Source organism: Novosphingobium sp. YAF33, assembly GCF_052113265.1.
GTDB lineage: Bacteria > Pseudomonadota > Alphaproteobacteria > Sphingomonadales > Sphingomonadaceae > Novosphingobium.
Genome location: NZ_JBFRCW010000020.1, coordinates 1 through 45,544, shown reverse-complemented (window position 1 = coordinate 45,544; position 45,544 = coordinate 1). Strand labels below are relative to the sequence as shown.

Annotated in this window: 36 protein-coding genes; 23 read left to right on the top strand and 13 right to left on the bottom strand. The window is 64.4% G+C overall.

Annotation, left to right across the window (positions count from 1 at the left end; all coding sequences use genetic code 11):
* Positions 1 to 551 precede the first annotated feature (551 nt).
* The 14 genes from AB4Z00_RS24615 to AB4Z00_RS24550 all read left to right on the top strand — a co-directional run bounded on the left by AB4Z00_RS24615 (position 552) and on the right by AB4Z00_RS24550 (position 13,805).
* Complete coding sequence (locus AB4Z00_RS24615; protein WP_442047614.1) at positions 552 to 1,484, top strand: HEPN domain-containing protein; 933 nt, start codon at positions 552 to 554, stop codon at positions 1,482 to 1,484.
* Between the two features lie 116 nt (positions 1,485 to 1,600).
* Positions 1,601 to 3,625: a conjugal transfer protein TraG gene (locus AB4Z00_RS24610; protein WP_442047613.1), complete on the top strand. Its 2,025-nt coding sequence runs from the start codon at positions 1,601 to 1,603 to the stop codon at positions 3,623 to 3,625.
* Between the two features lie 8 nt (positions 3,626 to 3,633).
* A complete protein-coding gene (locus AB4Z00_RS24605; protein WP_086493278.1) occupies positions 3,634 to 4,035 on the top strand; it encodes a CopG family transcriptional regulator in 402 nt (133 codons plus the stop codon).
* Positions 4,032 to 5,045: a P-type conjugative transfer ATPase TrbB gene (gene trbB, locus AB4Z00_RS24600; RefSeq protein WP_086493277.1), complete on the top strand. Its 1,014-nt coding sequence runs from the start codon at positions 4,032 to 4,034 to the stop codon at positions 5,043 to 5,045. Before AB4Z00_RS24605 ends, trbB begins: the two co-directional genes overlap by 4 nt.
* A complete protein-coding gene (locus tag AB4Z00_RS24595; RefSeq protein WP_442047612.1) occupies positions 5,045 to 5,386 on the top strand; it encodes a TrbC/VirB2 family protein in 342 nt (113 codons plus the stop codon). Before trbB ends, AB4Z00_RS24595 begins: the two co-directional genes overlap by 1 nt.
* Positions 5,383 to 5,643, top strand: a complete 261-nt coding sequence (locus AB4Z00_RS24590; RefSeq protein ID WP_442047611.1) for a VirB3 family type IV secretion system protein — start codon at positions 5,383 to 5,385, stop codon at positions 5,641 to 5,643. Before AB4Z00_RS24595 ends, AB4Z00_RS24590 begins: the two co-directional genes overlap by 4 nt.
* Complete coding sequence (trbE, locus tag AB4Z00_RS24585; protein ID WP_442047610.1) at positions 5,637 to 8,084, top strand: conjugal transfer protein TrbE; 2,448 nt, start codon at positions 5,637 to 5,639, stop codon at positions 8,082 to 8,084. The genes AB4Z00_RS24590 and trbE overlap by 7 nt, the downstream gene beginning before the upstream one ends.
* Before the next feature lie 26 nt (positions 8,085 to 8,110).
* A complete protein-coding gene (gene trbJ, locus AB4Z00_RS24580; RefSeq protein WP_442047609.1) occupies positions 8,111 to 8,860 on the top strand; it encodes a P-type conjugative transfer protein TrbJ in 750 nt (249 codons plus the stop codon).
* 166 nt (positions 8,861 to 9,026) lie between these two features.
* Positions 9,027 to 10,340 carry a P-type conjugative transfer protein TrbL gene (gene trbL, locus AB4Z00_RS24575; RefSeq protein WP_442047608.1) on the top strand — a complete coding sequence of 438 codons (1,314 nt, stop codon included), beginning with the start codon at positions 9,027 to 9,029 and terminating at the stop codon, positions 10,338 to 10,340.
* Between the two features lie 3 nt (positions 10,341 to 10,343).
* Positions 10,344 to 11,117 carry a conjugal transfer protein TrbF gene (gene trbF / locus AB4Z00_RS24570; RefSeq protein ID WP_442047607.1) on the top strand — a complete coding sequence of 258 codons (774 nt, stop codon included), beginning with the start codon at positions 10,344 to 10,346 and terminating at the stop codon, positions 11,115 to 11,117.
* A complete protein-coding gene (gene trbG, locus AB4Z00_RS24565) occupies positions 11,114 to 11,971 on the top strand; it encodes a P-type conjugative transfer protein TrbG (protein ID WP_442047606.1) in 858 nt (285 codons plus the stop codon). The genes trbF and trbG overlap by 4 nt, the downstream gene beginning before the upstream one ends.
* Positions 11,968 to 13,254 (top strand): TrbI/VirB10 family protein, encoded by a 1,287-nt coding sequence (locus AB4Z00_RS24560; RefSeq protein WP_442047605.1) that lies wholly within the window; start codon positions 11,968 to 11,970, stop codon positions 13,252 to 13,254. Before trbG ends, AB4Z00_RS24560 begins: the two co-directional genes overlap by 4 nt.
* Positions 13,242 to 13,487: a DUF2274 domain-containing protein gene (locus AB4Z00_RS24555; protein WP_442047604.1), complete on the top strand. Its 246-nt coding sequence runs from the start codon at positions 13,242 to 13,244 to the stop codon at positions 13,485 to 13,487. The genes AB4Z00_RS24560 and AB4Z00_RS24555 overlap by 13 nt, the downstream gene beginning before the upstream one ends.
* A gap of 78 nt (positions 13,488 to 13,565) precedes the next feature.
* On the top strand, positions 13,566 to 13,805 hold the full coding sequence (locus AB4Z00_RS24550; RefSeq protein WP_442047603.1) for a helix-turn-helix domain-containing protein: 240 nt from the start codon (positions 13,566 to 13,568) through the stop codon (positions 13,803 to 13,805).
* 91 nt (positions 13,806 to 13,896) lie between these two features.
* Here AB4Z00_RS24550 and AB4Z00_RS24545 read toward each other — a convergent pair whose 3' ends face one another.
* Both AB4Z00_RS24545 and AB4Z00_RS24540 read right to left on the bottom strand, forming a co-directional pair.
* Positions 13,897 to 14,496: a hypothetical protein gene (locus AB4Z00_RS24545; RefSeq protein WP_442047602.1), complete on the bottom strand. Its 600-nt coding sequence runs from the start codon at positions 14,494 to 14,496 to the stop codon at positions 13,897 to 13,899.
* 105 nt (positions 14,497 to 14,601) lie between these two features.
* A complete protein-coding gene (locus AB4Z00_RS24540; RefSeq protein WP_442047601.1) occupies positions 14,602 to 15,069 on the bottom strand; it encodes a hypothetical protein in 468 nt (155 codons plus the stop codon).
* 1,188 nt (positions 15,070 to 16,257) lie between these two features.
* Here AB4Z00_RS24540 and AB4Z00_RS24535 point away from each other — a divergent pair.
* From AB4Z00_RS24535 to AB4Z00_RS24515, 5 genes are all read left to right on the top strand, one after another.
* Positions 16,258 to 16,623, top strand: a complete 366-nt coding sequence (locus tag AB4Z00_RS24535) for a hypothetical protein (protein WP_442047600.1) — start codon at positions 16,258 to 16,260, stop codon at positions 16,621 to 16,623.
* Positions 16,624 to 16,693: 70 nt separating this feature from the next.
* Positions 16,694 to 17,980 (top strand): TolC family protein, encoded by a 1,287-nt coding sequence (locus AB4Z00_RS24530; RefSeq protein WP_442047599.1) that lies wholly within the window; start codon positions 16,694 to 16,696, stop codon positions 17,978 to 17,980.
* A complete protein-coding gene (locus AB4Z00_RS24525; RefSeq protein WP_442047598.1) occupies positions 17,977 to 19,149 on the top strand; it encodes an efflux RND transporter periplasmic adaptor subunit in 1,173 nt (390 codons plus the stop codon). The genes AB4Z00_RS24530 and AB4Z00_RS24525 overlap by 4 nt, the downstream gene beginning before the upstream one ends.
* A gap of 4 nt (positions 19,150 to 19,153) precedes the next feature.
* On the top strand, positions 19,154 to 22,384 hold the full coding sequence (locus AB4Z00_RS24520; RefSeq protein ID WP_442047597.1) for an efflux RND transporter permease subunit: 3,231 nt from the start codon (positions 19,154 to 19,156) through the stop codon (positions 22,382 to 22,384).
* 344 nt (positions 22,385 to 22,728) lie between these two features.
* The gene (locus AB4Z00_RS24515; RefSeq protein WP_442047596.1) at positions 22,729 to 24,060 is read left to right on the top strand and encodes a hypothetical protein; all 1,332 of its coding nucleotides are present in this window, start codon (positions 22,729 to 22,731) and stop codon (positions 24,058 to 24,060) included.
* A 36-nt stretch (positions 24,061 to 24,096) separates the two neighbouring features.
* Here AB4Z00_RS24515 and AB4Z00_RS24510 read toward each other — a convergent pair whose 3' ends face one another.
* The 5 genes from AB4Z00_RS24510 to AB4Z00_RS24490 form a co-directional block, all read right to left on the bottom strand.
* Positions 24,097 to 26,193: a glycoside hydrolase domain-containing protein gene (locus AB4Z00_RS24510; protein ID WP_442047615.1), complete on the bottom strand. Its 2,097-nt coding sequence runs from the start codon at positions 26,191 to 26,193 to the stop codon at positions 24,097 to 24,099.
* A gap of 2 nt (positions 26,194 to 26,195) precedes the next feature.
* Positions 26,196 to 27,425 (bottom strand): SGNH/GDSL hydrolase family protein, encoded by a 1,230-nt coding sequence (locus tag AB4Z00_RS24505; RefSeq protein WP_442047595.1) that lies wholly within the window; start codon positions 27,423 to 27,425, stop codon positions 26,196 to 26,198.
* An 11-nt stretch (positions 27,426 to 27,436) separates the two neighbouring features.
* Positions 27,437 to 30,352, bottom strand: a complete 2,916-nt coding sequence (locus tag AB4Z00_RS24500; RefSeq protein WP_442047594.1) for a TonB-dependent receptor — start codon at positions 30,350 to 30,352, stop codon at positions 27,437 to 27,439.
* A gap of 85 nt (positions 30,353 to 30,437) precedes the next feature.
* The gene (locus AB4Z00_RS24495) at positions 30,438 to 31,439 is read right to left on the bottom strand and encodes a FecR family protein (RefSeq protein WP_442047593.1); all 1,002 of its coding nucleotides are present in this window, start codon (positions 31,437 to 31,439) and stop codon (positions 30,438 to 30,440) included.
* Positions 31,408 to 32,013 (bottom strand): RNA polymerase sigma factor, encoded by a 606-nt coding sequence (locus AB4Z00_RS24490; protein ID WP_442047592.1) that lies wholly within the window; start codon positions 32,011 to 32,013, stop codon positions 31,408 to 31,410. The genes AB4Z00_RS24495 and AB4Z00_RS24490 overlap by 32 nt, the downstream gene beginning before the upstream one ends.
* A gap of 185 nt (positions 32,014 to 32,198) precedes the next feature.
* Between AB4Z00_RS24490 and AB4Z00_RS24485 the strand changes: the two genes are divergently transcribed.
* On the top strand, positions 32,199 to 33,110 hold the full coding sequence (locus AB4Z00_RS24485) for a S1/P1 nuclease (RefSeq protein ID WP_442047591.1): 912 nt from the start codon (positions 32,199 to 32,201) through the stop codon (positions 33,108 to 33,110).
* A gap of 75 nt (positions 33,111 to 33,185) precedes the next feature.
* Here AB4Z00_RS24485 and AB4Z00_RS24480 read toward each other — a convergent pair whose 3' ends face one another.
* The 3 genes from AB4Z00_RS24480 to AB4Z00_RS24470 form a co-directional block, all read right to left on the bottom strand.
* Complete coding sequence (locus AB4Z00_RS24480; RefSeq protein WP_442047590.1) at positions 33,186 to 33,476, bottom strand: hypothetical protein; 291 nt, start codon at positions 33,474 to 33,476, stop codon at positions 33,186 to 33,188.
* Between the two features lie 80 nt (positions 33,477 to 33,556).
* On the bottom strand, positions 33,557 to 33,871 hold the full coding sequence (locus AB4Z00_RS24475) for a hypothetical protein (RefSeq protein WP_132267153.1): 315 nt from the start codon (positions 33,869 to 33,871) through the stop codon (positions 33,557 to 33,559).
* 218 nt (positions 33,872 to 34,089) lie between these two features.
* Positions 34,090 to 36,666, bottom strand: coding sequence for a TonB-dependent receptor (locus AB4Z00_RS24470; protein ID WP_442047589.1), 2,577 nt, complete (start codon positions 36,664 to 36,666; stop codon positions 34,090 to 34,092).
* 425 nt (positions 36,667 to 37,091) lie between these two features.
* On the opposite strand from AB4Z00_RS24470, the gene AB4Z00_RS24465 reads away from it, so the two are divergent.
* From AB4Z00_RS24465 to AB4Z00_RS24455, 3 genes are all read left to right on the top strand, one after another.
* Positions 37,092 to 37,277, top strand: coding sequence for a DUF1289 domain-containing protein (locus AB4Z00_RS24465; RefSeq protein ID WP_442047588.1), 186 nt, complete (start codon positions 37,092 to 37,094; stop codon positions 37,275 to 37,277).
* A gap of 135 nt (positions 37,278 to 37,412) precedes the next feature.
* On the top strand, positions 37,413 to 40,322 hold the full coding sequence (locus AB4Z00_RS24460) for a PAS domain-containing protein (protein ID WP_442047587.1): 2,910 nt from the start codon (positions 37,413 to 37,415) through the stop codon (positions 40,320 to 40,322).
* A gap of 436 nt (positions 40,323 to 40,758) precedes the next feature.
* Positions 40,759 to 41,385 (top strand): carbonic anhydrase, encoded by a 627-nt coding sequence (locus AB4Z00_RS24455; RefSeq protein WP_132267147.1) that lies wholly within the window; start codon positions 40,759 to 40,761, stop codon positions 41,383 to 41,385.
* Positions 41,386 to 41,535: 150 nt separating this feature from the next.
* Here the strand turns inward: AB4Z00_RS24455 and AB4Z00_RS24450 are convergent, their stop codons facing one another.
* The 3 genes from AB4Z00_RS24450 to rpoD all read right to left on the bottom strand — a co-directional run.
* Positions 41,536 to 42,285 (bottom strand): hypothetical protein, encoded by a 750-nt coding sequence (locus AB4Z00_RS24450; protein WP_442047586.1) that lies wholly within the window; start codon positions 42,283 to 42,285, stop codon positions 41,536 to 41,538.
* Between the two features lie 2 nt (positions 42,286 to 42,287).
* On the bottom strand, positions 42,288 to 44,438 hold the full coding sequence (locus AB4Z00_RS24445) for a TonB-dependent siderophore receptor (RefSeq protein WP_442047585.1): 2,151 nt from the start codon (positions 44,436 to 44,438) through the stop codon (positions 42,288 to 42,290).
* Positions 44,439 to 44,771: 333 nt separating this feature from the next.
* Positions 44,772 to 45,544: RNA polymerase sigma factor RpoD (gene rpoD / locus AB4Z00_RS24440; protein WP_442047584.1), on the bottom strand; the 773-nt coding region annotated here is incomplete at its 5' end.

Below are 45,544 nucleotides of genomic sequence, written 5' to 3'. Positions count from 1 at the left end.
CTTCTCTACCAGCGAACGCAAGTGCATCATCGGATCGGTCATCGTGATTCCTTCCGTCAGGTTTGAGCTTCACAACCCAAACCTACCCGAAAATCACGGTGACCACCTCAGCCTTCAGCTACACCACGTCCTGGGACACGATCTAACAAGCCTGAGCCGCTTAGGGGCGGCCACTTTCGGGATCAGGGTTCGATGTCCCGAACGGCTGAAATGAAGCGCTTCGCAGCCGATGTATTGTTGTTCGCTTGACCGCTCCGAATGTCGGCTTTCCTCAGCTTATGACCCCGAAGCTGAATTTCGCATATGTCCCAGAGGCGAGCTTTCGGACTTGCAACTGCGGGACCTCCGCTGTCGTCGGACTAATCGGGTTCAGGCAGGGAGCAGTAGTAGTGGGCACGACTTCCACCTCCGCGCATACTTGGGGGGACGGCTGAATTCTGCGGCGCACTGGTTTTGAAGCGGCGCGCGAGCGGCAATGACACACGAACACCCAGTAGATCGCAAGCCGCAGGGGCTTGCCAACCGATCTCATTCGGGCGAGAATCCAATTGATGCGTAAGGATATTGATCATCTCCCAGCAGTTCAGCGGGCGGAGCTCGAGAGGGCAAAACAGATCCTGATGGCCGAATTCGAGGTTGCGATTTCGCGGGCAACGCAGCCTTGGAAGAAGAATGGCCGGATCCTTAAGATCATTCTTTTCGGGAGCTATGCCCGAAGTGACTGGATAGATCGGCCGCTCAATGGCTACCAGTCCGACTTCGACTTGCTGATCATCGTGAGCCACCCCAAGCTGACAGATATCGCCGAATATTGGCACGTTGCGGACGACAAGATCGCTAGAGATCCGGCGATCGAGCGCCAAGTCAATTTCATTGTCCACACGATGGACGACGTAAATCAGAGCCTCAACCGCGGCGAATATTTCTGGGTGGACATCGCTCGGGATGGCATCGCACTGTACGAACTTCCTGGCAGTATGTTTGTCTCACCAAAGCCCCTTACACCTACAGATGCCTACGAAATGGCCGCTGCCTACTTTGAAAGTTGGAGCAAGAAGGTCAGTAGCGGCCTCAAGCTAGCGGCATATGCGCTTGCGGAAGGGGAGCTGAATGACGCTGCCTTTTTGCTTCACCAGGCGACAGAACGAGCCTACATTTGCTATCTTCTTGTTCGCACCCACTATTTTCCACGGTCGCATAACATCAAGTTCTTGCGATCGTTCGCGGAGTCCAAAGAACCGCGCCTGATAGAGGCTTGGCCACGTGAAGCGAAGATTGATCGTCGGCGCTTTGAGTCGCTCAAGCGAGCCTACGTCGAGGCCAGGTACTCCACGAGCTACGAGATCAGCATCGAAGATCTTGAGGCGATTACGGAGCGTGTTCACGCTCTTCGGGAACTTACCGACATCGTTTGCCAAGAACGACTCGCACAGCTGCGCGAAAAGGCACGTCGCGATATAGGCGGAAATTCCCGCGGCGCGTGACCCGCAATATCCTGCAATATCCAATAAACGCCAATTAGCGCCGTTTAGTTTTTTCTAACCATCGCGGATTCTTCTTCCGCCCGGATCGCAACGGTCGACTGGGCTGGAGAAGCCCTGTGACGCATACCAAACTTCTTGTCGGCCAGATCCTTGTCGTCTTCGCGATCATGTTCGCGGGTCTCTGGATTTCGACCCAGTGGGCGGCCGCGATGCTGGCCTACCAGCCTGAGCTTGGCGCGGCATCGTTCGAGCTGTTTGGAGTGCCCTGCTACCGACCCTGGGCGCTGTTCGGTTGGTGGTACCACTTCGACGCATATGCGCCTCAAGTCTTCGACAAGGCGGGGATGCTTGCCGGCGCCAGCGGCTTTCTCGGCTGCGGGTCAGCCGTAGCCGGATCACTTTGGCGGGCCCGCCAGAAGGGCAGGGTCACCACCTATGGGTCCGCACGTTGGGCCAGTCACAGCGAAGTTGTCCGCGCCGGCCTGCTCGGAGACGCCGGCCTTATGCTCGGCAAACTCGGCCGCGAATATCTGCGCCATAACGGCCCCGAACATGTGCTGGCCTTCGCGCCGACCCGATCCGGCAAGGGCGTGGGTCTAGTGGTGCCGACCTTGCTCACCTGGACGGGTTCCGCCGTCATCCATGACATCAAGGGCGAAAATTGGACGCTTACCGCCGGATGGCGCGCGCAGTTCTCGCACTGCCTGCTGTTCAATCCCACCGACGCAGCATCGGCCCACTACAACCCGCTGCTCGAGGTACGCCGTGGCGCCAACGAGGTGCGCGATGTCCAGAACATCGCCGATATTCTCGTCGATCCTGAGGGCGCGCTCGAACGGCGCAACCACTGGGAGAAAACCAGCCATTCGCTGCTGGTTGGTGCGATCCTCCACATCCTCTATGCCGAAGAACAGAAGACGCTTGCCCGCGTCGCAACGCTCCTCTCGGATCCCCAGCGCTCATTCGCCGCCACGTTGCGCGCCATGCTCACAACCAACCACCTCGGTGATGCGGAGGCGCCGCGCGTTCACCCGGTGGTCGCATCCGCCGCGCGCGAACTCCTCAACAAGAGCGAGAACGAACGATCGGGCGTGCTTTCGACGGCCATGTCATTCCTCGGCCTCTATCGTGATCCGACGATCGCGGAGGTGACCTCGCGCTGCGACTGGCGGATTGCTGATCTGGTTGACGCTGAGCAGCCATGTTCGCTCTATCTGGTCATTCCCCCATCGGATATCAGCCGCACCAAGCCGCTGGTCCGGCTAGTCTTGAACCAGATCGGGCGTCGCCTGACTGAGCAGCTCGACGGGCTCGGCGGGGCAGGTCGCAAGCACCAGCTGCTCATGATGCTCGACGAATTCCCCGCGCTCGGCCGCCTGGACTTCTTCGAAACCAGCCTCGCATTCATGGCTGGCTACGGGATTCGGGCGTTCCTCATCGCCCAGAGCCTTAACCAGATTGAGAAGGCCTACGGCGAGAACAACTCGATCCTCGATAACTGCCATGTCCGCGTCGCCTTTGCGGCGAACGATGAGCGGACCGCCAAGCGTATCTCTGATGCCCTGGGTACTGCCACCGAGCAGCGCGCCATGCGCAACTTTGCCGGACACCGGCTCGCGCCCTGGCTCGCACACGTCATGGTCAGCCGCCAGGAGACCGCACGCCAGCTTCTGACACCCGGCGAGGTCATGCAGCTTTCGCCGGATGAGGAGCTGGTCCTCTTGTCCGGTATGGCACCAGTGCGCGCCCGCAAGCTGCGCTACTTCCGAGACCGGAACTTCGCCGAGCGACGGCTTCCTGCGCCCACCGTTGCCAGCGGCATCTATGCCGATCGCCCGGCGGCGCGCCCCGATGATTGGCAGGGCATCGCACAGCCGCAAGACGCCAGGCTGGCCGCGCTGATGGCTCAGGCCGAAGCGGAAGACGACAGCGGACCGCAACAGCAGCGCACGCCCGGGCAGGGCGGCGGCCCGCCGATCGCGCGGGATGAGGCCGACGTCACGGAGCCCCAGCTTGCCAACGATGATGACGGCAACTTGGTCGCCGATAAGCGAGCGATGGAACAGGCGCAGGCTCTGACGCCGGTCGCGCGCGGCTTCGCCTTCGATGAGAGCCAGCACACTCGCGACCTCGGATTGTGAGAGAGCCCATGAAAGTACGCCAGAACCTCTATCTCGACCGGGACGTGACCGTGGCGCTCGATCGCCTGGCCGCGGGTACGCGTGGCAACAAGAGCCGCCTCGTAAACGACGCGCTGAGGGCATGGATCGCGCGGCAGGGCTCGAACGAGATCGACGATCTTCTGCGCCTGCGCTTCGACCGCCTCTCGCGGGAGATCGCGGGAAGCCGGCGCGATATCGATGTCGTTCTCGAAAGCCTCGCTCTCTTCATTCGCTACCAGCTATCGGTGACAGCGCCCCTGCCTGAAGCGGACGCGGCTGCCCGCGCGGTCGGTCGCGAACGTTTCGAAGCCTTCGTGGCCCAGGTCGGCCGCCAGATAGCCACCGGTAAGCGGACGCTGCCCGAGCGGAAGTTGGGAGAGGGCGCATGACCGACACCCCCGATGTCATCTCGGCCGAGCGCCGCCGCGCTATGCTGCGGACGGCTATGGGGCCGGCCATTCGTGCCGCTCTCGAGGATCCCCGCATCATCGAGATCATGGTCAACCCGGACGGGGCCCTGCGCGTCGACGTGCTCGGGGAAGGGCGGGTCGATACCGACATCCGCTTCGAACCTGCCCAGGTCGAACGCATCGTTCGCCTCGTCGCTTCGCATATCCGTGCCGAAGTCCACGCAGATGCCCCGATAGTCTCGGCTGAACTCCCCGCCCACGGAGCGAGCGCCGGCGAACGCTTCGAAGGGCTGCTGCCTCCAGTCGCGATGGCCCCATGCTTCTCGATCCGTAAGCCCGCTGCCCGAGTCCACACGCTCGCCGATTACGTGCGCGACGGGATCATGACGCTGGAGCAGGCGGGCTTCCTCTCGCGCGCCGTTATCGAGCGAGCAAACATCCTGGTTGCCGGCGGCACCAGCTCAGGCAAGACCACGCTCGCCAATGCGTTGCTCGCAGAGATGGCCAGCTTCGATGAGCGGGTGATCCTCATCGAGGATACCCGCGAACTCCAGTCACCCGTTGCCGATACAGTCGCGCTTCGCACCCGGGCTGGCAAGGTGTCGATGAGCGACCTCGTTCGCTCGACGCTGCGCCTTCGGCCCGATCGGATCATCGTTGGCGAAGTGCGCGGGCCCGAAGCGCTCGACATGCTCAAAGCCTGGAACACCGGGCACCCCGGCGGGATCGCCACCGTCCACGCCAACAATGCGCGGGCCGCGCTCTATCGGATCGACGGGCTGGTGCAGGAGGTGGTCACCACCGTGCCGCGCCGGCTGATCGCCGAGGCCATCGACATGGTCGTCTTCATCGCCGGGCGCGGAGCGGGCCGACGGATCGAGACGATCGCCCGCGTCGCCGGGCTGGATGAGCGGGGCGAGTACCGCGTCATCGACGCTTTTCGAACTCCCAACGCTCCGAACGAGCCTCAACCTGAAGGAGAATGCTAATGCGTAGCATCAAACTCACGGCCAACTTCGCGCGGCGCGATCTGAGCGGTCTCGTCATTTTCGCAGTCGCTTCGGCCCTGGCGTCGCCGGTTCTTGCCAGCGGATCCGGCATGCCCTGGGAAGACCCGCTCGAGAAAGTCCTGGAATCGGTCCAGGGACCGGTGGCCAAGATCGTGGCGGTGCTGATCATCATCACCACCGGCCTCGCACTGGCGTTCGGGGAGACCGCCGGCGGCTTTCGAAAGCTGATCCAGATCGTTTTCGGTCTTTCGATCGCCTTTGCCGCCTCGTCCTTCTTCCTCTCGTTCTTCAGCTTCGGCGGAGGAGCACTCCTCTCGTGAGCCGCATCGAAGGCTTCGAGACACCGATCCACGCCAGCCTCGTCCAGCCCATCCTGATGGGCGGGGCTCCGCGCGGGATCGCGATCATCAACGGGACGCTCGCCGCCGCGCTCGGCCTTGGCCTCCAGCAATGGCCGGTCGGGATCGCGCTCTGGGCGATCGGGCACAGCCTCGCGGTCTTCGCCGCCCGGCACGACCCCGAATTCGCGAACGTCCTCATCCGCCACCTCCGGCAAAAAGGATACCTGGCATGCTGAACCTTGCCGAATATCGCTCCCGCTTCGACCGGCTTGCCGATCATTTGCCCTGGGCCGCGCTGGTCGCACCCGGTGTGGTGCTCAACAAGGACGGCAGCTTCCAGCGCAGCTTCGCCTTTCGCGGCCCCGACCTCGAAAGCTCCACCGAAGCGGAACTTGTCGGTGCATGTGCCCGCGCCAACAATGTCCTGCGCCGGCTTGGGTCGGGCTGGGCGATATTCTTCGAGGCCCATCGCCGCGAGATTTCAAGCTATCCGCAAAGCCAGTTTCCCGATGCGGCATCCTGGCTGATCGACGAGGAACGGCGCGCCGCCTTTGAATCTCACGGGCATCACTTCGAAAGCGTGTTCACCGGTACGCTCCTGTGGCTGCCGCCCGCGGATTCGAGCGATGCGGCCGGCCGCTCGCTGATCGAGCGGCCGGAGCCCGAAAGCAGCGAGTCTGGAGGGCGCGATTGGCGCTCCGCGCTTGCCGGGTTCATCGCCGAGACCGACCGTGTCCTCGATCTCTTAGCCGGCTTCATGCCCGAAGTTCACGGGCTGTCGAGCGCCGAGACCCTCTCCTACCTCCACGACACGGTTTCGGACCGGCCCGTCCATCTCGCCGTTCCAGAGACGCCGGTCTACCTTGACTCCATTCTGGCCGACACACCGTTCATCGGCGGACTGGAGCCGACACTGGGACGCCATCACGTCCGCACGCTCACCTTGCCGGGCTTTCCCAATGTGAGCCGACCCGGCCTGCTCGATGCGCTCAATCATCAAGGCTTCGGCTATCGCTGGATGACTCGCTTCATCTCGATGGACCGGGCGGACGCCACCAAGGTGCTGACCAAACTGCGGCGCCAGTGGTTCAACAAGCGCAAGTCAATCACCGCGCTGCTGCGCGAGGTTATGTACAATCAGCCGACGCAGCTGGTCGACAGCGACGCCGACAACAAGGTGGTCGATGCCGATACCGCGCTGCAGGCGCTTGGCGGCGATCACGTCTCGTTCGGCTACCTCACCGCGACCATCACCGTTGCTGACGAAGACCGCGCCCGCGTCGAGGAAAAGGTCCGCGCGATCGAACGCGTGGTCAATGGGCTTGGTTTCACCTGCATCCGCGAAGGCGTGAACGCGGTCGAAGCCTGGCTCTCCTCATTGCCGGGGCAGGTCTACGCCAATGTGCGGCAGCCGCTGGTCCATTCGCTGAACCTCGCGCACCTGATGCCGCTTTCCGCGGTCTGGGCCGGACAGGAGGGCAACACGCATCTTGCCGGGCCGCCGCTGTTCCATGCCCAAACGCAGGGTTCGACCCCGTTCCGGTTCTCCACGCACGTTGGCGACGTCGGACACATGCTGGTCGTCGGCCCGACCGGCGCCGGTAAGTCGGTGCTGCTCTCGCTGATCGCCTGTCAGTTCCGCCGCTATCCCGGATCACGGGTCATTGTCTTCGACATGGGGCTTTCGGCACGCGCAGCCGTGCTGGCCATGGGCGGCACCCATAACGCCTTGGGTCACGGCACCGATGCGCTGGATGGTCTGAGCTTCCAGCCGCTCAAGGACATCGACGATCCGGTCGAGCGCAGTTGGGCCGCCGACTGGATCCTCGATCTGCTGACCCACGAATTGCTCGTCACCTCTCCGGAAATGCGTGACCATGTCTGGTCGGCGCTCACCAGCCTCGCCGGCGCTCCGGAAAGCGAGCGGACGCTCACCGGGCTCTCCTTGCTGCTCCAGTCGAACGAGCTGCGCATGGCGCTGGCGCCATATACGCTCGAGGGCACGTTTGGCGGACTGCTGGATGCAGCCGAGGAGCGCCTCGCGGACGCCGACGTCCAGTGCTTCGAAACCGAGGCGCTGATGGGACGAAAAGGACTGGTCGCCCCGGTGCTGACCTATCTGTTCCACCGCATTGAGCAGCGCTTCGATGGGCGTCCGACGCTGCTGGTGCTCGATGAGGCCTGGAGTCTGCTCGACGATCCGATCTTCGCTGCCCGCATCCGTGAGTGGCTAAAGACGCTGCGAAAGAAGAACGTCTCCGTCCTGTTTGCGACGCAGAGCCTCGCCGACGTGGCGCAGAGCTTGATTGCACCGGCGATCATCGAGAGCTGCCCGCAGCGGATATTCCTGCCCAACGACCGGGCGATCGAGCCGCAGTCTCGTCAAGCGTATGACGCCTTTGGGCTCAACGATCGGCAGATCGAGATCATCGCCCGGGCCACGCCCAAGCATCACTACTACCTTCAGTCGGCGCGCGGAAACCGCCTGTTCGAGCTGGGGCTGGGACCCGTTGCGCTGGCGCTCTGTGGCTCCTCCGGCCCGGCCGCGCAGCAGAGGATCGACCGCATCATCGCCGAACACGGCGTCAAGAACTTCCTGTCCCATTTTCTCGCCGGATCGGACGCCGCGTGGGCGTCTGACCTTGCCGCCTCGTTTCGGGCGCCCGCCACCATCTGACCCAGCTTCAGCAAAGGAGAAGACCAATGATTGTGAAACAGCGTTCCCGTCCCTCGCTTACCGTCGCTGGATGCATGGCGTTGGTGGCCGCTGGCGGCACCTTCGCCGCCATATCGTACCCATCGGAGCCCGCTAAGGCGGTCATCGTCTACGACCCGACCAACTACAGCCAGAACCTGCTGACGGCGGCCCGTACGCTCCAGCAGGTCAATAACCAGATCAAGTCCCTGCAAAACGAGGCGCAGAGCCTGCTCAATCAGGGCAAGAATCTAACGACGATTGGTTTTCCCGAACTTCAGGCGCTGACGCAAACCCTCCAGCAGATCGATGTGCTGATGGGGCAGGCGCAGGGGATCCAGTTCCAGGTCTCGACGCTGAACCAGCAGTTCCGCCAGCTCTATCCGACCAGCAATGCCTCGCTCTCGCTCAGCAGCCAGGTCTCGGCTGCCCGCGCGCGCCTCGATACCGAAATGACGGCCTACCAGCACACGATGACCGTGCAGGCGCAAGTCGTCGAGAATATCCAGAGTGATGCCTCCACGCTCTCGGCCATGGTGGAGCGCAGCCAAAACGCCGAAGGCGCACTTCAGGCAAGCCAGGCGACCAACCAGCTTTTGGCGTTGACTGCCAAGCAGCAGTTCCAGATCCAGCAGCTCCTCGCCGCGCAATACCGCGCCGACGCGCTGGAGCGCGCCAACCGCGCCCAGGCGACCAGCGACGCGCAGGCCGCGACCGCAAAATTCCTCGGCACCGGGACGGCCTACACGCCGAACTGACCATCTGGACCGGCCGCGGCCGGGTCCGTTTCGATCATTGTTTGCGGTGACGGTCCGCCTTTCCCGTCACCGCGTCGCGGGACGCGGTATTGCCGCGCCCCTGGCCGCGTCCCGCGACACCCACTGTCTCCAATCCCCTCGGCATTCGGATGGAAAGTGCAGCGCCATGAACGACCTCAATGTCATCGACCGCTTCATGACCAGCTTCATCGCCTACATCGACAGTGGCTTCGGTCTGTTGGGCGGCGATGTCCACTTCCTGACGGCGACCTTGATCGCCATCGACATGACGCTCGCGGGGCTGTTCTGGACGATGGGCGGCGAGGACAACATCCTCGGGCGCTTCATCCRCAAGATTCTCTACGTCGGCGCCTTCGCCTTCATCATCGGCAATTTCTCGGCGCTCGGCGACATCGTCTTTCGCTCCCTGGCACAGGCGGGCCTCACGGCCGGCGGCGGCGCGCTCACCGCAGCCGACCTGCTGAAGCCGGGGCGGCTCGCCGGGATCGGATTTTCGGCGGCCTGGCCGCTGCCGGATCAGGTCAAGCAGCTCATGGGGTTTACGAGCTTCTTCGACAACTTGCTGACGATCGTTGTGCTACTCCTGGCGTGGCTGCTGGTGATCCTCGCCTTCTTCATCCTCGCGGTGCAGATTTTCGTCACCATCCTCGAGTTCAAGCTGACCAGCCTTGCCGGTTTCATCCTGGTGCCGTTCGCGCTGTGGAACCGCACTGCTTTCCTTGCCGAACGCGTGCTCGGCAACGTCGTCAGCTCCGGCATCAAAGTCATGGTGCTCGCCGTCATCGTTGGGATCGGCTCGAACTTCTTTGACGAGTTCACCACGGCCCTGCAGGGACAGGAACCCGATATCGGGCAGACCCTCAGCCTTGTGCTGGCCAGCCTCGCGTTGTTTGGTCTCGGAATTTTCGGGCCGTCAATCGCCTCGGGCCTTGTCGCCGGTGCGCCACAACTGGGTGCTGGCGCTGCGCTTGGCACGGGTGTCGGCGCAGCCGGGATCATTGCCATGGGTGCCGGCGGCATCGCGGGGGCGGCCAAGCTCGCAGGTGGCACCGCGCTTGGCGCGGTGCGCGCTGGCACCAGCATGGGCGCGGCCGCCTCCACCTCGTGGAGCATGGGTCAATCCGCCGCCGGCTCGCAAAGCGTCGGTGCCGGGCTGAGCGGCATGGCCAAAGCCGCGGGTGGTGCGGCCCGACAGAAGGCCAGTCAGGCCTTCGGGCTTGGCGAAGCCGCCGAACGCGGTCGCTCGGCTGCGAGGGCTGCCTTCGAAGGCTCCGACGGTGCCGGCAGTGCGTCTGAGACCACAGCCAATCCCGCGAACAATTCCGCTCCGGGCTGGGCGCGCGATCTCCGCCGCCAGCAGGACACCCGCCATCACCGTCAGATCGCGCTCTCCACACTCAAGGACGGTGAGCGCGGCGGTGCCGCCGCCAACCCCGACATCAAGGAAAAGGAGGACTGATCGATGATCTTCAAACGCGCTGTCCAGCGTTACGGACGAACACCTCAGCCCGAAACACCCTTCCAGCGGGCGGGCCAGGTCTGGGATGAGCGTATCGGCTCCACCCGCGTCCAGGCACGCAACTGGCGGCTGATGGCCTTCGGGACCTTAGGTATGGCCGGGATGATGGGCTCAGCGCTGGTCTGGCAATCGCTTCAGAGTCGGGTGGTGCCCTATGTCGTCGAGGTCGATGGGCTCGGCGAGGCAAGGGCAGTGAATGAGGCGGACGCCGCCATCACACCCACCGATCCGCAAATCGCCTGGCATCTGGCCCGCTTCATAGAGTGCGTGCGCGGCGTGTCGCTCGATCCGGTGCTGATGCGCCGCGACTGGCTCTCGGCCTATGACTTTGCCAGCCAGCGCGGGGCGCGTTTCCTCGATGGTTATGCGCGCGAGGCAGACCCGTTCGCCAACCTCGGGCAGCGCAGTGTCTCAGTGCAGGTGACCAGCGTCGTGCGCGCGTCGGACCAGTCGTTCCAGGTGAAGTGGATCGAGACGTCCTATGAGCGCGGCGCGAAGGCCGGAACCAGCCACTGGACCGCAATCCTGACGATACTGACCCGCCCGCCGCGCAGCGCCGACATTCTGCGACGCAATCCGCTCGGGATCTATGTCGACGCGATCGACTGGAGCCGGGAACTTGAACCCGCCGCGTCAACCCAGTCCGCGGCGCAACCGCCGCCAACCCAAGTTTCGCCTGAACCTGCAGCTCAGTCGTCATCGGAGATCCAGCCATGAATGTGCATTCCCACAGGCTCGCCATCATCGCGGGCGTCCTTGCGCTCCCAATGTTGGGCCTTCCCGCCCTCGCGGCCCCGGCGCCCAGCTCCCGCGCGGCCGTCGTCGACCGGGCTAATCGCGCGGCGACGATCGAGCCTCAGGCCAGCGGGTTTGTCCAGGCCATCCAGTTTCAAGCGTATTCCGAAGGGGCGATCTACCACGTTTTGACCGCGCCCGACCGGGTGACCGATATCGCGCTTCAGGCGGGCGAGGTGCTGGTCGCGGTCGCCAGCGGCGATACCGCGCGCTGGGTGATCGGCGATACGACAAGCGGGCAGGGCGACAGCAAGCGCACCCATATCCTCGTCAAACCCTACTCGCCGGGGCTTTCAACCAACCTTGTCATCACGACCGACCGGCGCAGCTACCATCTGGCGCTCTCCAGCAGCGGCGGCGCGGCAATATCGGCGTTGTCCTGGACCTATCCGGCGGACGAGTTGGTCGCGATCAAGCGGGCAGCGGCCGCGGCGGAAACGGCAAAACCGATAGCCGCCGGTCTCGCCGCCGAAAACTTCAACTTTAACTACGAGATCTCCGGCGATAAGCCGACCTGGCGGCCGCTCCGCGCCTTCGATGATGGCCGGCAGACGTTCATCCAGATGCCCCCAAGCATCGTGCTCGATGAGGCGCCTCCGCTGTTCCTCGTCGATGAAAAGGGGACAGCACAGTTGGTCAATTACCGACTGTCGGGCCGCTTCTATGTTGTCGACCGCATCTTCACGGCCGCCGAATTGCGGCTGGGTACGAAAAACCAGCAGGTGGTGCGCATCCAGCGCCTGGCCGACGGTGCAGTTCAGGGGAGGGCGCGATGAGCGAAGAACCCGTAAGCGACGTCGATCAGCGGCAGCCAATTGGAGACCAGCAAATGGTGGGCTCCGCTGACAATGTGGAGAGCGCGCCAGCCGCTGGAGTGCGCCCGCCGGCCAAGGTCGATCCGGAGTCGCTGGCGCTCCGATCGAAACCGCCAAGGGCCATCCGCTTCAAGCGGGAAGTCATCATCGGGATGACGGGAACACTCGCGCTCATCGTGGCGGGAACGGCCTGGTACGCGCTCGGGCCCATCAAGCTTCACCTTGCCGGCAACGGCGACGGCGAGGCCAATGCCGCAAAGATCTCTACCGACGCGATCAATGTGCTGCCCGACAGTTATGACAAGGTACCCAAGCTCGGGCCGCCGCTGCCCGGAGACCTGGGGCGCGCCATCGTCGAGAAACAGGGCGCAACGATCGCGCCGATCTCGACCGCGTTAGCAGGATCGGGAGCGACCCGTCCGCAGTCGGCGCCGGACCGGATGGAGGAAGAGAGGAGATCGGCACGGCAGTCCGGTCTGTTCTTCGCCAGCGCCAAGACCGGAGCGTCGGGTGCGACGTCGGAACCTGCAGCGCTTCAGGCCGAAAAGCCTGCAAGCGGCGCCGACGGAAAGCTCGCGATCGACTTCAACGCCGATCCCAACGCCCAGCAGCGCAAGGCGGATTTTGTGTCAGCCAAGGATACCGCCGGCGATGTTGAGCCGCATGCGCTAACCCCGGCGGCGTCGACGAACATGCTTTCTGCCGGCAGTGTGATTGCGGGGAGCCTCATTACCGGGCTGCGTTCGGATCTTCCCGGTCTCGTGATTGCGCAGGTCACCGAGCAGGTCTTCGACAGCGCGACCGGGCGGACCTTGCTCATTCCGCAGGGCGCCAGGTTGATAGGCAGTTACGATAGCCTTGTGGCTTTCGGACAGAAGCGCGCGCTGATTGTCTGGCAGCGGATCGTCATGCCCGATGGCAGTTCGATCCGCCTCGACAACGTGCCGGCGACGGACATGTCAGGGTATGCTGGCCTGGAGGACAAGGTCGATGCCCATACCTGGCAGGTCATCAAGGGAGCGGCGATTTCTACGCTGTTCGGAGTTGGATCGGAACTGACCTTCACGGGCGAGAGCGATCTGGTCCAGGCGATCCGGCAGTCGACGCAGCAGAGTGTCTCGCGCGCCGGCGATCAGCTCGTTTCCCGCAGTCTACAAATTCAGCCGACGATCACGATACGGCCTGGGGCTCAGGTTCGCCTCGTGGTTCACCGCGATCTCGTTCTGCCGCCATGGCTTCCGTAGGAGCAATCACTATGACTGAGTTGAAGCTACCAGTATTGCCCGATCGGACTCCGGTAAAGCTCTCCATTCACGTCGTACCTGAACTTGCCGAAGCGCTTCAGGACTACGCGAAGTTATACGCTTCAACTTATGGGCGAGAAGAGCCGGTGTCAGTTCTGGTACCGGCAATGCTTGAGGCGTTTCTCAGCAGCGATCGGTCGTTTGTCCGAGCAAGAGGACGGGGTGGAAGATAAGCTCATAGTCCCCTAATGTGCCTCGTCTCGATACACCGGCTCACTCTCCACCTGGTCTGACCAACGGAAGGTTTCACCATGGCAAGGAACGTTAATCGCGAAATGCGTGCATTGGGTCAGTTCGACCCGATCAGTGTACGGATTCCAGATGCAGTGCGCATGACGGGTCTTAGTCGATCTAAAATCTATTCGCTCATTGCTGCTGGTGATCTTGAGGCTGCCAAAGTCGGACGATCGACAGTGATTACGATCGAGAGTCTGAAGGCTGTCATTCAAGCACGGCGAATTTCACCCAGCGGTCGACGGAAAAGCTGCTGACTCAAGGATGGAATGATGTTGCCGTTTGCATCCTCCAAGGCGATAGGCTCAGATACAAGCTTGCGTGCCAGCCCTCAATGCCGCCAAAGCGTCAGGGAACCTCGTATCCATAAGGCGGTGTGAAGTTCCAGTTGGCACCGCCGCCTGCCAGTTCCCTGGCGATGGTGTTGGCCCGGGCCTCGTTCCTTTTGAACTGATCGCTATCCGGATACTGCTTAGCTTGAACGTCAGCCGAAAGGCCGCTGCCGGAACCACTCCGGTATTCATCCCACATCGCAGCATTGAATTGCTGCATGGACCTCAATGCGTGAGCGACCTCATGCCAGACCAGATACTGAAGTCCGCCGTTGAGAAGGTTGTAATTGCGAAGAGCGGTGACGTTGATAACGACCGGAACCTCGGAGTTGCCGATACCCACGCCGTTCTCGCCGGCGCGCCCTACGCCGAACTCTCGATTTGTGGCAGTGAACTTCAAATTTCTCAGAATATTTACAAGTTCGCCATACTTAATGGCGCCAATGATGGACGAATTTATCACCGCCCCCTGGCTAGCATACATGTTTATAAATTGACTGAACACCGTCGATTTCATCGAGTTTCCGATTACGGTGATGTCATCGCCTATAACATCAATCTCTTTGGTAACTAGTGTTTTTGCAGTCCAGAACGTCGTGGCTTGCGCCACAAGCATCTGTTGTGTTCCTGCGGTGTTTTGTATGACCGCATTGGTGAAATCAAAAGTGCCAACGTGCGAAGTTACAATAATCTCACCAGGCTTATTCGATCCTTATGTTGATTACTTCTTAGAAATGATGTCTTCTTGGCCGCCAGAAAGTCGATGAATCTCCCCGATTTTTCCTCCTACAAATGTGTAGGACACAGCGTCGTAGTGCCAGCAGCAGTGAGATGGCGGTCCGTTCCCCCAACTTCCCGCCGAGTTGAAATACTCAATAGTTAGTAGGCTGCCGCTTGATGGATAAGCAGACTTGATCGTATAGGTGACGCCCGCAGCTGCAAGTGGCTCTCCAAATTGCGTCATCCATGATGTTTTATTGTCGGCTATCAGCCGTTCACCCTCATATACCTTCACGTCATCTGCAAGAAGGTTAGAGTATTTGGGCACGTCCTTGTTCTCGATCGAGGATATTAGATCATTGATCAAAAAGTCTTGGCCGTTTGGTGCCGGTGGTGCCAGCACCTGAGCATCAGCGAAGGGGGCGGATGCCAGATAGGCGGCGGATAAAACTACGGTAAGATATCGCATCCAGCCAGTCTCCTTTTACATGCAGCCGCAGCGCGTCAGAGGAGCATACTCCCGCAGACTCAGAGGCTTGCAAATTCCATGCTAACGCGTCGCATTATATCTTTGCAAGCAATTCGGAATGTATTTTTGGCACAAACATCCGGTCAAAGTTCATGAAATTTGGCATCAGTTTCACCGTAATGGCAAGAGAACCAAAATATTCTTCAATTAACGCAGATATTGGTATGCCAACTATTTGTGAACTAATCTCGCTAGCCCGGCGATAATCTGCCAGATTATGCAATTTCGCTGACTGCAATAGAAACTTGTGGCGGCGCTGGATCGGTTACGCATCAACACGCTAACTACCGTTCTTCAGAATTGTCGACCATGGTACGGCTTTGGCGTAGTCGTTGAGATTATGGACATGGATCGTTAGGCAAGCGTGTTCGCTAAATTTCGTTGCAACGCCATGGCCGATCACTCACGACCGCCACAATATATAGAACATATAGGGAACAAATGCAGGAGCTTTTCCCTCTGGTGGTGCGATGCCGCGAATGAGGCGTTACGCGTGCGTTTAGTATCGCGCCGCTAAGCTGCGTATCCAAGGTTTTCTCGGAGCGGCCGAGCGATCCTCATAGAGTAGGTTGAGGCCTAGTTGTCCGCTGGCGCAACTTCATTGGCAACTGGCTAAATGAGGCTATCGCGAGAACACTCGCGGCGCGCTATTACGCCTTTTAATCAAGTTTCGTGATGGTGCAAATACATCTTCAAGCCCGGACCTCACCGGCTGTACGAACGGAAATTGCTCGTTCGGCTGAGTCTAGGGGCTTGGTCGTCAGGCTATGACATAAGCGCCGAAACTGTAGGCAAATGGTACAAACGGCGAGAAGAAGCCGTCCGCGATCACGCAAGCCGCCCTGTTCGTCGCGTATGGTCGGGCCAATTTTAACCAATGTACTTTTTTGTCGCATGAAATGCACATGCCGGCGCAAGCGGATGTTTGTGGGGGTATTTTTGGGGGTGGTATGATTAAGTGAACTGAAAATGATGTGTTAAATCAATTGCATAGTTGGCCTGAAATGTCCTGCCCCCGCAACCATGAACACCCCCCCCACACACACGACAGCCCAGCCCGGGCAAGCGCGCACGTATGTGCGCGCCTTGGCGCCGCAACGCGCCACCGGTAACGATAGAGGCTTCGACATGACAAGCGCGGCAAAATCCCTTATGGGCGTGGGCATGTCGCGCTGGGGCCTTTCTCTGCTGCTGATGCTCTTGTCGTCGTTCTTGGCGACTTCTGCCTTGCATGCTGCGGAGATGTCGGGCCCGGTCACGATGGAATGCTCTGGTTATGTCCACGATGAGGGGGACAATGACCAGTCGCAGGGGGACGCCGACAAGGGCGTACCGCATCACCATGCCAGCTGCCACGGCGGCGCATCCTTCCTGCCATCCCGAGACCAGAATCCCCTTCTTCAGAGCGTTTTGAAGCAGGGCGTTCCCGCAACCCGCTCTCATGCCCTCGGTCGGTGGATCGCCGGCCCGGATCTGCGTCCTCCCATTGCCTGATTGAATCCGAACGGCCCTGGCGCGCCCGCGCGCGCCGGCGGTCTGTCATTCTTCAATCGGGAATATCTTCATGTACAGGATCATAGCGGCTCTGCTGGCCGCCACGTCGTGCGTCGCAGCCGCACAAGCGCAGGACATTGCCGCGATGCGCGCGGCCCAGGTGACGACGCCACTATTCACACTCGAGGATGCCGTTGCGGCGGCGGGCGGCAGCGCCCCTGCCATCGAGGCCGCCGATGCCGGTATCCGGGCGGCGGAAGCAAACCGGCGGATAGCGGGCTTTCGCCCCAACCCCGTAGCGCAGGCGCAAGTCGAGAATGTCGCCGGAACGGGCGCCTATAGCGGCCTCCGCAATTCCGAAACGACTGTCGGCTTCCTGCAAACGCTCGAACGGGGCGGCAAGCGCCGTGCCCGCGTGGCGGTTGCCTCGGCAGAACTTTCCAGGACGGAGCTGCAGGCCGCGATCATGGCCGCAGACGTGCGGCTTCAGGCGACCCGACTCTATATCGAGGCGATCTCGGCCATGCGCCGCCGGGAGACGGCACGCGATCAGGCGCGGATCGCCGGAGACGCCCTTCGCGCGGCCAGCCTGCGCGTCCAGGCCGGTCGAGCCTCTCCGCTCGAACGGCAGCGGGCCGATGTGACGCGGTTGTCGGCAGAGGCGAATGTCGAACGGCAGGATCGCCTTGCCCTTGCAGCCCGCACCAATCTGGAGCGGCGCATGGGGCGATCGATCGATGGCGAACTCGACGCCGGCCTTCTCGACCGTTTGCCGCCCGATGGGTACGGCCCAGATGTTCAGGTGGACCCACAGGGCACGCTCGCGCTCGCGGCGGCGGACGCCAATCTGGCCATAGCCGATGCCAACCTCCGCCTTGCGCGTGCGAACCGGGTGCCGGACGTGGATGTCGGGCCTTCGGTCCGGCGCCTTGAGGCGACCAATGACGTCGCGGCCGTGTTCACCGTTTCGATCCCCTTGCAGGTCTTCAACAATGGCCGTGCCGCGTTCGACCAGGCCAATGCCCAGCGCAGCCAGGCGGAAGCCCAGCGCCGGGCCGGCGCGCTCGATATCGAACAGGCCATCACCAATGCCCAGGCCGAGGCGGACAATGCCGCCACGCTGGCACGAACCGCATCGGGACCGGCGCTGGTCGCAGCACAGGAAGCGGCCCGCATCGCGCGCATCGGATACCGCGAGGGCAAGTTCGGCCAGCTCGATCTGCTCGATGCCGAACGCACGCTTGCCGAAACCCGCGTCGCTGCGATCGACGCGCTTGCCGCCTATCAGAATGCCCGCGCGCAGCTGGAGCGCCTGACCGCGCCCGCCGTCGCACCGCAAGTGGGGAACGGATTGTGAAGACCTTCAACAGATACGCCTACGCCGCATTTCCCTTGGCCTTGACCTTGGCCTTGCCGCTCGCACTCGCTGCCTGCGGTGGTGGCGGTGCCCAGGACGCTGCGCCCACGCCGGACAAGGCCGAAGCGGGCCAAGCCGCCCACGCCGAGGAAGGCGAAATCACGCTGACACCGGCGCAGATCGCTTCGGCAGGCATCGAGATCGGCCGTCCCATGGTGGGAGGCTCCGGCACTCTCGAACTGCCCGCGACCATCGAGGCCGACCCGCAAGGCATGCAGGTCGTTTCCGCCGCGATCGGCGGCCGTATCGTGGCGCTGGGCCAGAATCTCGGTCAGTCGGTCGGTCGCGGTGGGATCATGGCCGTGATCGAGAGCCGGGAAGCGGCCGCCCTCAAGGGCGAAGTCGAAGCCAGCCGCGCGCGTCTGGCCCTGGCCAACGCGAATCTTGCCCGCGAGCAGCGTCTGTTCAGCCAGCGCGTCACGCCGGAGCAGGATCTGATTGCCGCGCGCACCGCAGCAACCGAAGCGCGGATCGCCTACCGGCAGGCGCAGGGACAGGTATCCGCCGCCGGTGCCGGAGGCGGCGGGCTCAACCGCCTTGGCATTACCGCGCCGATCTCCGGGCAGGTGATCGCCCGTAGCGTCATCCTGGGCCAGACGGTCGACGCCAATGCCGAATTGTACCGGATCGCCGATCTTTCGAGCGTCTCGCTCGCACTGAACCTGCAACCTGCCGACGCCGGCCGGGTGAAACCGGGTAGCCCGGTAACCGTCACGGCTTCCGGCCGCAGGGCCACGGGCAAAGTGACGTTCGTATCCCCCGCGCTCGACGTGCAGACGCGCCTCGTGCCGGTCATCGCCGCGCTGGACAACCGCGGCGGAGAATGGCGCGTGGGCGAACCCGTGACGGCTTCCGTCCAGCTTGGCAGCGAAAGCGGGCACGGCGCCGTGCGCGTTCCGAGCACCGCCGTGCAGACGGTGGAGGGCAAGAGCGTGGTCTTCGTGCGCACCGAAGCAGGCTTCCGGGCGGTGCCGGTGACGCCGGGCGACAATGCCGGGGGCACCGTGATCGTCCGTTCGGGCCTGACGGGCACCGAGCAGATCGCCACCACCAACAGCTTCACGCTCAAGGCCGAACTCGGCAAGGGCGAAGCGGCGCACGAGGACTGAGCCGATGATCGCCTCCATCGTCAATTGGGCGGTCGACAAGCGCTGGCTCGTCCTGCTGCTCACCGCGCTTGCCGCCGCCATCGGCGCGGCCGCCCTGTACCGTCTTCCCATCGACGCGGTGCCGGACATCACCAATAACCAGGTGCAGATCAATATCCGCGCCCCGGCCCTCTCACCCGAACTGGTCGAAAAGCAGGTATCCTTCCCGATCGAGACCGCGCTGGCCGGCATTCCCGGCCTCGATCACACCCGATCGCTCAGCCGCAACGGTTTCTCGCAGATCACGGCGGTGTTCGACGAGAGCACCGACATCTACTTCGCGCGCCAGCAGGTGGGCGAACGCCTCAGCGGGGTGAAGCAAGACCTTCCCCCTGGCGTCAACCCCGAGATGGGCCCGATCGCCACGGGCCTTGGCGAGGTCTATATGTGGACCGTCCGCCTCGAACACCGCAGGGATGACAAGCACTTGCCCGGTGAGCCGGGCATGCAGCCGGATGGCAGCTACATCACGCCGGAAGGCGAGCGCCTGACAAACGATACCGACAAGGCGACTTATCTGCGCACGGCGCAGGACTGGATCGTCGCGCCCTTGCTGAAGAACACCAGGGGACTCGCCGGGGTCGATTCCATCGGCGGCTATGCCAAGCAGTTCCTGGTCGTGCCGGACGTCCAGCGCCTGGCGGCGATGAGCATCACGCTCACCGATCTGGCTACGGCTCTGGAGCGCAACAATACCAGCGTCGGCGGCGGCTTCGTCGACCGTAACGGCGAAGGTCTGGCCGTGCGTTCCGACGCGCTGATCCAGAACGCCAGCGAGCTTGCCAAGGTCGTCATCGCCACGCGAGAGGGAGTTCCTGTCACTCTGGGCCAGGTTGCCGGCGTCAGGACCGGACAGGCGGTCCGCATGGGTTCGGCGTCCGAAAACGGTACTGAGGTCGTGGTCGGCACCGCGATCATGCGGATCGGCGAGAACAGCCGCACGGTCGCCACGGCGGTCGGCGATCGCCTTCGGGAGATCAATGCCTCGCTGCCGCCCGACGTGATCGTGCAGCCGGTCCTGGACCGCACCGAACTCGTCAATGCGACCATCAGGACTGTCGCCCGGAACCTGGGCGAAGGCGCCTTGCTGGTCATCGTCGTGCTGTTCGCGTTGCTCGGAAACTTTCGCGCCGCGCTGATCGCTGCCATGGTGATCCCGGTTTCCATGCTGCTGACCAGCTTCGGCATGCTCAGGACCGGCGTTTCGGCGAACCTGATGAGCCTTGGCGCGCTGGACTTCGGCCTGATCGTCGACGGGGCCGTCATCATCGTCGAGAACGCGCTGCGGCGCATTGCCGAGGCACAGCATCGTAGCCGCCGCCTGCTCACCGTAGAGGAGCGCCTGGCCACGGTCGCCACGGCTGCGCGCGAGATGATCCGGCCCTCGGTCTATGGGCAGGCGATCATCATTCTCGTCTACGTTCCGCTGCTCACGCTCACCGGTGTCGAGGGCAAGACCTTCGTGCCGATGGCGCTGACGGTCATCATGGCGCTGGCCTTTGCCTTCGTGCTCTCGCTGACGGCGGTGCCGGCGGCGATCGCGATCTGGCTCTCCCGCCGCGTGGAGGAAAAGGAAGGCCGGATCATGACCTGGCTCAAGGCGCGCTACGAGCCGGGCCTCGACAAGGCGATGAAGCGGCCGACGATGACGGTGGGTGTCGGCGTGGCCGGCTTCGCCGTGGCCATCGCCGCGTTCATGGGGCTGGGACAAGTGTTCCTGCCGCAGCTCGATGAGGGCAACCTGCTGATCCAGGCGCTGCGCATTCCGGCCACCTCGGTGCAGCAGAGCCAGGCGATGCAGGTGCCGATCGAGCGGATGATGTCGCGGCAGCCGGAAGTGCAGTTCGTCTTTTCGAAGACGGGCACGGCCGAACTCGCATCGGATCCGATGCCGCCCAATGCCACCGACATGTTCGTGATCCTGAAACCGCGCGATCAGTGGCCGGACAAGCGCCTTGCCAAGGACGAACTCGTCGCTCGTCTCGAAAAGGCGCTGAATGAATTCCCCGGCAATGCCTACGAAGTCACGCAGCCCATCCAGATGCGCTTCAACGAACTGATCGCAGGCGTGCGCGGGGACATCGCGGTCAAGGTCTTCGGTGAAGACTTCGGCGCCATGAATGCCACGGCCGAGAAGATCGCCGGGGTGCTGCGCCGGACCCGGGGCGCCACCGACGTCAAGGTCGAGCAGACCACGGGTCTGCCCATGCTCGACATTCGCGTCGATCGCGATGCCATGTCCCGTCTCGGCGTGACCGCGCAGGACGTGCAGGACATCGTCACCGCCACGCTGGGCGGCCGCGAGGCTGGCATGATCTTCGAGGGCGATCGCCGTTTCCCGGTGGTGATCCGCCTGTCCGAAGCCCAGCGCGCCGATATCGGCCTGTTGCGGCAGGTACCGGTGCCGGTGCCTGGCGGGCGGTTCGTGCCGCTTGCCAGCGTTGCCGATATCGGGATCGCGGAAGGCCCGAACCAGATCAGCCGCGAGAACGGCAAGCGCCGCGTGGTGGTCCAGGCCAATGTGCGTGGCCGCGATGTCGGCAGCGTGGTGGAAGATGCCCGGGCGGCGATTGCCGGCGAGGTCCGTCTTCCCCCGGGCAGCTATCTGGAATGGGGCGGCCAGTTCGAGAATCTCGCCTCCGCCAGGGAGCGTCTGCAACTGGTGATCCCCGCCTGCTTCGCCCTGATCCTGCTGCTGCTCTACGGGGCGCTTGGCTCGATCCGGGACGCGGCGATCGTGTTTACCGGGGTGCCGATGGCATTGGTCGGGGGCGTATTGCTCCTGTTTGCACGGGGTATGGATTTCTCCATAGCCGCGGCCGTGGGCTTCATCGCGCTGTCGGGGATCGCGGTGCTCAACGGCCTGGTCATGGTCTCGTCGATCCAGGACCTGATGCGCCAGGGCATGGAGCGCGCCGCGGCCGCGCGCATCGGCGCGCTCCAGCGCCTGCGACCCGTGGTCATGACCGCGCTCGTCGCCAGTCTCGGCTTCGTGCCGATGGCGCTGGGCAGCGGCGCGGGGGCGGAAGTGCAGAAGCCGCTGGCCACGGTCGTGATCGGCGGGTTGATCTCGGCAACCCTGCTGACGCTTTTCGTGCTGCCCACGCTCTACGCCCGCTACGGTCGCAACGACCTGCCGGCAGAGGAAGGTCGCGGCGATCCGTCCGGTTCGGACGGATCGGCCACATTCTCGTGAACGGTTTCGGCGCCAGTGTCGCAGCCGGCGATGCCACGGTGCATGGCGGACCTGTCCGGTGACTTCCGATGGTCGTAGGACGTCGGTAGGAAGTCTGGCGATCCGCCGATTCCAGCGCTTCGTCGGCCCTCAGGATTTTCCCGATGTGCTGCTGCGGGAGGCCTTGCGCTAGGACAACCCGCCGGGCGACCAGGCATCCAGAAGTTCCCGCGCGCCCTTGCCGGGGCGCGGGAGCGGCGCAAGCTCACCGGCTCGGGACAAGGAACCTGAACGATGTACGCAGTCATCTTCGTTGGAGGCTCGAAAGCGTTCGCAGGCATGATCCCGGTCCGGGAACCGCAGCTATGCTGATCCTGGGCCATGCGCTTGTTCAGGCGGCGGCGCTGGCGGCTGTCATGCCCGCTCTTCCCGCGGACGGGCAGCCGGAACCGTCCGGCGCGGAAGCCTCGGCCGGGCATGGCGATAGTGCGGCCTTGCCGGCCGATCCGCCCGCGCCCGCCGCCCCCGTGGCCTTGCCTGAAGAGGACGCAAAGCCCCCGGCGAAGGACGGGGTTCTCAAGTTCGGCGTGGGCATTCGCGGGCGGGTGGACGTGCGGTTCAACGATGTCGACGGGTCGGGCGCCCGGCGCACGTCGACTCACTTGTCGTTCGATACGGTGATCCTGAAGCTCGACTACGATTCGTCCACGTTCTTCGGGGCCGCCGAATATCGTTTCTACGGCGGCAGTTTCATCTACAGCCGCAAGAACGGCTATGACGGTTATCCCGGCGAAGTGAACTTTCCCGCCTACGCCTACATCGGCGCGAAGCTCTCCGCATCGGACAAAGTGACCCTGGGCCTGCAACCGGTGCCCTTCGACGACCGCTACTGGGGCAATTCCTGGTACAACAGCCTGGGCTTCGTCTACGGGCTTGAGGAAGTCTACGATGTCGGGATCAGCTACGGCCATTCGGGCGAAAAGCTCTCGTTTGCCGCCGGCCTCTTCCCCACGACGGGCCCGGCCGTGATGGGCCAGAGCCGGGACAGTGCCCGCTACAGCGTCAACATCGTGCGCGGCGATTCCTATCTGCCCGATTCCTCGGACAATGCAGAGCGCAACATCGTTGCAGGCAGGGTGCAATATGCCCTTGCCGCCTCGGATCACGGGAAGCTGACGCTGACAGGGTCGGCGTGGCTTTCGGACGTGCACAACTTCGACACGGGCAAGGAAGGCTCGCGGCGCGCCTATGCCCTCAGCCTGACCGACGAAACCACGGCGCTGCGCAAGAAACTGCTGGTGGCCCGGCAAGCCATCAATCCCGCCAATGCCGGCCGCAGCGACCTGATCGCGGTGGGCGACTACGATTCCTCGTACAATATCGCCGCCAGGAGCACGATGGCCTTTGGCGAACTGAGCCATCCGATCGAGACGGGGCGCTTCCCGTTCAAGATCAATCTCTACGGCAGCTATGCCCGCGTCTTCAAGGATGCGAAGGGCTTTGCCGATACCCAGCGCTTCAATCTGGGCGCGTTCTGGACCGACAAGGCGAGCGGACGCATTCGCGTCTGGACGGAAATGCTGGTCGGCCGCAACGATCCCTATGTCGGCGCCGGGCAGTTCGTGTCCGGCGGCGCGCAAGGCGGGGACGACCGCTGGAAGACTTCCCTGCTGATCATGGCGGGATATTATTTCTGATCGGGCGAGGCAGTCTTTCCGGTCTCAGCCATCGCCCTATCGGTGCACCGGCGGAAGTGCGCCGCCGCCTGCCTGATCGGAGGCCACCTGCAGGCGGCCGCCTTCGGTGAGGGCACGGTGGTCGATCTTCATCGCCGGCAGCGAAGCACCGTTCCACGTCGCGGTCTGGCCCTCCCCGGTGCTGTGCCTTTGCTCGATCCTGAAGGGAGCGCCGCCTTGGGGATGCACGGTCGCCTCCGGAAACGCGGGGGTGGTGACGACGTACTCCGGCTTGCCGGGTGTCAGGGGGTAGAGCCCCAGGGACGCCCAGACATACCAGGCTGCCATGCCGCCGGCATCGTCGTCCATGCCGTCGGCATAGCCGACGGGATGGAGTGCGAAGCTGCGTCCGTGCCAGGGCCGGGGGCGTTTGCCGGCATTGGTGTACCAGTGGTCGATGGGGCTATCGAGGATCTCGCGGACCAGCGACGCGGTCCGGGCGGGCTGGCCCGCGGCGGAGAACAGGAACGGCGCCTGGATGTCGGGCTGGTTGGTCATGTTGAACAGCCCCTGGTCGAAGAAGCGGCCGAGTTCGCGGCCGAAACGGGCGCGCCCCAGTTCCTGGTCGATCATCCAGTCGAGATCGAACACGGGGGCCCAGCGATATTGCCACAAGGTGCCCTGATAGAGCCCTCGCGCTTTCACCACGTCGAAATCGGGCGCGACTTCCTTGAACACGCGCTGCCACATGGTCCGGTAGCGCAGCGACCGTTCGTGCAGGCTGGCCGCGAGCGGGCGGTTGCCGATGTCGCTTGCCAGTTCGGCGGCGGCCCAGACGTCGTAAGCCGTCTCGATCTGCTGGTCGGGTGCCTCGTTCGGAAGCGCGTCGAGTTCCTTTATCATTAGCGGAAGGATCTCCGCCGCGTCGAAGCCGCCGATTCCCTTGCGGCGGAAATCGAGCAGGGCGACACCGGCGTGTTCGGTACGCACGGTGATGAACGGTTCGTTCTGCGTGCTCCACTGCGCCTTGCCCGCCAGGTAGAGTTCCGCGAGCGACGCGGCGATGTCCTCGGACCTGACCGGATCGAGAAGCGCGATCAGCGGCAATTGCGTGCGATAGTTGTCCCAGATCGCCCAGCCCGAATAGCGGTGATGGCCGCGCGGTGCGCGGTGCAGGGTGCCGTCCGATTGCCGGTAGCGGCCATCCGCGTCGTCGATCCTCGCGGGGGTCTGAAGGACGCGGAAAAGGTGAGTGTAGAACAGGCGTGCGCGCTCGCCGCTGCCCGGCACTTGCACCCGGGCGAGTTCGCGCGCCCACTCCGTCCGCGCCTCGCGCCTGACGTGTTCGAGGGACCGATGCGCTGCGCCTCTTTCGAGCACGCGCCGTGCGGAGCGCGAGTCCACGACCGAGAGCCCGGTGCGCATTTCGACGCGATCGCCGGCCCTGACGGCAAAATCGTAGGCCTGCCGCTCGTCACCGAGTGAAATCGGGGCGGCCTTTACCGTCTGGCCGTTACGGCTGAGCGCGCCGGCGAAGGACAAGTGATAGATGCCCTGGTCGCACACGGTTCCGGCGGACATGCTGCCGCGCATGTCGCCGGCCTTGCGCTTCTGCCATTGCGCGCTGTGGCGCTTGGTATAGCTGTGCCTCGGATCGAGCACGACGCGTATGGTTCCGGAACGCGGCATGGTGAAGCGCGAGATTCCCACCGCGCCTGCGGCGGCCAGATCGGCGCGAATGCCGCCGCCATAACGCACGCTGTACCAGCCCGGTCCTGCCTGTTCGGACGCCTTGTCCATGGCCCAGGGCGCCGTGTCCCCCGCGTAGCCGACCGAGACGAGCAGATCGCCCCCGCCGCCGCCGCACCCCACCCCGACGGCGCGGGTATGGGAGAAGCCGAGGAGATGGTCCGCCTGGTAGTCGTAACCGGCATGCTGCGCCGGCACCGTATCGGGAGACAGCTGCACCATGCCGAACGGGCTGGTCGCGGCGGGCGTCAGCTGGCCGTGATCGCCTGACGTCCCGACGAAAGGATCGACCAGGTCCACCGGAGCGGGCGCTTCATCGGCCCAGGCCGGCGGGCAGAGCAGCCCGATCCCGAGGGGGCAGATCCAGAAGCGTAGCTGCACGGCAAGCCTGCCGGTCTTCATCATCGTCAAGGTGTGTTCCTGAACAGGGAAAGCGGGATCGCGCGGCCCATGGCTTCATAGCCGCCGTTGCCGGGATGGAGGTGATCCCCGGAATCGTAACGCCGCTGGACCATGGGCGGGCTGGATGTGTCGCGCAAGGCCGCGTCGAAGTCGATCACGGCATCGAATTCGCCCGCGCCGCGGATCCAGGCATTGGCGCTCTGGCGGGTCTCTTCCATCTCGCGGGTGAAAGCCTTCCAGCCGAAGCCGGGCGTGATCGTGCCGCCGTAGATGCGGATGCCTTTCGCATGGGCAGCCGCGATCAACCTCCTGTACCCGGCGATGAGGTCGGACGCTCCGAGCGCCGGTTCGCCGGGCAGAGTGGCACGCCAGATGTCGTTCACGCCTTCCAGCACGATCAGGTGGCTGACACCGGGCACCGAGGCGACGTCGCGCATGAAGCGGTCCACCGCGGCGGTCCCGCGGCCTTCGCGCAGCAGGCGATTGCCGCTGATCCCCATGTTGACCACGCCGCACCGCGGCCCCGAGCGACTTTCGATCAACCTTCTGGACAGTACGCCGGGCCAGCCCCGCCAGTCCGGACGGGTGCCGCGCGCGCCTTCGGTTATGGAATCGCCCAGAGTGACGATCGTGCAGGCCGCGGCGGGGTTATGGACGGCCAGCTGGGTGACCAGCGGGCGCAGCTTGGCGGGTTGCAGCGCGGTGCCTTGCGCATCGACGGTGCCGGGAGCGAACGCCGCCGGGAATGCCGCATTGCCGGCCACCGCGGTGCTGGGGCCGGATGTCACGATTTCCACCAGCAGGTCCTCCCCCGCCGTCACGGGGAAGTCGCTGGAGAGCGTCTCTGTCACCTGGCCGCCCGCTATGATCGCGCCGAGCCCTGCGGCAAAGGCCAGGGGCCTGCGGCTTGCGGCCGCGAGCGCGAAGCCTTCCGCTCCGGCTGCACGGGCAATCGAGATCGCTGCGATGTGCAGGCTTCGGGCGCCTTGCGGGTTGCCCAGCACCAGCCGCACCGCGTCCCCCGTCTGGCTGGCGCGGATGCGATAGCGATAAGTGCCTTCCTGGTTCTCGGTCTTGACGCTGGCTGTCGCAGGAGAGGTGGCATAGCCCCAGGCCCCCGCCCAGCCTTCGTCGGCGGGCCGGGCGTGCTCCTGGCTTGTGGCCGCCGCGGCAGGCGCGGCGAGAGGGGCGGCAAGAGCCGGGACGAGCCAGGCGGCGGCCATCAGGCGCTTCATGTTCGGCCCCTTCAGAACTTGAACCGCAAGGCGGCGGAATAGACGCGGCCCTCGAAATAGACGCGGTCGGTGAAGGCCTTGGTGCCCCAGTAGGCCCGCTGCGGGCGATTGAGCAGGTTGGTGCCGTCCACCGTCAGCGAGAGGTTGCGGTTGAAGTTGTAGGTTGCCGAAGCTGCCAGGCGCGAGATCGGGTACCAGTTCAGGTTCCTGGAGGGATCGGTCAGATTGTAGCTGAGCGTGAAGTCGCTGCGCCAGGACCAGGCGACTTTCGCGCGGAACCGGCCGTCATCGTAGAACAGGCTGGCATTGTAGCTGTGCTTCGAGATGCCGGCCGTCTGCCCCTTGAAGGCGGCGGTCACCTCCGTTGCCGGCAGGTTCTGCGCGGAATCGATATATGTGTAGTTCGCCGAGGCGCCGAAGTGCCGCAACAGGCCCGGTGCGAAGTCGAAGAAGGTGCTCGCGCCCACTTCCACGCCCTTGATATATCCGTCGCCCGCATTGACGTACTTGGTCACGTCGACGGTTCCCAAGGCGCCGGGGATCGCATCGTCTTCCACCGTCGTCTTGACGATGTAGCCCGTCACGTCCCGGTAGAATCCCGCAAGCGAGATCGAGCCCGTGCGGCCGAAGTAATATTCCAGCGACAAGTCCCAATTGGTCGAGCGCACCGGTTTCAGATCCGGATTCCCCGAAGTGGCGATGCCGGTGTAGTCGCCCGACGCGCTCTGGACCTGCACGAGTGCCACGGTGGGATTGAGGTTGGCGAAGTCTGGCCGGCTGAATGTGCGCGTCCAGGCGCCTCGAAGCTGCAGTTCGGGCGTGAAATGCACGATCGCCGTGATCGCGGGGTCCACGTCCACGTAGTTCTGCCGGCCGTGGATCGGCGTGTATCGGGTAATGGTGCCGCCGGTGGTCGGGGTGTTTTCGCGAATGCTCTGGGTGCCGTCGATGGAGAGCCAGGTGTTCACCACGCGCAGGCCCGCCACGCCGTCGACCGGCATGCCCGCCAGTTCGAAGCCGTACTTGAACTGCCCATAGGCCGCGAAGCTCTGCTCCTTGCCGTCGAAGGCGGCAAGCGGATCGTAAGCCGGGCGGCCGTCGTCGGTGAAGTAGCCGGGCTTGAGCGTGCTCACGTAATCGTTGAGCGCGATCACGTTCGCTTCGCTGTTGAGATAAGTGGCGTCATAGCCGACCCAGCCCGTGGGAATGGCCGCATCGTCCCCGCCCGGGCGGCGCGACAGTACGGCGGGCGTCTCTCCGCCCGGAAAGGCGGACATCGGCAGCTTGAGCGCGTTCAGGTCCACCAGCCCGGTGCCCGAACGATATTCGGCGGTGCGGCGGGCATAGCGAAAGCCCGTCTTGAAAGCGCGAAAGAAGCCGGTGCCGGTATCGAGTTCCAGGTCCGTGCGCCATTGCAGGCCCTTGCCCTTTTCCCGCTGGCGCGTGTCCGAATAGGCGCGGACATGGAACTGGTCGATATCGCCCAGATCGGCAGTCGGGTAAGCATAGGACAGCCCGCCCCATGTGCCGTCGCTCTGGAAGGTCGCGTCGATGACCGGCGCCTGGTTGAACCCGAGCAGGAACAGCTGCTGGTCCGTCTCGATCCGCGATGTGGTATAGACCGCGCTGGTGGTCAGCGCGGCGATGCCCGACTTGAAGTCGGCGCCGAATTCGATCTGGGTCGTGTCCAGCAACTGGCGCGTGTGGTTGGAGCGGGCACCCGAGTTGGCCGTTGCGGTGAAGCGGGCGCTCTTGACGATCTGGGTGCCCTCTACCAGCTCGACATTGCCGAGAGCGGTGTTCGCCGCGATGTTCGTCTGGAAATCGGTATCGGTGTAAGTGTTGTCGTCCGTGACATTGGTGGCGCGCAAGTGCATGCCGAAGTTGTAGGCAGGGCGCCACTGGATCTCGCCGGTCAGGACCGGGCGCTCGTAGTGGCCCTTGGGGTTCTTGGCGAGGATGCCGGTCGGCAGGCTGTAGCCGGCGGGGGTAGTCTGCGGGCCCAGGCTTTCGCGATACGATTCGTAGTAGTCCCGCCGCGTGTAACTGGCATTGACGAGCACGCCGATTTCGCCCGCCCCGGTATCCCAGTTCCCCGCGACGAGCACGTCGCCGTTGTACATCAGCTTGTCGGCCTGATCGTCGTAGCTGCTGCGCAGGGTGGCAGCGACGCTGATGCCCTTCCTGAAGTCCAGGGGCTGGCGCAGCTGGACGTCCACCGCGCCGCCGATGCCGCCTTCGATCAGGTCGGGCGTCAAGGCCTTGTAGACTTCCATCGAGCGGATCAGTCCGGCCGGATAGCTGTTGAGCAAAGTACGCCGCGATACGCCCGTGTAAGCCTCCTGGCCGTTGATGGTCGTCACCACGCTGGAGATCCCGCGAATGGTGATGGCCTGGCCTTCGCCGCGGTTGCGGAACACCTGCACGCCGGGCAGGCGGGCGAGCGCCTCGGTGGCGCTGTTGTCGGGCAACTGGCCGATATCTTCGGCGGCGATGGCATCGACGATCGCGTCGGACTTGCGCTTGATGTCGCGCGCGGTGCTCAGGCTGGCGCGAAAGCCGGTGACCACGATGTCATCCGCGGCGGCGGCATCGCTGGGAACCGGCGCGCGCGCCTCGCTCAGCTTTACGCGGCGCAGGACGATCCGCGCACCGTCGTCGGCGGCCACTTCCAGGCCGGTGCCCGCGATCAGCAGGCGCAGCGCGGCGCGGGCATCCATGGGGCCTTTCACGGCGCGGCTGCGCAGCGCTTCAAGGCCCTCGCCCGGCGCCACGATCTGGATCTGCGCCTGCCTGCCCAGCGAGGCTATCGCGCTCGCCAGCGGCTGGGCGGGAATGTCGAACTGGCGCTGCTGGGCAAGCGCAGGCGTGGCAATGGCACAGGCGACGACAGCCATGCCGCAGCCGGAAAGAAGTCTCGAATGCATGAGTAACGATCCCCACCAGCGGCGCGTCTGCCGCTTTCGAGGGCTAGATGCGAGGCCGCCGACGATCCTCCATCCCCAGGCGATTTTATTTTCGCGAGAGCACGACGGCATCGTCGCGCTCGGTCAGCCGCAGGCCGTGGGCGAGGGCGGCTGCCTGCGCGAAGCCCTTGGGATCGCTCGTGGAAAAGACGCCCGCCATTTTCAGGCCGGCCACCTGGGGATCGTCGATGACGATCCGGCGGTCCGAATAGCGGGCATATTGGCGCGCCGCATCGCCCAGCGTCAGCCCGGTAAGGTCCATCTCGCCGCGTTGCCACAGGCCCAGGCGGTCGACTTCGCCCACCGAAAGCTGCTCCCGCGTGATTGCGCCTTGCGCAGGCACGGTCATGCGGTCGCCTGCCGCCAGCAAGGCCGGTGCCGCGCCCTTCGTCTGCACTTCCACGCGGCCTTCGCGCACGATGACCGCCACTTCGCCAAGCTCCGAAAGGTGGACCAGGAAGCTCGTCCCGACCACCCGGATCCGCACCGGCCCCGCTTCGACGATGAAGGGGCGGGAAGCGTCCTTGGCCACGTCGAAATTCGCTTCCCCGGCCAGCATGCTGATCCGGCGTTCCAGCGGCTTCATCGCCACCGAGACTTCGGTTCCGGCATTGAGCGTCACGGCGGATCCATCCTCGAGCGCAGTGCGGCGCACGGTGCCCTTGTCTGCCGTCAGGCTGGTGCTTCCGGCCAGCCGGTCCAGGCCCAGGGCCACCAGCAGCGATGYCGCCATGGCACCGGCCGCGCCGCCCAGCCATAGCCTGCGGCTCATCACGCGCCGCTCGGAAACGCGCGGGGCTTCGGCCGAGACCTCGGGAAGGCCGGTGGCCACCTCGGGAATGTCGCGGTCGACGCCGAGTGCCACGGCGCGGTCGAAATAGGCGTTTGCCGCCATTGCCCGTGCGAAGGCGCCGGCGTGGCGCGGGTCGGCGGCCAGCCAGGCGTCGAGTTCGGCCTGGTCCTGCGGATTCAGCGTGGCGGCATCGACGCGCAGCGCCCACTGCGCCGCGCGCTCGTCAAGCGCGTTCACGCGGTCGGGATCTGTCACTGGTCTCGCTGTCGTCTCGCTGTTCACGCACGCTAGATGACGCATTGCGGACATTTCCGCCACGCCCGATTGCATTTGTCAGGATCGCGAGCGCCTTCACCATGTGTTTCTCGACCGTGCTTTCGGCGATGCCGAGCGCTTCGGCCACCTGGCGCTGGCTCAGGCCCTGGATCTTGCGCATCGTGAAGACTTCGCGGCAGCGGTCGGGCAGGGCGGCAATGGCCGCGGAGACTTGCGACAGTTCCTGGCGGTCCGCAGCGACCCTTTCAGGCGTCGGGGCGTCCTCCGGGATATCCAGGAACTGTGCGTTGGCTTGCACGTCGATGGTCACGATCCTGGCGCGGCGCAGCGATTGCAGCACGACGGACTTGGCCACTTCGAACATATAGGTCCGCGCATTGCGAATGTGGTCCACCCGCTCGATCGAGGCGAGGATCGCGTAGGTTTCCTGGACGACATCGTCCACTTCCAGCCCCGCGGACGCCGTGCGCGCGGACAGCCACTGCCGCAGGGCAGCTTCATGCGGGAAGACATTGCGTCCCAGCCAGACGGCGCGTTCACGGGAAAAGGACATCGACGCCGCGACTATCCGGGCTGCATGACAATTTGGATACAGCGGCGCCCAAGGACGAAAGTTCTCTCCGGCATGGCGGATAGGCGCGCGCGCCGCATCTAGCAGGCGGCCCAGGCGCTCGCAGCCCCGATCCCTGCAGCGAAAGGCCGATGCTGACACCGTTCGGTCGGGACACCGGAGGACCAATGGCGAAATTCAGAATATGGCTGCAAGCGGCGCTGGGCATGGCGTCTGTTTCGCTTGTGGCGACCACGAGCCCTGCCGACGCCTGGACAAGGACCGGCCACGCCGCGATCGGCTTCGTCGCGGAAGCCAAGCTCAAGACCGACAACCGCGAGGTCTGGAACAAGCTGGCCGAGATTCTGGACGGCGCCGAATTCTACGATGAGGCGGTCGCGGGCTGGGCGGACGATGTCCGTACCGCGCACCCCGAGCTTATCCATACCGTGCGCATTCCCGTGCTAGGCGCGGTGCCCTCGGCCTCGGACCCGGCCTGCATCGCCGACCAGCCCGAGGTCAGCTGCGCCGACAAGACCATCGCCCATTACGCCGCCRTTCTCAAGGATGCGAACAACCCCCGGCAGCAGCGGCTGGAGGCGCTCAAGTTCATCCTGCATCTGGTGGGAGACCTGCATCAGCCGCTCCATGGATCGGAGCCCGGCGGCGCGCAAAGCAAAGTGCTGATCCCCGGAGGAATACTCAACGTGGATGCCAATGGCGCGGCTCTGGCCAGCGATGTTCATGCGGTTTGGGACTACGCGATCATCAAGCGGCATGGCCTGACCGCGGTGCAACTGGGCCGGCAATTGTGGGACGATGCCACGCTGGCGCCGCCCACCGGCCTGACCCCGCGCGACTGGGCCGTGGAAAGTCGGAACCTGGCGAAGAAGTACATCTTCCTCGATCCCGTGACGCCCAGTGCCAACGACGCCTACAAGGTCCCGGCATGCGGCGGCCGCACGGGGATCGCGTGCCCGGCAGCGGCCAGGACGATGCCTGCCGACTACGAGACGAAGAACTATTACCTCGTCTCCTATCGGCTCAAGCAGGCAGGGCTGCGGCTGGCCGAATATCTGGTGAACTTGATGGGGACCTGACCGGCAGGCGCGAAAGACCTTCGGCCTCCCGATGGGGCCGGAGGTCTATGCTTCCGCCTGGAGCGGCCCGTCGCCTCAGGAAGCGGAGCTCGGCCCTGAACCCAGGCTTGCCGCGATTTCCTGCTCGGCCGCGGTCGCTTCGGCGATGAGCTGGCGCAGGGCCTTTGCGGTGTCTTCCAGAAGACCCGCGCCAAGCGGGCGCTCCCCGTTCACAAACCGCCGGATCGCGCGCTCGTCTATGCCGAGGCGGCGGGAGAAAGCGGTGGTGCCGCCGAACAGCTGGACGCAATAAGCAAAGTGTTCACGTTGCTCGTCGATCGAAGATTCTGCCATTTTACCTGCCTGTTGGTTCGCTGGTCTTGCCATAGGCGATCTTGCGCGCGAGGCAAATGGCGCCTGCTCGTGCGGATGTCACCGCACTCTCGGGGGCGGGCATGGCAGCCCTTTCAGTTGCCGTCCGCATCGACGGTGAACACCATGGGCTTACCGCGAGACGTGGGCTCCCAGCCGGCCTCAAGCGCGGCGCGAATGCCCCGCGAGACGATCGCGTCGCCGATCTGGAGGCGTCCGCGCTGCATGCCCTTCATCAGGCGTTTCGGCGGGGGGAACTCCAGCAAGGCGCCGCGCTGGGTGTTCTTGCGCTGCAACGCAACGGTCATGCCTCTCCAGCCATCGAAGTCGTCCCACTGCGGCTCGCTGCGCAGCTCCCATTCATATTGAAGTCCATCGACCTCGACGATACCGGCTAGCTTGTTGGTCATGCCGGTACGCCTAGCAGGTCTCGGCCCGCAAACCACCTGCCGATCGGCGGTGGCGAACAACATTTCCGGACGAGGCCGCTATTCGCCGCAAGGCCCGGACCGCTCGCCTGCGGAAGCGCGCGGCCGAGGGGGCGCGGCGCGCGATGTCCGCGAAAGCCCGGTCAGGCTCTCGCGGACATCGTATCATCGCCTCTTCCGCCCGGACGAGGCGCCTGGGCTCAATAGGCCGCCGACAAGGTCAGGAACCACTGGCGCGGTGCGATGGGATAGGCGGAATAGCTGTTCGTGGCCGATCCGATCGAGAGCGTCGACACGCCCTCCTTGTCCGTCAGGTTGGTGACGTTGAGCGCGAGTTCCACTTTCTTGAGCGGCAGGACACCGTCCGGAACCCGTCCGGCGACGCGCAGCGAGGTCAGGAAGTAGGAGGAAACGCTGGCGTCGTTGGTGAAGGTGGCGAAGCGGCGGCCGACAAAGTCCCCGATCGCCTGCACCTCGAACGGACCGACATTCAGCGTCGCCACCGTCTTGTTCATCCACTTGGGCGTGCCGGGCAGCTGCTTGCCGCAAGTCGGCACGATCCCGCCCGTGACGATGTAGCCGCCGATGCAGGTGTCAGTGGCCGCACCGATGCCCTGTGCGGTGGAAGTGTAGTCGTTCTGGTACTTGGACAGGTTGTACGAGATCGCATTGTAGAGCGAGAACACGTTCCCGATCCGCAGCGTGACGGCCGCGTCGACGCCGTCGGTCTTCACGTCGCCGACATTCACCAGGGTGGAGGTGCCGCCGGTGATGCCGCTGCCGGCGATCCCGCCCGGATTGGTCGGGATGGCGAGCAGGCGATTGCTGAAATCGACGTGATAGTAGTTGATCTGCGCCTGAAGCGCCCAGCCGTTGGAGAAGCTGCGGCTGGTGCGCAGGCCCGCTTCATACGTCCAGCTGGTCTCGGGCTTGCCCTCGTCGGCGAAGGCGTCGAACGCGGCCTGACTGCCGGTGAACCAGGGACCGCCGCCGCCGGCGAGATAGGCCTGATACTGGCGCAGGTTCTTCTGGACGTTGAAGTAGACCTGCTCGTGTCCGTTGAAGTCATAAGTCGCGCCGAAGGCCGGCAGGAACCAGTTCTTCGTGTTGATCTTGCCTTCGGGCAGGGCGGTGGTCCCGCCCAGCGAGCCGAGGCGCGGCTGCACCGGGAAGCGGCCGCTGGCCCACTGCGCGCTGGTCTTGACGCCGCCCTGGACGAGCAGCGCGTCGGTCACCTGCCAGGTGTCCTGGAGGTGGAGCTGCAACTGCTTGATCCGCGCCTCGCCCTGATACTGGGTGAACAGCGGGTCCATGACATCGCGGGGACGGACATAGGGCGTGCTCAGCGAGGGATCGGAAACCGGCACGGCGTACCAGCGGCGCCACTGGGTGGTGCTGTTGTGCTCGAACCAGCCGCCGAATTCGATCTTGTGGCTGCCGAGTTCGACGCTCGCCGCGGAGATCACGCCGAAGCGGTCGATGCGGTATTCGGTCGTGCGGGTAATCATGCCGGAGCCGCCGGTCGCGGCCAGCAGTGCGGCGCCGGACGCGGCCGCCTGGGCGGTGGTCAGCGCGGTGCAGGCGGTGGGGCGGATGCCGTTGCCATTGGCGCCGAAGCGGCAATTGGTGGGCAGGCTGGCATAGTTCGGATCGAGATAGGCCTGCGCCGTGGTGATCGACTGGCCGAGCGGGCCGGCCACCACGCCGGCGCCGTCGTTGTGGTGATAGTAACCCGTGGTCGACCAGGTGATCTTGTCGGAAAGGCGGGCATCGTAGCGCACATAGCCGAGATAGTCGGTGCGCTGGGCGTCCGAATAGTAATTGCGGTAATTGCTGCCCTCGGACGCCGGAGAGTTTCCGAGCGGGGTCAGGTAGCTTGTCCGATAACCGTCGAAATCGGGATAGAAGAAGGGCTTGGTATAAGGGGTATAGAGCTGGACCGGGGTGGCCGTGCCGCCTGCCGAAGGCTTGAAGAACACGGTCGCGTCCTCGTTCGGCTGCGTCATGTCGTTGTAGTCGAAGTAGAGCGTCAGCTTGCCGGCATCGCTGTCGTGCACGAACTTCGCATTGGCCTGCCAGCCCTTCTGGATGCCGTCGAAGTCCCAGGCCCGCGCCCTCTGGCGGACGCCCGAGATATAGCCCGAATTCCCGCCGCCGATGTCGCCGCTGTCGACCCGCAGATAGGTGCGCGAGGTGCCGTAGCTGCCTACGGTCTGCGCGCCGCGAATGCCGAATTCGGCCTGGGGATCGGAGGAGAAGGTCTCGACCGTACCGCCGAGGTTGCTGTTCGAGGGCGTTGCCAGGTCGCCCGCGCCGGTGGCCACGACCACCCGGCCGACGTTCTCGGAAATGACCGCGCGCTGCGGGGAAAGGCCGTTGTAGTTGCCGTAGCTCTGGTCGCCCAGCGGGATGCCGTCCATGGTGTAGCCGAGCTGGTTGCCGGCAAATCCGTGGACGAAGATCTGCGCGTTCTGCTCGTTGTTCCCCCAGGGATCGGCAGTGATGTAGAGGACGCCGGGCAGGGTCTGGATCGCCTTCAGAGGCGAGACGCCGGGCAGGATCTTCTGGATTTCGACTTCGGAGATCGCCGTGGCGGAGCGGGTGGTCTTGGCGCCGGTGACGATGATCGCGCCGTTGCTCTCGCCCGCGTCGACGTCTGCGCCTGCCGAAGGGGCCTCGTCACGCGCCATCGCTTGCGCCGCGGAGCACAGAGCGAGCGCGGTACCGGCGAGCATTGCGCAGCGCACGGCCCTGGAGGCCGATGGAATTGCCGTCATCTGATTGTCTTCCCCAAACCTTGCTGCCGGTGCGTTCACCGAGCGACAGGTCGGTTAGCCAAGCGACGTGGCGGTTTGACTTACCTTTGGTGACAGTAAGGTTTCAGTACCGGGGGCGGCTATGTCCGGTGAAGGCAAGGCGAATGGTGGGAATGGCGGATTCGGATCAGAAAAGCCGCCTTAAGCCAGTGGGCCTATGCGCCGGGCCGGTGTGTAAATGGCCTGACCTGTTCAAAAATGGAGGAAAATTTGTTCCAGAACGAGCGGCCCTTTAATAGGTAGTACGCGACTTTCCTCTCGTAATTAAGTTGGCCTCTCTTTCGTCTCGCTCCGCCCTTGCGCGCGGTGGGTGCTGCCGCGACTTCGGGATTATGCCTCGCAGGAACAGGGAAGCGGCGCTAAAGGCGGCGCATGGAAATGCGTCTGTGAGTGCCAAGGATCCCTGCATATCGGTGTGCCAGTTCGACGGTAAGTCGGGTTGGTGCCGTGGATGCGCCCGTACCCTCGAAGAAGTGCGCAAGTGGCGCAAGCTGCAGCCCCATGGCCGCAAGTCGATCGAGCGCGAACTGCCGCGCCGGTTGCAACGCCTTGCGGCGCGCGACGGTGGGTGAAGGCGTGCTTCGGCGCGGCGGTTTTTCGCAGAGGACAGGGAACGGCCTCTTCGCCGGAGCGCTTCCCCGTCACGCGCCGCGATTTGCAACCGTGCAGCGCCGGGCAGCTTGCGGAACGGATGAAGAGCCTTTTTGATGACCGAACCTTGTGATTTCGAAGCTGCCCGTCTCGAGGCCCTGGCGCGTTACGACGTGCTGGATTCGCCGCGGGAAAAGGCCTTCGACGAAATCGCGGAGCTGGCAGCTGCGATTTGCGGCACGCCTATCGCCGTCGTCAATTTCGTGGGTGAAGGGCGCCAGTTCTTCAAGGCGGAAGTGGGCCTTGGCCTTCGCGAAACGCCCATAGAGACCTCGTTCTGCATCAAGGCCCTGCTGGAAGAAGACTTCCTCCTCGTGACCGATGCCACGCAGGACGCGCGGTTTTCGGACAATCCGCTGGTCACGGCCGAACCGGGCCTGCGGTTCTATGCGGGCGCGCTGCTCAAGACGGAGGACGGCTACCCGGTCGGCACTCTCTGCGTGCTGGACTATGTCCCGCGCGAACTGGATGCCGTGCAGGAAAAGGCCCTGCGGGTCCTTGCCCGGCAGGCGCTGACGGCGCTGGACCTGCGCCGCGCGGCCGCCGTGGCCGAGATGGAGAAGAAGCGCCTCCGGCACGCGCAGGAAGCGGGTAAAGTGGGCCTGTTCACGGTAGAGATCGCGCAGGACAGGGTCTATCCGACGCCCGAGCTTTGCCGGCTCTATGGGCTTCCGGTCAAGGCGAGCTACCAGACCTCGGACTTCGAGCAATGCGTCGTTCCCGAAGACCGGGCGCGGGTATCGAGCCTGCACGCCCGCTCTGCGGGGACCGGCGAACTCTCGGTCGACTACCGCGTGAAGGATGCGGCGACGGGAGAAATACGCTGGCTGTCGCGTACTGCCGAATACGAACGTGATGGCTCCGGCACGCCGGTCGGCTTCGTGGGCGCCGTGCGCGACATCAGCGGGCACCGGGAAATCGTGGCCGCCCTGGCGCGGAGCGAGGAACGTTACCGGGCCTTGTTCGAGGCGCTCGACGACGGTTTCTGCATCATCGAATTCTTCGACGGCCCGCACGGTCCCCTGAGCGACTACGTCCATATCGAGGCGAATTCGGGCTACGAGCGCCAATCCGGCATTGCCAATATCGTCGGGCGCAGCTTGCGGGATCTGGAGCCGGAAGATGCGGAAGGCTGGGCCGAACTTTACGGCGAAGTGCTGCGCACCGGCAAGCCGATCCGTTTCGAGCGCTATTTCCTGGCCGCCGGGCGGCACATCGAAGTGTCCGCCTCCCGGGTCGAACCGGCATCGCTGCGCCAGGTCTCGGTCATGTTCCGCGACATCGAGGCACGGCGCCGGGCCGAAGACGCCCTGCGGGCCAGTGAGGCGATCGCCCGAGAGAACATCGATCGGGTGAATCTCGCCCTGTCCGCAGGCGCGATCATCGGCACCTGGTTCTGGGACATCCCGACGGACAGCTTCACGGTCGATGAAGGTTTCGCCCAGACTTTCGGCTTCGATCCGGGGCAGGACCGCGTGGGACTGAACCTCGCGCAGATCGTGCGTTCGGTGCATCCCGACGATCAGGCGCGGCTTTCCGAGGCCATGAACAAGGCCATGGCGGAAGGCGGGGCCTATGCGCATCAGTACCGGGTGCTGCGCGCCGATGGCCGCTATTACTGGATCGAGGCGAACGGCCGCGTCGAGATGGGGCCGGACGGGACGGCGGTGAGTTCGCCGGGCGTGCTTCTCGATATCGAGCAGCGGCGCATGATCGAGGCGGAACGCGACAGCGCGGCCAGCGCGCTGCGTGCGCTCAACGAGACGCTGGAACAGCGCGTCGCCGAGCGTACCGCCGAACTGATGCATGCCGAAGCGCAATTGCGCCAGGCCCAGAAGATGGAAGCCGTGGGGCAGCTGACGGGCGGCCTGGCGCACGATTTCAACAATTTGCTTGCCGGCATATCCGGCGCCCTGGAAATGGTGGGCACCCGGCTCAAGCAAGGGCGGCTGACCGATGTCGACAAGTATCTGGTCGCGGCACAGGGCGCATCGCGCCGCGCCGCCGCCCTGACGCACCGACTGCTGGCGTTCTCGCGGCGGCAGACGCTCGATCCGCGGCCGACCAACGTGAATGCGCTGGTCAACGGCATGGCGGAGCTGATCCAGCGCACGGTCGGGCCGGCGATCCAGGTCGAGACGGTGGGCGCGGCCAGCCTCTGGCCCACGCTGGTCGATCCCGGCCAGTTGGAGAACGCGCTGCTCAACCTCTGCATCAATGCGCGCGACGCGATGCCGCAGGGCGGGCGCATCACCATCGAGACTGCGAACAAATGGCTCGACCGCACGGGCGCGCGCACGCATGACGTTCCCGAAGGGCAATACCTCTCGCTCTGCGTCACGGATACCGGAACCGGCATGACCGCCGACGTGATCGCCAAGGCCTTCGATCCCTTCTTCACGACCAAGCCCATCGGGCAGGGCACCGGGCTGGGGCTGTCGATGATCTATGGCTTTGCCAAGCAGTCGGGCGGGCAGGTCCGCATCTATTCCGAACTGGGCGAAGGCACGACGGTCTGCATCTACCTGCCGCGCCATTACGGCGAGGTCGGCAGCGACCTCGAACTTGCCACGCACACCGCCGCTCTCGGCGCCGAAGTGGGCGAAACGGTGCTGGTCGTCGACGACGAGCCGAGCGTGCGGATGCTTGTCACCGATGTCCTCGAAGACCTGGGCTATGCCGTGATCGAAGCGGCGGACAGCGTTTCCGGCCTGCATGTGCTGCAGTCAGACGTTCGGATCGATCTCTTGATTAGCGATGTCGGTCTGCCCGGCGGCATGAACGGCCGCCAGATGGCCGATGCCGGCCGGCAGAGCCGCCCGGACCTGAGGGTGCTGTTCATCACCGGCTATGCGGAGAACTCGGTGATCGGCAACGGTCATCTCGAGCCGGGCATGCAAGTGCTGACCAAGCCTTTCGCCGTGGACACCCTGATATCCCGCGTGCGCGACATCACCGCGGAATGACCTGCGCGCGGGCGGTGAACGGACCTGCCCGTCGCACCATGAATAGAGGCCCCGTAGAGATGCATTCGGCTACGGGGCCTCAGTTTCAGCCTGGTGCGTCTGACCGACACAGACTGACGGCCACATAGCAATCCACCAGGCCGATCCGGACGCGCCTTCATCAGAGGGCGTGGGTCGCAATCGCCCGAAGTGAGAGCCAAGCGTTTGTAAGGACGCGATGTTCCGCGGCCTCTCGGAATAGTCAGGGCCATCGGGCGCGCGATCCTTGCGGCGCTGCTTCCCCTGCGCATTTCGCCGCAGCCCCTGCCGATGCCTGCGCGAGCGGGCCGCAACCCATGCCGCGTGCCCGGAAACGATACGTAACCGGCGAGCTAAGCGCCTGAGACTTGCGAAGGCCATTTCCTGCCTCATCCGCATGTTCGAAGGAGATTGATTAGTGGCGACATCCAACACCCTGGCTACCGCGCAGCCGACACCGGACGAGGCTCTGCAGCGCCTGGTGGACGGGAACCGCGCATTCGTTGCCGACCAGCCGTCGCAGTCGGACATCTCGCGCGAGCGCCGTCTCGCGCTGGCGGAGGGGCAGCAGCCCTTCGCGACCCTGGTGGGGTGCTCGGATTCGCGCGTCGGCCCCGAGCAGTTGTTCGGAGCGGGTCTTGGCGAGCTGTTCATCGTGCGAACGGCCGGAAACAACGTCGATGCGGCGGGAATGGGTTCCGTGGAGTATTCGGTCAGCGTCCTGAAAGTGCCGCTCATCGTGGTGCTCGGCCACGAGAAATGCGGCGCCGTCGCGGCTGCCGCGGACGTCGTGACCAAGGACGTGCGCTTCCCCGGCAGCATAGGCCGCATGATCGAGCCGATCATTCCGGCGGTGCTGGCAGCCCAGCGCAATGTCGGTGAGGAAAAGCTGGTGGACGTGGCCGTCGAGGAAAATGTCCGCCGCATGGTCGAGCGGCTCCAGACGTTCTCCGAACCGATGCTGATCGAGCCGCAGGAGCGGGGCGAACTCAAGGTCGTGGGCGCGGTGTACGAACTCGCCACCGGCCGGGTGCGCTGGCTCTAAGCCGCCGTCCACCCCGGCAGACGAGAGCCCGACCGCGAAAGTCGGGCTCTCGCCGGCATAACAGCAAGGTACGGCAGGTTGCCGGTTGAGGCCGATCGGCGGCCTTCCGGCAGCTTCCGGCCCTCGGCAAGGTCTACCTCCAAGCGGCCGTCACCGTTTCGCGGCGCAGGACTTGCGGCCGGCCCTGGCCCAGGCAATGGCGCTGTCGAACAGCTTGCGCCCGGTATCGGTCATGCGGGTGAAGCTGTTGTTTTCCATGCCAATGAACACCCGGCGGGCAGGGGCGAGGTGGTCGTGATCCATCGTCGCCCCGGCCTCGTAGCCGAAAAGGGTCGATTTCTCCGGCTCGCCCGGCCAGGTCATGATGACGTCGGCGCCCAGCCCCGGCTTGCCCCAGCCTGCCGGCGTTCGGGCTTCGGTCCAGGTCCCGAGCCCTGCGGGGATTCCCGCCGCCAGCGGATGAGGCGCGCGGACCAGCCAGAAATAGTGCCCCGTTTCCAGCTCGCCGAAGTCACTGTCGCGGCGTAGGCCGGTCATCCACAAGTCGTCGAGCAGGTCATTCTCCCAGGTCACCAGCGGGATGCCCATGTCGCGAAGGCGCGTGATGACCGAGCGTTCGGCGGTGAACTGGTTGGAGCGGACCGTGGAGGACATCACCACCAGATCGAACCCGCAAGGATCCGGCATGCCGGCACCACCTTGGCCCGCGAGCCCCTCGCTGACGGTCACGCTGTAGCCCAGTTGTTCGAGCCGCGCCTTGACTTGCGGATCGGCCGAACCTCCCGGCGGATCGGCGCGCATCAGGAACAGGATGCGGCCCGCATCCCCCGCGGGCGCGGGAAGGGGCGCCGCGGCGCTTGCCAGCAGCAGGACGACGATGGCGGCGAACGCCTTGCCCATCCTCAGAAGCTCCCGCTCAGGCCGACAAGGAAGCTGCGACCTTCGCCCGGCACGACTTGCGAGCGCGAAACCGAGGATTCCATGTAGTAGTCGTTGGTGATGTTCTTGACGTTGAGCGAAAGGCGGACCTTGTCTGCCAGCTTGTACCAGACACTGCTGTCCAGGCGCGTATAGCCGCCGATGCTGAAGCTGTTCTCCAGGTCGCCCTGGCGGTTGCTGGCCGCGAAGACGCCCCCGCCAAGCCCGAAATTGCGAAGCGCCCCGTCGATCGGTTCCCAGGTCAGCCAGAAGCTGCCGCTCCACTTGGGCACGCCGATCAACTGGTTGCCGCGCGCGTAGTCGGTCGATTCCCGGACGGTCGCGTCGGTATAGGCGCCGTTGGCGATCACTTTCACGCTGGGGCTGATCGAGCCCGAGAGATCGAGTTCCACGCCGCGCGACCGCTGCACGCCGGCGTTGATATTGTAGCCGACGTTGTTGGGGTCCTGCTGCGTCACGTTTTCACGGGTGAGCTGGTACACGGCCAGGGTGCCGCCCAGACGGCCGCCGAACAGCTCCGCCTTGACGCCGGTCTCGTACTGCTTGCCCTTTTCGGGATCGATGGGCTTGCCGTCGATGGTCGGTTCGGGCTTCGACTGGAACGAACGGGTGAAGTCGGCAAAGAGCGAAATATTGGGCACCGGCTTGAAGACCAGTCCCACGCGGGGCGACCAGGCCTTGTCATCGGATTCGTACTGGGTCGTGCCGTGGTCGGACTGCCGTGCATGGTCGTAGCGCACACCGGCCAGCAGATTGATCCGCTCGCCGATGTCGATCTGGTCCTGCAGGTAGCCGGACCAGGATTTGGCCTGGACCTTGCGGTCGGCGGCGGGAACGAAAGTTCCGGGCTCGGCGCCGTAGACCGGGTTGTCGATGTCGATCCGGGCCAGCGTGGCACGGGCGAACGTGCGGAAGCGGTAGGACTTCACATATTCGCCGCCGAACACGACGGTATGGCCGATGCCGCCGGACTTGAAGCGGGCGACCATGTCGGCCTGCGCATCGTAGTTGTGATTGTTCTCATGCTGCTCGACGGCGGTGCGGGTGACGGTGCGCGCGCCGGTCGCGGCGTTGACGGCCACGGTGTTGCCGTAGTTGATGCCGAACAGGTCGAGCTTGCCTTCGTCGTAGTGGCCGATCTGGCGGATCGTCAGCCAGTCGGTCAGCTCGTGCTCGATGCGGTAATTGAATTCGTAGCGCTCGGATTCGGTGGTTGCCCAGCGCTCGCCAAGGAAACGGGTGCGCGGAAGGTCGACCACCAGGTCGCCATCGGCATCGGTCGTGGCGATGATGCCGCGGTCCGTCTGGTTGTGCTGGTGCGCATAAGTGAGGCTGGCGATCACGCGGGTGCGGTCGTCCGGCTCCCACAGCACCGATCCGGAAAGGAACTGGCGGCGATAGGGCACCAGTATGTCGCGGAACGTGTCTCCGGTCTGGGCCGCGCCGATGAAGCGCACAGCCAGGGTCTTGGCGGCATCGACCGGGCCGGTCACGTCGATCTGGCCGCGTGCGAAATCGTTGCTGCCGGCCTGGACCGAGAAGTTCATCGCGCGCTCGAAGCGCGGCTGCTTGGTGACGATGTTGATGAGGCCGCCCGGATCGCCGCGACCGTAGAGCACGGAAGCGGGGCCTTTAAGCACTTCGATGCGCTCGATATTGGCCATGTCGCGGTAGCTGTCATTGGTTTCGATCGCCGGGCTCAGCATGATCGAATCGACGGCGTAGTACGATGAGCGGAAGCCGCGGATCGTGAAGCTTTCGGAGCGGTTGCCGGCATTGGTCCCGGCCTGGATGCCGCTGACGTTGCGCAAGGCGCTGGTGAGATCGAGGATCTGCTGGTCGTCGATCACGTCGCGCGGCACGAACTGGATCGACTGCGGCACATCCATGATGTCGGTGCCGGTGCGGGTGGCCGTGGTCAGCTGCTCGACCTTGTAGTCTTCGCTGCGCTGGCCGAGCACGGTGATTTCGGAAGAGCGGATCTGGTCGGATCCGGCATCGGCGGCGGCCTCGGCCTCTTCCGCTTGCGCCATTTGCGGAGATGCGGCGGCGATCCCGAGTGACCATACGAGCGCAAGCAGCGGAGCGCGGCGGCCCCGGACGAGATTCGACATTCGAAGGATTCCCTGTTCGACCCTGGTTTTGGCCCCCGCTATTGAATATGCGAGTCAGTTGCAAGACAACCGTTTGCATATGTTTGGAGGTGAGCGGTCGGAACGGGGTTCCCACGAGCAAGTGCGTCCGAAAGCGATGAGCGATCGAACGGCTCCGGTGACGGGGAGATGCGGTTGGGGGCAAGTGGTGTCGACGCGGAGCGTATCGAGAAGCTCGGTTGTCAAAGAAATGCCGCTATTCCCTGCACGGGGACGGCATGGGCGCGGGCAGAATCGGCGTTGGTGATTGCCAATGGCAATSCACCTCCGCCGATCCATGCTCGGATTCGGTGTTTAGTCCAGGAACGCCCGCATGATGCGCGAGCGGCTCGGGTGCTTGAGCTTGCGCAGCGCCTTGGCCTCGATCTGGCGGATACGTTCGCGGGTAACCGAGAACTGCTGGCCGACTTCCTCAAGGGTGTGATCGGTGTGCATGCCGATGCCGAAGCGCATGCGCAGCACGCGTTCCTCGCGCGGGGTGAGGGACGACAAGGTGCGGGTGATCATTTCCTTGAGGTTCGCCTGGATCGCCGCATCGACCGGGATGACCGCATTGGCATCCTGGATGAAATCGCCGAGGCTGCTGTCTTCCTCGTCGCCGATCGGCGTTTCAAGGGAGATCGGCTCCTTGGCGATCTTGAGGACGCGCTTCACCTTTTCGAGCGGCATGGACAGGCGCTCGGCCATTTCCTCGGGCGTGGGCTCGCGGCCCTGCTCGTGGAGGAACTGGCGGCTGGTGCGGACGAGCTTGTTGATCGTCTCGATCATGTGGACCGGAATACGGATCGTGCGGGCCTGATCCGCGATCGAACGCGTGATCGCCTGACGGATCCACCAGGTGGCATAAGTCGAGAACTTGTAGCCGCGGCGGTACTCGAACTTGTCGACCGCCTTCATCAGGCCGATGTTGCCCTCCTGGATGAGATCCAGGAACTGAAGGCCGCGGTTCGTGTACTTCTTGGCGATCGAGATCACCAGGCGCAGGTTCGCCTCGACCATTTCCTTCTTGGCGATGCGCGCCTCGCGCTCGCCCTTCTGGACCATGTTGACGAGACGATGCGGCGGAA

Bases quoted from the DNA above. Each gene is read 5' to 3' on its own strand.
- AB4Z00_RS24615 (WP_442047614.1), top strand. From the start codon at position 552: ATGCGTAAGGATATTGATCATCTCCCAGCAGTTCAGCGGGCGGAGCTC.
- AB4Z00_RS24605 (WP_086493278.1), top strand. From the start codon at position 3,634: ATGAAAGTACGCCAGAACCTCTATCTCGACCGGGACGTGACCGTGGCG.
- trbB (WP_086493277.1), top strand. From the start codon at position 4,032: ATGACCGACACCCCCGATGTCATCTCGGCCGAGCGCCGCCGCGCTATG.
- AB4Z00_RS24595 (WP_442047612.1), top strand. From the start codon at position 5,045: ATGCGTAGCATCAAACTCACGGCCAACTTCGCGCGGCGCGATCTGAGC.
- trbE (WP_442047610.1), top strand. From the start codon at position 5,637: ATGCTGAACCTTGCCGAATATCGCTCCCGCTTCGACCGGCTTGCCGAT.
- trbJ (WP_442047609.1), top strand. From the start codon at position 8,111: ATGATTGTGAAACAGCGTTCCCGTCCCTCGCTTACCGTCGCTGGATGC.
- trbF (WP_442047607.1), top strand. From the start codon at position 10,344: ATGATCTTCAAACGCGCTGTCCAGCGTTACGGACGAACACCTCAGCCC.
- trbG (WP_442047606.1), top strand. From the start codon at position 11,114: ATGAATGTGCATTCCCACAGGCTCGCCATCATCGCGGGCGTCCTTGCG.
- AB4Z00_RS24560 (WP_442047605.1), top strand. From the start codon at position 11,968: ATGAGCGAAGAACCCGTAAGCGACGTCGATCAGCGGCAGCCAATTGGA.
- AB4Z00_RS24555 (WP_442047604.1), top strand. From the start codon at position 13,242: ATGGCTTCCGTAGGAGCAATCACTATGACTGAGTTGAAGCTACCAGTA.
- AB4Z00_RS24550 (WP_442047603.1), top strand. From the start codon at position 13,566: ATGGCAAGGAACGTTAATCGCGAAATGCGTGCATTGGGTCAGTTCGAC.
- AB4Z00_RS24545 (WP_442047602.1), bottom strand. From the start codon at position 14,496: ATGCTTGTGGCGCAAGCCACGACGTTCTGGACTGCAAAAACACTAGTT.
- AB4Z00_RS24540 (WP_442047601.1), bottom strand. From the start codon at position 15,069: ATGCGATATCTTACCGTAGTTTTATCCGCCGCCTATCTGGCATCCGCC.
- AB4Z00_RS24535 (WP_442047600.1), top strand. From the start codon at position 16,258: ATGACAAGCGCGGCAAAATCCCTTATGGGCGTGGGCATGTCGCGCTGG.
- AB4Z00_RS24530 (WP_442047599.1), top strand. From the start codon at position 16,694: ATGTACAGGATCATAGCGGCTCTGCTGGCCGCCACGTCGTGCGTCGCA.
- AB4Z00_RS24520 (WP_442047597.1), top strand. From the start codon at position 19,154: ATGATCGCCTCCATCGTCAATTGGGCGGTCGACAAGCGCTGGCTCGTC.
- AB4Z00_RS24515 (WP_442047596.1), top strand. From the start codon at position 22,729: ATGCTGATCCTGGGCCATGCGCTTGTTCAGGCGGCGGCGCTGGCGGCT.
- AB4Z00_RS24510 (WP_442047615.1), bottom strand. From the start codon at position 26,193: ATGATGAAGACCGGCAGGCTTGCCGTGCAGCTACGCTTCTGGATCTGC.
- AB4Z00_RS24505 (WP_442047595.1), bottom strand. From the start codon at position 27,425: ATGAAGCGCCTGATGGCCGCCGCCTGGCTCGTCCCGGCTCTTGCCGCC.
- AB4Z00_RS24500 (WP_442047594.1), bottom strand. From the start codon at position 30,352: ATGCATTCGAGACTTCTTTCCGGCTGCGGCATGGCTGTCGTCGCCTGT.
- AB4Z00_RS24490 (WP_442047592.1), bottom strand. From the start codon at position 32,013: ATGTCCTTTTCCCGTGAACGCGCCGTCTGGCTGGGACGCAATGTCTTC.
- AB4Z00_RS24480 (WP_442047590.1), bottom strand. From the start codon at position 33,476: ATGGCAAGACCAGCGAACCAACAGGCAGGTAAAATGGCAGAATCTTCG.
- AB4Z00_RS24475 (WP_132267153.1), bottom strand. From the start codon at position 33,871: ATGACCAACAAGCTAGCCGGTATCGTCGAGGTCGATGGACTTCAATAT.
- AB4Z00_RS24470 (WP_442047589.1), bottom strand. From the start codon at position 36,666: ATGACGGCAATTCCATCGGCCTCCAGGGCCGTGCGCTGCGCAATGCTC.
- AB4Z00_RS24460 (WP_442047587.1), top strand. From the start codon at position 37,413: ATGACCGAACCTTGTGATTTCGAAGCTGCCCGTCTCGAGGCCCTGGCG.
- AB4Z00_RS24450 (WP_442047586.1), bottom strand. From the start codon at position 42,285: ATGGGCAAGGCGTTCGCCGCCATCGTCGTCCTGCTGCTGGCAAGCGCC.
- AB4Z00_RS24445 (WP_442047585.1), bottom strand. From the start codon at position 44,438: ATGTCGAATCTCGTCCGGGGCCGCCGCGCTCCGCTGCTTGCGCTCGTA.